The organism is Pontibacter burrus, assembly GCF_010686685.1.
Classification (GTDB): Bacteria; Bacteroidota; Bacteroidia; order Cytophagales; family Hymenobacteraceae; genus Pontibacter; species Pontibacter burrus.
The window spans coordinates 57,672-115,342 of record NZ_JAAGWD010000010.1 but is presented as its reverse complement, the minus strand read 5'-3'; the positions used below and the strand labels follow the sequence as shown (position 1 = coordinate 115,342).

Genomic DNA, 57,671 nt, shown 5'->3' with positions numbered 1-57,671 from the left:
CCTTTTTGTCGTAGAGCAGGTCTATAATTACGCGCTCATCCAACGACTTAGGGTACAAACTATAGGTACCAGGCAAATCAATGATTTGTACTTTCTGGGTTGCACTGAGGTGACAGCTACCGGTTTTTTTATCAACGGTAACACCCGGGAAATTACCAACTTTCTGGTTCAGGCCGGTAAGCTGGTTAAATAAGGAGGTTTTACCTGAGTTAGGATTACCAACAAGTGCTACTCTGGCCATACCACGGGCAGCTGCAACAGGCTGGTTCTCTTTCACTTCAGGTGAGGCTACTACAGTCATGTAAGAGGTGCTACTTGAGCATTATAGTTTCGGCTTCGTCCAGGCGCAGAGAGAGCGTATAATCATTCACGATGATCGTGATCGGATCGCCGAGCGGGGCACGGCTGTTGAGTTTAACTTCGGTACCTGGCAAACATCCCATTTCCAGGAGCTTTAATCCCATATCAGGATCTTTCAGGCAACAAATAACACCCGTCTCTCCGATCTTCAGATCGCGGACACTTTTCTTATCGATATGCTCTTCTACCCTGTTCTGCACTTTAAGACGTTTTTATTTAGACTGTTTATAAACAACTGCAATTTACAAGGTGTTCATCTTTAAAGCAAAAGTTTTGCGCAATTGAAAGCAATAAGCCGCCAAGACAGGAAAATTCGAAGATTTGAAGATGAGGCGATTAGATATTATCAAGATTCTGGAAATGCAGAATAAGTGAAAGCTATAGTTAAGCTTTCTTAATTGATTACTGTAACTATAGTTCAACTATAGCATCACGCACATGATAAACCTTTAACAGCTAATCACTAAAACCCTTATTCCGCAAAGAAAATGCGCTTTACACGGCTACTAACGTTGGTAAGCAGCTCGTACGGGATGGTGCCTATCCGGTCGGCCATATCGGTGAGCGTAAGTTGTGGTCCGAAAACAATGGCCTCGTCGCCGGCTTTTACATTTAGCCCGGTCACATCTACCATACACATATCCATGCAAACATTGCCGATGATGGGACAGCGCTTCCCATTTATAATTACCTGTCCCGCGCCATTACCGAAACGCCGGTCGTACCCATCGGCATAGCCAATGGCTATAGTTGCAATCGTTTTATCCGAGTCGGCAATGCCTTTACGACTATAGCCTACGGTTTCTCCTTTAACTATAGTCTTCACCTGCGATACAGTAGTCTTCAATGTGCTAACAGACCGTAGCGCTTCCTGCTCCGAGCCCGTTGCCTCCACGCCATATAAACCAATCCCCAGTCGCACCATATCCAGCTGATGTTCCGGGAAGCGCACAATGCCAGCAGAGTTCAGCACGTGTTTGATCACGCTATAACCTAACCTTGCCTCTACCTCAGCGGCCATGCTCCTGAAATTACGGATCTGTAATTGCGAGAAATCATCATGCAGTGCTTCGTCGGCACCAGCTAAATGGGTAAACGTACTTATAACCTGCACCCGCGGGAACTGCTGAAGGAGTTCAAACAGTGCATTAAAATCTTCGGGGGTAAAGCCCAGGCGGTGCATGCCTGTATCAAGTTTCAGGTGGATGCGGTGGCGCTGCGTGCTTGCGGGCAAATCTTTGAGGTATAGTTCCAGCAACTCCAGTGAGTAAATTTCAGGTTCCAGGTTATGCTGATGCAGTTTGGCAAAACTATCCGGCGACGGATTCATAACCATTATAGGCAGCGTTATGCCATGTTCGCGCAGCATCACGCCCTCATCTACATAAGCTACAGCCAGGTAATCTACTCTATGGAACTGTAACAGATTAGCTACCTCAAAACTGCCGCTCCCGTAGGCAAAGGCTTTTACCATTACCATCAGTTTGGTTTCCGGGGCCAGCTTAGAGCGGTAATAATTCAGGTTATGCACCAGCGCATCCAGGTTTACTTCCAGCACCGTGCCGTGCACCTTCTGCTGAAACGCATGTACAATCCGCTCAAACTCAAACACACGGGCGCCTTTTACCAGAATCAGCTCATTCCGGAAATCCTCAGATTTAAATTGCTGCAGAAAATCGGAGGTACGCTGGTAAAAAGTTGCTTCATTGCCAAAAGCCGTTTTATAGTTGCTTATAGTTGGCCCGATGCCGATTACCCTATCTACCTGGTGCGCTTTAATGCGCATGGCTACCTGGCTATACAACACTTCTTCCGGCAGCCCAGACTCCAGAAAATCAGAAAGAATAACGGTGCGTTTGCTGCGCTTTGGTTGGTTGGCGAGTAGGTCGAGGGCAATGTGCAAACCGGCCAGATCATTGTTATAGGTATCATCAATAAGGTAACAGCCATTGATCGCTTCCTTCATTTCCAGACGCATAGCTACAGGCTGCAGCCTGTCCAGCCGGTCCTGAATTTCAGCTAAAGGCACGTTTCGGTACAGCAGCACCGCCAGGCAATGCAGCGTATTTTCCAGAGAGGCATCGTCGGTAAACGGTATAGCCAGGCGCTGCTTCTCACCTTTATAAGTATAAACAACTATAGTTTTATGGCCGGCTGTAGTGGTAGCGGTAATAGTAATATCAGCTTCGTGCTCACGGCTCCAGGTAAAGGAGTTTATAGTCTGCTCCTTAACTTCCTGGTGCAGCAACTCGTGGTCGGTGCAGTAAATGAGCACATCCACGCCGGTAAAGAGCTTCAGTTTTTCCTGCACTTTTTGCTTACGCGAGGTAAAGCCTTCGTCGTGGGCACTGCCTATGTTCGTAAATATGCCTATAGTTGGCTGAATGATGGGCTGTAGTTTCTCCATCTCGCCGGGCACCGAAATACCTGCCTCAAAAATTGCCAGCGTATAGTTGCTGTTCAGTTGCCACACCGACAGCGGTACTCCCAGCTGCGAATTGTAGCTGCGCGGGCTTTTAACAACCATCTCATCGGGGCTCAGCAGTTGGGCCAGCCATTCCTTAACTATAGTTTTGCCGTTGCTACCCGTAATACCTATAACCGGGATAGCAAATTGCGCGCGGTGCCAGGCCGCCAGCTGCTGTAATGCCTGCAGGCTGCTCTGCACCAGTAACAGGTTTGCCTCCGGGAAAAGTAAACTATAGTTCTGCCCTGCTTCGTTCTGCTCTTTTTCAACTATAAACTGCCGCACGCCCTGCTCATAAAGCGACGCCAGGTACTTATGCCCGTCGTTATACTTCCCGTTTATCGCAAAAAACACCGTCCCTGCCGGCTGCGAGAGCTTACGGCTATCGGTGAGCAAGTGGTTAACCGGAAGCGGTGCTGCAAACTGCAGCACTTTTCCGTGAGTTATAGTTGCAAGTTGCTGAAATGTGAGCATAGGTAGGGTACTATCGTTAAGAGCCGAAAGTTAGGAGATAATTCAGTTAGAAAGTTAAAAAGTTTGGAAGTTAGAAAGGTGGCTCAGTTTGGGAGTTTAAGAGTTAGAGAGTTTAGGAGTTAAAGAATTAAGAGGTGTAGAGACGCAATACTTTGCGTCTTTTTGGCTACAGAGCAATTAGATCCTGAGAATCCATTAACCCTGTAAATCTTGATTCAGACAATCAACAATTCAATAATTAACTACTAGCAACCCATTACCTTTGCCTACTTTTTATAACTGCACATGAAAACAATTAAAGCAAATCCCTTTTATGCAGCTGGCATTGCGGCGTTCGTGATCTGGGGATTTATACCTTTCCCGCTTAAAGCACTGGCCGAGTACCCAAGCGGACTGATCCTTTATTTCAGGGTTGCTTTGTCGGTAGGGTTGCTGCTGTTTATTTCTGTGTTTTTCCGCGGAGGCAACATTCAGGCAACCTTAAAGGCAGTAAAAAACGCGGCTTCAAAAGAGAAACGGCAGTTTATAGTTTTCACGTTGCTGGGCGGGCTACTGCTTACTACTAACTGGCTTACCTTTATTTATGTCGTAAACCACATCGACATACAGACCGGTTCCTTCTCTTATCTGCTTTGCCCGATACTTACTGCAGTGCTCGGCTTTTTATTGCTGAAAGAAGAGTTGCGTCCCAACCAGTGGCTGGCCATCGGGTTAGGTGTTGTTAGCTGTGTGCTGATTGGTACCGGAGAGTTAACCAGCCTGTTGTTTAGTTTGATGATTGCGCTGAGCTATGCTTTTTACCTGATAACGCAACGCATCCTGCGGGCTTACGATAAAATTGTGCTGCTTACACTGCAGTTGCTCCTCGCCTTCGCCCTGATCGGGCCATTCTATAGTTTCTTCAAAGGCGATTCAACTATAGTGCTGGACGGCAACTTCTTCCTGAATGTGAGCATCCTGAGCGCCTTTTTCACTGTGCTGCCGCTGTTCCTGAACCTGTTTGCCCTCAAAGAGCTTACCTCTGGTACGATCGGTATTTTCATGTACATTAACCCGATCATGAACTTCGTGATCGCTTTTGTATACTTTAACGAAGAGACCACCCTAGTAAAAGCTGCTGCCTATGTGCTGATCTTTATTTCGGTGATCATCTACAACATTAACCTAAAGAAGCGGCGCAAAACGGCCGATGGTATGCCGGTGCCGCCTACCTCGGCGGCTACAACTATAGAATAAACAAAAGGCCCTGCTGCAGTAGCGGGGCCTTTTTGTTTATAGTTAAATCCTGAAATCTATTGCTGCTGTTGTGGCGGGTTCTGCTGTTGCTGGCGGCGCTGTTCTTTCTGCTTGTCCAGCTTTTGCATTTCGCGGGCTGCCGAGTCAACGTTTGGCGGCAGATCTCCGAAATAGTCTGCTTGGTTGCCGGTTTCGGCTGTATCACCAATCGGTGCCGGGCGTGGGTTATTCAGGTTTGCTGCAGATGAGTCTCCAGCCACAATGGCTTCTGCTGTACCTGTATCTCTTTCAGATTCCACATCGGCCTGTTGCCCGCAGCCAAAACCAACTATAGCAGCAAAGGCCACGGCTGCGCCTGTTTTAAATATTGTTAAGTTCATTGTTTTCTTCTTCAGTAAATTGCTAATACTGATTTTTTAACGGCTTTGCTTCCTAATTAGTTATGGGAGTTATGCTAAAACCCGAAGCCGACTACTACGCCAGTGCGCGCCTTCTTCCCTTCCTGGAAAGAAGTTACAAAATCTACCCGCAGAAATTTGAAGATGTGTTCGATGCCCAGCCCCAACTCCAGGTAGTTGCCCGACTGCTGGGTGTTCAGGTAATTTAAGCTAACCACTTCCTGCAGCTTCAGCTTACGGAACAACGGTATTTTATTAAAGATGAAACCGTTGAAATGATGTGCGTAATGCGCTTCCAGGTAGTTGTTGTTGGTGCTGTATCTATAGTAGTCTAATAGTTGGAAGCCTTCGTAAGCGCCTGCAAACAGCGTACGGTTGCCGTTAAAATGGCGGTAATCCATCAGCGTCATTTCCTTTTTGTTCCAGAACACGCCACCAGTCACGCTATAGTTGCTGGCACCCAGCAAGCCCAGCTTCAGGTCATCGCTCACGCGCAGCGCGGCTGTACTATACTGCACGTCGCCGCCCAATGCTTTTATGCCCGTGCGATAAGCCAGGCTTATAGTTGGGTACTTAGAGTCCAAGTTTATTTTCTGATCGGGCCGTGTAATGTAGCGCTGGCCTGGTTTTATGCTCAAACTGAACGATGCCATCAGTACCTGGTGCGGATTAAAAGAAGCATCTTCCAGTTCGGCATTCTCAGGCACATTCGAAGTAAACCGGCTTACGCCCTCCGGGTCGTTGTCGCGGAATGAGTAAGATGTGGTATTGTGCATCGGCATGCGGTGGGCGTATTCCATGCTGGCCGTTAGTTGCAAGCCATTCCGTAGTTCGCCGCGGTGCGCCAGCCGTATAAAGTCGCGCTGGTATAGTTTCATGTAGTTCCGCTCAGCCACCAGCGTATAAAGTGTGTTTATAAAAGGCGCGATCGGGTTAGTGCTGTTGATCTGGTCTACGTAGCGGCCGCCCTCGATCTGCATAATGCTGTTGGTAGTGGTGTTGTACACATAAGCGGCCCGCAGTTTGGCATTCAGCTTTTCGTTCGAGAAGCCATAGCGCACAGCAGGTTCTATTATATACCGGCGGCGGTCGTCGAAGCGACGGCCGTAGGTTACTTTTACATCGGCTACTACGCCTTCAACGGTATTGTACTGCAGAATGCTGGCATTGGTCGGGCTCACGATCGGGTCGAAGCGCAGGTAAGTATCTTCGTAGCTGTTGCGGTAGGTGTAGCCCCCCAGAAACAGGTTGCCAAACGTAGGCTTGTTGCGGATACGGTCCAGCGAGTCCTGGTAAATTTTCGATTCTTTGATGATCTCCAGACTATCCTTTTTCATATAGTCTTTGGATTCATCTTTGGTAAGCGGCACCGGCCTGATCTTATCCCAGTACAATGAGTCACGTTTGTTGGCTTCCTTATCTACTACCAGAATCTCTTTGCTGAAGATCTTATCGTTGTGAATTGGTTTTTCGTTCGGGTCAGCTTTTTCGGGTTCAATAACTTTAAATCGTGGTTTAGGTGTAGCTTTTATAGCCTGGTTGGCGGCAACTATAGCTTCCTGGGGCTCGGGTTCAATTTCCTCTACTACAGGCGGTTTTTTGTAGGCGGCCTGCACTTTATAGTTGGAGTACACGCCCGTCACATAGCCACGGCCTTTAAAGCCCAGCCCTGCGCCTTCAAACGTAAACTCCTGCGACACCGGCATCCAGACGTGTTCCAGTACCGGGGCATACACCTGCCGCACTTGTATGTAATCCACGAACTCGATTCCGGCATTTTTCGTCAGCCTCAGGTTGGTGCTGTGCAGACGCCAGGTGCCATCCACAATGTAAATATAACCTTCAAACACCGGGTCATTGCGGCGGCGCGGGGTAACTTTTATTTTGTTAATGCTGCGGCCGTTCTCTTCAAAAGCACCCATGTACTGGTAGCGGTAAAAGAACAGGGCATTGTTTGCCAGCGGCGACACAAACCCGCGCTGGCTCAGGCCTTCAATTTTCAGCAGGTTTTCGTAAAAGCTTATATTCATTTCCGAAGCCTGGTTAAACGTAAACCCTTTTTTCTGCCCGCTTACCCGCGATGACAAGACCCGCTCGTTTATTTTGTTAGGACGTTTCACGTGCAACTGCGACACAGACTCCGAAAGGTAAACAATGCCCGTATCCACATCCACCACCCGTATGCCCAATACTTTGCTGGGTACCTTATCCATTCGGGCAACGCTTTTCATGTACACCCGGGCGCTCCAGGCCAAAGCTTCGTTCAGGTGGTATTTGCGCAGCCGGATGGCGTTGCGCATGATCGGGTAAGCCGGATCTTCGTCGGCGGCACGTACCACTACTTCTTTCAGGTTCAGCACTTCGGGTAGCAGCTGCACGTTTAGCTCTTTTGCATGCCCGTTTATGGTTACAACCTCAATTTTAGATTTGTAGCCAACGTACTTAAATTCCAGTGTGTAGGTACCGGAGTCGAGCTGTAGTTGGTAGTAGCCGTTTTCGTTGGTGGCGGTGCCGCTGCTGGTTTCTTTTATATAAATGCTGGCAAATGGCAGGCCCTGGCCGTTCTCGTCTGTAAGGCGACCACGCAAGGTGCCTCCAAAACAGAACAGCGGTGCAAACAATAAGAGGATTAATAACCAGGTTAAGCGCATGTAGGTTAGATTAGCTATGGCCTTATATGCAATATATATAGCTAACGTTACATATTATACGCTTAGTTTATAGTTTCTCTTGTTTTATACCTACTTAAATTTTTAAACGCTGCCTGATTCCGCTGTTTTGTCTTGCTTACTTTTGTAGCGGATGTTGAAAATAACGCCCAGCAGCACCAGCGCCATCCCAGCATAAGAGCCGAATGTAAAGCTCTCGTCGAACATAATATAGCCCAGCACCAGCGCATAAAAAATACCAATATAGTTCAGGTGGACCACTTTCGAGAGTTCCTCAGACTGGTACGACATGGTCATGTAATACTGTGCCAGCTGGGTAAAAACTCCTACCAGCAAAAGGATCAGCCAGTCCCAACCGGCAGGTTGCACCCATTCAAACAAACTATAGAATCCTGAAACGGGCAAGGCCACCAGCGGGAAGTAAAAAACTATGACCAGCGGATGCTCGCGGGTATTGAGCTTGCGGATAATGTTATAAGAGATACCGGAAATAAGCGCACCAGCAACACCTATGCCCAGAAAAAGCGGCGAAATACGCACATCTACTCCTTCAATTACCAGAATACCAGCAAAAGACAGCAGAAAAAATGCCCACTGCCAGGGCTTCACATGCTCTTTAACTATAAAAATGCCCAGGATGGTAGTAAAGATCGGCGAGAGGTATTGTATAGTCACAGCCGTAGCCAGCGGAATATTCTGCAGCGTGGTAAAATATAAAATGAGCGCAATAGCACCGGTTATACCCCGTGTTATCAGTAGCCCTTTGTGCGTACCCCAGATATTAACCTGCAGGCGCCGCAACACAGCATAACTCATAACTATAGAAATAACAGACCGAAAAAAGATGATCTCCCCGGCCGGAATATGCGGCACCAGCTTTACGCACACGTTCATCAGCGCGAAAAAAAACGTTGACAGCAACATGTACTGCACTCCCTTCGAAAACATAAGTATGCTATAGTTTGGGTTACAAAGGTAGCTGATTGTTAATTGTTGATTGCTGGATTGTTAAATGGTTGAATTGCTAAATTGTTGCACGAAACTCTATTTAGGACCTTAGTCCAAGGATCTACAGGATTAAAGGATTGGTAGGATGTCTAACTTTCTAACTTATACCTTTCTAACTTTTTAACTCCAAAAACCCCCTTTCTAACTTCTAAACTTTTTAACTTTCTAACTCTATACTATGTTTATAGTTGAGTAAACGGATTATAGTTTGGAGAAGAAAAAACAGAAAACCTACACCCCAAAGGAAGCTTTAGTGAAAGCTGCGGCTTATTGTGCTTACCAGGACCGCACCCAGCAGGAAGTGCGCGACAAACTCTATAGTTACGGGCTGGAGCATGATGACGTGGAAGAACTGATTGTGCGCCTGAGCCAGGAGAAACTGATAGACGAAGAGCGTTACGCCCAGAGCTATGTTCGAGGGAAGTATGGCCTTAAAAAATGGGGCCGCCGCAAGATTATACAGGGATTAAAGGCAAAAGGCATTTCTGATTATTGCATTAAGCAAGGCATGAAGGAGATAGACCCTGAACTATACGAACAGAACCTGCACCAGCTGCTGGAGAAGAAAAACGCTACCGAAAAAGAGAAAAACCCTTTTGCCCGTCGCCAGAAACTCAGCTTTTATTTAATGAGCAAGGGCTATGAAAGTGACCTGGTGCAGGACGCACTGAAAGGGCTGGATCTATAGTTGAAAAAAACAGCGCTATAGTAGCTTAAACAAGCTGCTAAGCATTGCACTTAGGCAAATCTTCTGAACGCGGATGCCCTCGTAAATTTTAATCTTATCTGTATCATTTGTACCGTAACCTTCGCTTCCTACCTCCGGTATAATGCCAGCTATTGCACTTAAATCTCAACAGCGTGCAGCAAAAATTGTACAGAAATTCAAAAGTAGCTGCGCTGTTTACCCCATTTTTTCCTATTTTCGCAATATGGTAGAAAGCACACTTTAATTGGTAGTTATCCTACTTCCAACTTCATTCCCACGTTCTTACTGCCATTTTATTTCCAATATTATCCAATTCCTTATTACAGCTAAAACGTTTTTATGCTACTTCTACAAATTAAAAAAATGAGATTGTTACTACAGTGGACAATCATCATTCCCGTTTTGGCCTGGCTCCTGTTCTTTTCCGGACTGATTCCAGGCAGTGATATCTTTAAGCTTGCAGCAAGTGTACTTCTCATTTTCAGTGTGATGTCTGCTGTTCATCATTCAGAGGTAATTGCACAGAAAGTTGGAGAACCCTATGGTACTATTATACTTGCCGTTTCGATAACAGTAATTGAAGTTTCCATTATCATCTCCCTGATGGTATCGAACGGAGGCGAAGCCGTTTCGCTGGCCCGTGACACGGTATACGCCGCCACCATGCTGATACTAAATGGAATTGTCGGCCTTTGCCTGCTGATAGGCGGCCTTAAGCATCACGAACAAGATTTCTCAAAGCCTTCTGTAACTATAGCGCTGGTTTCGCTTATCTCGATTATAGTTTTTACGCTGGTTTTCCCCACCTTTACAGAAAGTATTAAAGGCAATTATTACTCCACACCGCAGCTTATTTTTGCTTCTGTTGCCTGTTTGGTTATTTATTCCTGCTTCTTATTTGCACAAACCAAAAGGTACAGAGAGTACTTTGTTTCGATAGGTGACGGACAGGATGCAGAAGATGTAGAAGTTAGCAAATGGGTTTTCATCACAAGCCTTATTTTCCTGATTGTTAGCTTAGGTGTGGTAGTATTGCTGGCCAAAACGCTTTCACCAACAATTGAAAGTATTATAGTAAGCAATAATTTGCCTCAGGCATTAGTGGGTGTTATTATTGCAGCTATCATTTTATTACCTGAAGGGATTGCAGCTATAATGGCGGCAAGAAATAACAAACTTCAGACAAGCCTTAACTTATCGTTAGGTTCTGCTTTGGCCAGTATTGGCTTAACTATACCTAGTGTGGCGCTGGTTTGTATCATTTATGACATGAAGATCATCCTGGGGCTGGACATCAAATCTATTATCCTGCTGGGATTATCGGTATTTACAGTAATGCTTTCGCTTACTAACGGTAAAACCAATGTAGTTTACGGGGTAGTATTGCTGGTAAATTTAGCAGCCTTCATCTTCCTGATGATTTATCCTTGATAAATAAAAACTATAGTGCGGGCTCATACTTCTGGCAGAGTCCGCACTATAGTTTACATCAATCCCTTCTTCCCAACCTGTAACTTTGCTTAGCGTTTTGGGGGCAGCTGTGGATTCTCGATTCTACGTTGCGGCACCAGCACAACACGCTTCCCGGTTATTTCCTCCAGCATCGGCTTCAGTACTTTTTCGGCATTTACCTGCGTCTGGCGTAATATGCCGGAGTTAAGGGCTGCTCTTTTCACGTTCTGCTCAGCATATTTATAGCTTTCCTCTACCAGCGCAGCATCCTGGAAATACGTATTCTCCTTGCTGAACACTTTGGATTGGCTGTGGTCTACTTTATAGTAGCAAAGCTCCGGTTCGGGTAAGGCGATCTGAACTATAGAGTCGCCTTCAAACACAATGTCGCCGGGCTCAATTTTTGTAAAGTCCACGCACCCTACTGCCTCTCCGGCCACAATCAGTACCACTTTAGAGTCTGGTATAAACCGCGACACTTCCTTTTGATACTCCACTACATCCTTAAAATTATAGCGCACCAGCTCCATTTTGCCAAGGTCCTGCACCGAGGTGAGAATAGTGTTATAGTTCACCGTAACAGCAGGCGCATCATTTGCATCTGTGCTAAAAAAGTCTTTAAAACTGCGCCAGATAAAAATACCGGCTACAATAATCAGTATCAAGGGAAGTAGTCGGATCAACAGTCGGAGTAAGGGCATCTATAGTTTATAGTTAAAGTTTCTTCAGGTTAAAACCATGCAAACAGACCAATAGTTACAAAAACCGTTCCTGTTCGTGTTACACCGCTATACCAAGTCGCTCAGCTATAATTAGAAGCGAGGAATACATAAGCAGCCTGGTAACTCTGGTTCTTTTACTATAGTTTGTTATTTCCTATCTTAAATACTGTTGAACTATAGTTTGTTGTACCTTTAGCCTGAATATTTGCGAACAGTTTAACCTTGCCACCACCTCCTGCGCATGCATCAGTACTTTGTAAGTCTCAACCAGGAAATTCAGAAGGTGCCCGGATATTTAATATTCTGTGGCTTAGCCATACTATGGCTTATCGTTCAGTTTTACTTTTTGCAGAGCTTAGGCGTGCGAACTGTACCTGACAGTACGTTCCGGTATATCCCTTATGCCACACAGATAGCCGAAACCTGGCAGCTGGGTGAGAGCCACGACAACAGGTATTTCCTCTACATTGCCTTTCTGGCGCTGTTCGTTAAATCAGACGGAGGCCTGACTATAAGTATCATTGTGCAAACTGCTTTATCCGGAGCAGCCTGCATTTTATTCTATAAAGCGGTAAAGCACCTTACAGACCAGAGCAGACTGCCTGCTATCCTGGCAACTATCATTTTTATTCTCTGGAAAGACATCCAATACCTTAACGTTTACATCCTAACAGAGTCACTATTTATCAGTGCTTTAGTTTTGGTATTCTACGCACTGGTTAAAAGCAGAAGCTGGAAAGACTATCTGGTTGTAATTGCCTTATGCGTGATCCCTGCTCTACTGCGCCCGAATGGTTTTATAGTGCTGCTCTCCGTGTTGGTTTGTTTCGGCTTACACTACAGGCAGTTGCTTTTCCGCTACAGAAAATTGGTAATAGGCAGTGCAGTGGCAGGTGTTATTATCCTGATTGCTATTCTGGATAGATACCTTTTAACTACGTTTGAGATAGTAGAAACCTATGCCAGAGGCGAAGTGATTTATGCGTCAAATATATTTGCGGTACCTGCTGACGGTGTAACGCTGCCAACAGAAAAGGACTCGCCGCTGCTGCGCATACTTTACTTCATCTTACAAAACCCGGTATTCTTCTTTAAGCTGTTCTTTGCAAAACTTATCGTTTTCATAGCCTACATCAAGCCGTATTATTCTTTGCTTCACAACCTGAGTATAGTTTTCGTAATACACCCGCTTTACTTTTTTACGGTCTGGTTATTCTTAAAAGACAAGAAAACCGCAGCGAGAGCATTTGCCCCTACAGTGTTCATACTACAGGCATGTATAGTTGCCGCAACTTCCGAGGATTGGGACTCCAGGTTTATTACGTTACTGCTTCCGGTCATTATTGCCAGTGGCGTAGCCGGAGTTTATAGTTTCGTAAAGCATAAACTAAGGTAAACTATATCGCTATACCGAGCCGCTCTCTAAAGCCGGCATTGCCCTGCAGGCCACCTGTATGCACCGCCACAATACGCGTACCTTCCGGGAAATAGCCTTTCGAAATCAGGTAGAAGAGGCCGTAGAATAGTTTGCCAGTGTATACCGGCTCCAGCGGGATGTGGTGCTGCTCCTGAAACTCCCGGATAAATTGCAGCAACTCCGGTTTTACTTTAGCATAGCCGCCAAAATGATAGTCGGTGATGAGTTGCCAGTTGCCATAGTGTTGTCCGCTATAGTTGTAAACCAGTTGCTCAATTTCATCTCTCAGGAAATCACCTCCCTTTAAAGCCGGAAAACCGAGTACCTGCCTCTGTCCTTTAAGCCCAGCTATAATACCAGCTATAGTTCCGCCGGTGCCGCTGGCGCAACAGATCACATCAAAATCTATAGTTATGTCATCTATAATTTCGGTGCAGCCTTTTACTGCTAACTGGTTGGTACCGCCTTCCGGCACGATGTAGGGCTGGCTATAGTTTGCGGATAGCTCGGCCAGAAACTTAGGTTCGTTTTTAAGGCGATATGCTTCTCTGGCGATGTAGTGCAGCTCCATCCCCTGCTCCGTAGCAAAGGCTAACGTTGGGTTTAAAGGCAAATGTTCTTCGCCCCGTATCATGCCAATGGTTTTAAATCCGAACTCCGCTCCGGCTGCGGCAGTGGCAGCAATGTGGTTGGAATAAGCGCCGCCAAATGTAACTATAGTTTGCTTGCCCTGTGCTTTTGCTTCCTGCAGGTTATACTTCAGCTTGCGCCATTTATTCCCTGAAATATGCGGGTGCAACAGATCTTCGCGCTTAACCCAAAGCTCAATGTGGTGCTTTTGTAAAAGTGGATGCTGTAGTTGCTGTAATGGTGCCTGCATAAAGTATAGTTACGCAAAAGCCCCGGCCTGCTATAGTCGGGGCTTTTTATAGTTTGAATTAATCTCAAAACGTCATTCTGAGCGCAGTCGAGGAATCTTATACAGCAGTAAGGCATATAAGATGTCTCGACTGCGCTCGACATGACATTATAGCGTTTTCTACACCGCTAAGGCTTCTTCCCGCTGCTTTTTCTTGAAGCCATAGGCAATGGCGCCTGCAATTACCAGTAGTAACAGGATAGACGAGATCAGCGAAACGGTATTTCCTATGTAGTACGTTTGCGGTTCGAAACGGAACTCGATGGTATGTTTGCCAGCCGGTACCTGCATCGCGCGCAGAATATAATCGGCACGAAGATGATCTACAGGTTGGCCATCTAAATATGCCTGCCAACCCGCTTCATAATAGATCTCAGAGAACACCACAAAACCAGGCGCTTCTGCCTGATACTCATACTTCAGATAATCCGGCTCGTAAGTGGTCAGTTTTATAGTTGCGTTTCCGGCATTAAACTTGTCTTCCTGCACCGGGAACTTTGTAACATCAACTATAGCTGTCGTGCCGGCATCAAAACCACTTAACGCTTCCAGTTCTGCATCCGGGGTATTTACTTTTTCGATCTCCTCTACAAACCAGGCGTTACCCAGCGCACCTGGTACACGCTGTACTGGCTGCTGCGGATCACCGGTAATGGCATAGCGCGTGTTAAGCATGCGCAGCACCTCCAGGTTGTTTTGCGAGATATGGCGGTCAATGACATCCTGAAAACGGCGCAGCTTGGCACCATGATAACCACCCACCGATTTGTGGAAGTAAGATGCACGGGCACTGTTAAACGGATTAGTCGCATCGAACACACGGTAGCTTAATCCTTTACCTGGATCTTTATCTTCCAGGATCAATTTATCGGCTGGCGTTGGCTGGAAATAGTTTGTGATCACCTGCTCTTTAAAATCACCATTATTCAGGTAACGCTTGTCCACAGCCCAAAGGTCGGCTAAAACCAGTACTCCAATCCCTGCTATAGCTATAGTTGCCGATAGTTTATTTTTCAGGTAGAAATACAGCACTGCTACCGCAAGCACTATAAATGCAAACGAGCGGAACGCATCTGCTTTCATCATGCTCTCACGGTCGGCACGAAGCGCATCAACCGGGTATTGTGCCTGCTGTAGTTGCACATCTACTGCCGATGTAAAGCTGGCCATGCCGCCAAACATCCACACCAGCAAACAGATACCAGCCGTAATTCCACCCGAGATCAGCAGTTTCTTATCAAGGTCTTTTATAATTTCGCGGTCGCGGAACAAGCGCCACAGGGCCAGCATAGCCAGCAACGGCATCGTGATCTGCGCAATTACCAGCGCCGACGATACCGCTCTGAACTTGTTATACAGCGGGAAATAATCGAACATGAAGTAGTTGAAGGCCGAGAAATGATGCCCCCAGGCCAGCACCAGCGATAGTACAGTTCCGGCTACCAGCCAACTCGTCCACCGACGATCCACAATAAACAAGCCCAATACAAACAGGAAACAGACGATAGCGCCTACGTAAACCGGGCCGCTCGTCATGGGTTGCGGTCCCCAGTAAGTTGGCATACCCTGGCTCACAATCTGCTCGGCCTGCATTGGCGGAGCGCCCATGCCTACAAAAGCTTTATAGGTTTCAGAGTCAGTATCTAAAGGTGTGCTGCTTCCGCCCCCATAAAAATCAGGAATAAGCAACGTGATGGATTCGCCAATGCCATAGCTCCAGTTAAAGGCATATTCGCGGTCCAGACCAGAGCCGGTTTTATCGCCGCTGTTAGGTACCGTCAGCTCTGATTTGCCACGGATGCTATACTTAGTGTACTCGGCTGTAGTTGCCAGTCGGCCAAAGTTTACACCTACCGCCAGCATAGCAGCCAGCAAAAGCACCGAACCACGCTTCAGCAGCTCAACTATAGTTCCGTTTTTAAAAGCGTAGTACACCTCAACTATACCCCAAACCAGAACCAGCAACAGCATGTAGTAGGTCATCTGCAGGTGATTAAAGTGCAGATTAAGGGTTAAGCCAAGTGCAAATAAGGCAGCTCCTATCCATAGGTTTTTGCGCAGCGCGTACAGCAAACCGGCCAGCACCATTGGGATATAAGCTATAGTTAAGGATTTGGTATTGTGCCCTGCTTCCAGGATGATGATATTATAGGACGTGAAAGCAAACGCGATGGCGCCAACTATAGCCAGCCACGAGCGCATGCCCAGTGTAATTAACAGAATATAAGCGCATAGCAGCGTCACGAATATGTTACCCGCCATGGCCGGCAGGTTCAGCGAAAGCACTGTATGGATAATACCAGATAAGTCTCCGGAATAGCGTGTGTTGATCAGGTAAGAAGGCATCCCCCCAAACATCGAATTCGTCCAGAGGGCTTCTTCACCGGTCTTTTCGCGGTGCTCCATTATTTCCTGGGCACCACCCCTGAACTGCAGAATATCGTGCTGGGCCATGCCCTTGTCTTCGAACACGACTGGGGCAAAATACACTACGGTAAGTAACAGGAAAACAAGTACCGCGATCAGGTGAGGGAGTACATCGCGTTTAAAGTTAATTGAAGCTGTCATATCTGTTTTAGATGCGTCAAAATAGAGATTGAAAGATATGACTTTTATTTTATTTCTGCATTATAGGCAGGCCCAACAGCAGTTTCTGAGGTGTAAACTATAGTTGCGAACTATAGCAACTGCCCTTGTGAGCTATGATTGGCGTCCCCCCACATTTATCTTCAAACTATAAAGTGCAGGTCACTATTAAGTATGGTTAACGCGGCTAGAGTCCGCTTGAAACGCACACTCGGGAACGCGAGCGAGAGCAACTATCTTTAAATATAGACACTATAGTTTACAAGAGAGCGGCAAAAACAATATCATCTGCTGTTCCGGATTTGTAATCCGGAACCTACTAATCCGCGGATTTGCAATCCGCGCGTTTATCAGTTGAGAAGGCCTTAGCTGTTGCGGATTACAAATCCGCAGTTACTTTACTTTCGGTTTGCAAATCCGAAAGAGCAATGCCAAGCGATGAGCTCATCCGTAAAAAACAAAAGCGGCAGAAACTCATAGTTGCTTCTGCCGCTTTTATAGTTTATAGTTCTTAGCTATAGTTTAGCCAACTATATTTATCTCGTTCTGCCACCAGCCCGGCCGCCGCCGAAATTGGCCTGCAAACCTATCGATGGAATAATGGTTACACCTGAGAACTCAAATTGCTTGCCCTCCAAAAAATCATAGGTGCCATAGTCCTGGTAGTACATGGTAAGCGAAGGCAGGATGTACACATATTTAAATCCGATCTTTCCGTTCACGAAAAAGCCGAACGACGGGAAATTCTTCTTTGCAAAAACGCCCTCTACCGGCACTCTTTCACCGGCTGCATTTTTTACGATACGGCTTGGCTCAAACCCGTATTTTATGAACGTGTGGTTGTAAACCGGACCGAACGAAATGTTCCCCATCTCTTCTTCCGGCCCGAATGACTTACTGAACACCAATGGCACAACGATGTCGCGGCGGGTAGCCGAAAACTCCAGCACAGGTATCAGCTTATCTAAGTAAAGTTTATCGAAAAGGCCGCTGCTCTGGCCGGAGTACTGCATACCAATGCTGCCATACCAATCGCCAACGCCGGGGTTCTGAGGAGTGCCGGTCGGGCCCATAAACTGGTACATGGCATCGAAAACGTGCACACCGGTAGCATATTTGTATCCTACATCGACACGCTCTGCCACGCCATAGCGCAGGTAAAAATCAAATGTAGTGCCTACCGGGTCCAGGGCGTAGCTCATCAGCGCTTTCGAAAACACGTCGATCTGCTCGCTGTATTCTACTTCGCCTTCTTTAGCAACAGCATCTACAGCGGCCTTGGTTACATCACCTAACTGACTTATAGGCTCGCTGGCTATATTGCCGCCTACGTTAAAACCAGCCTTAAACTGCCCTTTTGGCGTTACCTTGCCGGAATGGATAACAGAACGAGGGGCCGTACAGCTGCTGACTGCAACCGCAAGTATAGCCACAACATAAAGATAGAAGTGCTTCTGCATATAAGCTCAGATAAAGTAGTTGCTACGAAAAGTATTAAAAGGCAGCTTACAAGTATCGTGCCTGCAGAAGCCTGAAAGGAACTATACGCTTATTTTACTTCTTCGTAATCTACGTACTGGCCACCTTTAAAATCATCGCGCTTGCCCTGGTTTGGCATGTAGTCTATTTTTACATCGCCGGTAGCGCGGCCATTGCCGCTATAGTCAGCGTTTGGCTGCTGGCGTTGCTGGTTCATGTTGGTGTAAAAAAACGTACCATTGCGCATGCTCTTCTTTAAAAACATCCGCAGTAAGAAACGGAACAGCACGGGCGCTACCAACCTGAGAAACAAAATAACAAGAAAGGTAATAATGATGAACTTGAGCATCTAAATCGGAGTTATGTGTCTGCTTAAAGCAGCTTTTAATTAAAAGTTTATACTTATACTACACAAAGCCCTTGCCAATTGTTCAGAGCCTGACAGTTTGCCTGTGCTTCAACAAAATTAAGATAAAAGCCTTTAAACACCGAAGCTTGCAGGGTTATGTTGTGTTTAATCTTGCTATAGTTCCGGTTTAATCTTAAAAACAGTTAATTTGGAGCCACTTTTGGCAGCAAGCCATTTGTTGCTCAAAACTTTATACAACTATACTTTTAGCCAAAGTCATGCTTAAAAATAAAAAGTTTACGTGGCAGAATGTGCACGTGGCGTTAGGATTATACCTGTGCCTTTCGATGGTAATGTTTACCATTGCGCGTGTACTTTTCTACCTGTTCAACAAAAACCTTTTTGAGGCTACAAGCTTTCCCGATTTCCTGTACCTGTTGCTGCCCGGCCTGCGCTTCGACCTGTCTGCAGTGCTGTACACTAACATATTGTTTATTGCGCTGCAACTGCTGCCCTTTCGTTTCCGGTGCAGGGCTGCTTACCAGAAAGTATTAAAGTATATTTTTATAGTTACCAACGCTATTGCCTTAGGTGCCAACCTGATAGATATAGTTTATTACCGCTACACTATGCGCCGCACCACCTGGAGCGTGCTGCAGGAGTTTGCCAACGAAAACGGTTCGGCCCTGGCTGGCAGTTTTATAGTTGATTTCTGGTACATTCCGGTACTATGGCTGCTGTTGATCTGGTTTATGGCGTGGGTTTATAACCGGATTCAGATAAAGGAACTGCCGCGCGTTTCGGGTTGGATGTACTATCCTGGCCATATGGCCATCATGGGTATGGCCGCATTCCTGATGATTGCCGGCATGCGGGGCGGGTTTGCACACAGCACACGCCCTATCACACTCAGCAATGCCGGTGAGTATGTAAAACGGCCCAACGAGATGTACCTGGTGCTTAACACGCCATTCTCCATGTTGCGCACTATAGGCAAAACCGATTTTAGAAAGGTGAATTACTTTGAGGAGCAGCAACTGAACACCATCTACTCTCCTATTCACAGGCCTGCGGGCACAGCTCCGTTTCAGAAAAAGAACGTGGTGATTATAGTACTGGAAAGTTTTGGCAAAGAGGCCATGGGAAGCTTTAACGGCGACAGCCTGCGCCGTGATGGCTACCAAACCTTTACACCTTTCCTGGACCAGCTGATGCAGCAAGGCAAGGTATATTGGCACTCCTTTACAAACGGACAAAAGTCTATTGATGCATTGCCGTCGGTACTTACCAGCATTCCGAGTATACAGGAGCCCTTTGTGCTTACGCCATATGCCAGCAATAACCTACCCAGCCTGCCCCGCATTTTAAATGCTGAAGGCTACCATACCGCCTTCTTCCATGGCGCGCCAAACGGCTCTATGGGTTTTAAAGCTTTTATGAACCTGATAGGTGTGCAGGAATACTACGGCAAAGACGAGTACAACAACGATGCTGATTTTGACGGTATGTGGGGCATCTGGGACGAAGAGTTTCTGCAGTTTACCGCAGCCAAATTGAATACGTTTGAGGAGCCGTTCATGAGCACGGTGTTTACGCTGTCGTCGCACCACCCATACAAGTTACCGAAGCGCTACGAAGACAAATTTAAAGAAGGGCCCCTACCTGTTTTTGAGTGCATCAGCTACACCGACATGGCCCTGCAGAAGTTTTTTGAGAAAGCCAGCACAATGCCGTGGTACAATAATACGCTGTTTGTTATCACTGCCGATCACCCGGCCGGGCCGCGCCATTACCCGCAATACAACACGGCCATAGGTGCTTTCTCAGCACCAATACTGTTCTTTGCCCCCGGCGATGCTACTTTTAAGGGCACCGAACAACGCGTAGTACAGCAACTGGATGTAATGCCTACTATACTTGGCTACCTGAACTATGACAAGCCTTTTTTCTCGTTTGGTAAAAACATGCTGAATAACGCTGCGCCGCAGTTTGCAATTGGTTATAATGCTGGCGTATACCAGTGGGTAGAAGATGACCTGATGCTGCAGTTTGACGGGAACAAAACCGTTGCGCTTTACAACTATCAGCAGGACCAGATGCTGCAAAAAGACCTGAAAGATGTGCTGCCACAAAAACGCCAGCAACTGGAAAATCATGTAAAAGCCTTTATTCAGCAGTACAACAACCGCATGATCGAGGACAAACTACAGGTAGAATAAGTGCTTCACTCATGTCACTTCTGCTATAGTTTACTTCCCGAAATCTATGGACTAAGCTATAGTTTATAGTTGAAGCTATAGTTATAAATCATGCAGCACGTTGTATCCAGTGAATAGATTTTCCCTTACATCAGCCTGCAGTGATGCCTGATTAAGACTAGCCCGGCAACTATAGTTTAGCTTTGTATCGTATCACTGATGCCATCTAACATTATGGCAAAATGCCGGTTTACCCGGAATACAACTAACGTGGATACAACTATGACTGATAAGATAAACGAAGCATCCGAAGAAAAATACCTGCATGGCTACTCTACCGAAGAGCAGCAGCGCCTCTATAAACAGGCCCGTTTCATGGAAAACAAGATCTACTCCGATATTGATTTCTCTACGGTTACAAACCTGCTCGAAGTAGGCTGTGGTGTTGGTGCCCAATCCGAGATCCTGCTTCGCCGCTTCCCGCACCTGTTCCTGACCGGTATCGACTATTCTGAGAAACAGATCTCGCAGGCACAGAAGTTTTTATCTGAAGTTCCATATGCCAAAGACCGTTTTAAACTGAAGCAGGAAAATGCCATGGATATGAGCTTCAGCTCGCAAGCCGAGTTTGACGGGGCTTTTCTGTGCTGGGTTTTGGAACATATTCCGGATCCGGCAAGGGTGTTGTCGGAGGTGCGACGCGTGCTGAAGCCGGGCAGCCCTATCGTTATTACCGAGGTATTGAACTCCAGCTTTTTTGTAGAGCCCTACTCGCCGAGCGTACTGCAATATTGGATGCGCTTCAACGACCTGCAATACGACATGAGCGGCGATCCGTTTGTAGGCGCCAAGCTCGGTAACCTGCTCCAATCAGTAGGGTATCAGCGCATTACTACAGAGCCCAAAACCTTTCACCTGGACAGCCGCAACCCGGCTAAACGTGCCGAAATGATTGCTTACTGGACAGAACTGCTCCTGAGCGGACTGCCACAGCTTCTGGAAGCCGGCTACGTAGACGCAGACCTAGCTGATAAAGTAAAAGAAGAAATGCACATCGTAGCCAAAAACCCGAATGCCGTATTCTTTTACACTTTTATACAGGCAAAAGCATTTACCGCATAGACTAGACACAAATAATATTACAAATTAAAATTTGCAATATTATAATAGTAAATTTTATATATTTGACTGTAGAAATTAAAACTATAGCCAAATGAAAAAAACTTTTAAACTGATGGCAGCAGCAGTGCTGATGTCATCGATGCTGACATCATGCTATACTTACACGACAGTAGTAGGTAATGGAGCACAGGGCAACACACAGGTAAGAAAAATGAACCACTATGTGATCTACGGTCTTGCTCCTGTTGGTGTATCTAATCCAGCTGAAATGGCTGGTGGCGCCAAAGATTACACAGTAAAAACAGAGCATACGTTCATAGACGGCCTGATTGCTGGTATCACCTTTGGTATATATACGCCTACTACTACAACTGTAACAAAATAAGTAATAAGGGGAAGTTCTGCTTCCCCTTATCATTTTCCATAGTTATGAAAGTATTCCTGCTGATCGTTTTCTTAGTATTGTTTGTTGTGGTAACCAATGCGGTATTTTCACTCGACTTTGCCCGCTTGTCAGAATATGGCTGGGGCTACCTGAGTGGCCAGGCGATACTTATGCTATTGAGTTTAGCAGGTGTGTTTTTTACAGGTCGCAGCATCTTTAAAAAAATAGCTGCTTAAGTTATTTCTTAAGTTCTCAGATACGGTCTGAGCTTTTCGTATAGTTCAGGTGTTACCAGCTTGATCTTCTTCAACTCTTCCACGCTCTCAAAACGCCCGTGCTGCTCACGGTACGCAACTATAGCTCTCGCCAGATTTGACGTCATGTACGGGTGGCTGCGTAGTTCTTCTACTGTAACTGTGTTTAGGTTAAGCTGCTGCGGGGTATGTGATTTGGCCACAAATGTATATTTATGCAAACTATCCACAACATTAGGTTGCAGGCCATATACTTCACGTAACTGCTCCAGGTTGTTAAAGCCGCCCAGCCGTTCGCGGTACTTTACAATCCGTGCCGATAGTTTGCTTCCTATGCCACGTATCTGTTTTAGCTGAGTAGTATCGGCAGTGTTGATGTTGAAGGGTGCCAGCACAAAACGCTCGCGGGGCCTGTTATCCCAGTTCGGATTTGGCAAAGGTTGTTTGTTATCAACTGTGTTTCGGGCAAACCTTTCCGGACGATTCTCCGGCAGGTCGATGTATGGGTACAGGCGCTGAAATACAGTATCAGGTAAGCCATAGATTCTCCCCAGCTCTGCTTTATAGGTAAGGTCCCCTACTTTGTTGCGGTAATTTAGAATGCGTTGCGCTAGGTATTTCGGCAAACCAAATGCCTGCCATTGCTCCAGCGTAAGCTGGTTGGGATTAAACCTGTAAAGCGGTACAACTGGCACAGCATTTCGTTCCCGGCTATAGTTATCGGGCACCTTTTCCAGTTGCACAACCAGGCTGTCGAGCAGCTGCTGGTCGGCAGGATCTATAGTTGCTTCCCGCTTATTCCCTGAAAGTTTAGAAAAAAGAAATGGTGCCGCCGTAAGCAGCACCATTAACGTTATCAGCCACAGAAAACCGTTTACCTCACGCTGAGAAAAGCCAAAGTAGTTACGAATCCAGAGCTTCAGTTTATTCATACATTTTGCTAGATGTGTTCCTGCCGGCCGGGCTCGTCATCGTTATCCAGATACGAGTCAGGCTCAGGTTTGGGTGGCGCATTTAGCACCCGCCAGAAAAAGTATACTGTTAATGCTGTTACCGTAAACATTGTGGTAAGCATAATAACAAGTGCAGAAGTATTCATAAGTTCTAAATTTTACCTTCTCTAACTCTCTTTTTATAAGCAATGTATACCAGCCCGGCAATGCTGAGGAATACTACTACCAGCAGTATACGCGATGCATTTACATAGAACAATGTATCCTGCAGTTGCGCGATCACGGCTGGGTCAGTGGCCTCCGCAATCTGGCGGTGTAAACCACTATTCATCAGCTTTTTAATGATAGAGCTATCGTCCAGTTCCCAGTTACCGCTTAGAGCAGCTCCCCAATCATTTGCTTTTGGAGTAATAAGAGCTCCGATAAATACAAACAACAGAAGCAGCGGCGTAACATACTTAATGATGAATTTGTAAATGTTAGGCACTTTAATATCAGAACCTGATATGATCTCACGCCAGCCTTTATCAATACCGAATATCCACGCGAACAGAATAGATTCACATAAGGCAAACACTACCAGCGATACAGTTCCTGCCCAGTAATCGTACTCATCAAATACACCATAATGGAAGAAGAGCACTGTAGGCATACCCAGTAGCAAAACAATCAGTCCGAAAGACCAGGCAGCAGATTTGCGGCTCCAGTTAAATTCGTCCTGCATAAAGCCCATCCAAGGCGTTCCCATTGCCAGAGAAGATGTGATACCGGCAAAAAACAGAAGACCAAACCACATTACACCCGCAATAGCGCCCAGCACTTCGCCCCATTGCGTGAACAGGAACGGCAACGTTTTAAAAGCAAGGCCAAGACCACCTGACTGCACAAGTTCGGTTACACGATCGATGCCCAGGTAACCAATTGAGATCGGGATAAGAATAGAGGCGCCAAGTACAACTTCCACAAATTCGTTCATCCAGCCTGCAGACATGGCACTAAGCGCAATATCGTCTTTAGATCTTACATAAGATGCATAACAATGGATCGTACCCATACCTACCGACAGGGTAAAGAAGATCTGACCGGCAGCAGCCAACCAAACCGTAGGCGACCATAGTTGTGTATAGTCCGGGGTCCACAGGAAGTTAAGACCAACAGAGCTGTCGTTGATAGCGCCTGCTTCACCGGCTGTAATAGTAAAGCCTTTGTAAGCCAGAAACATACCAAAAACAATTAGAAGTGGCATACCAATTTTAGCCACACGCTCTACTCCGCCTGCCAAACCTTTTGATAGAATCCAGGTGTTCAGCAATAAGCAAAGTACATAGAATACAATAGCCTCCAGCGGTATACCAAGTGTAGATTCGCCGATGCTAACATAGGTATTAAAGAAAGCAGCAACACCCTCCTGATCCATGCCATTAAAGGTGCCTAATACGGAGTGCACAACATAAGATAGTGTCCAGGATTCGATGTAGCAGTAATAAGCAGCTACGGCAATGTTTGTCCAGATACCAAATACGCCTATGTATTTCCAAAGGCGGTGTTTGCCCATTGTGTCTACAATGTAGGGCGTGGAGTGATTTCCGAATCTGCCACCGAAGCGGCCCATCGACCATTCAATCCATAACAGCGGAATACCCATTACCAGGAAGCAGACCAGATATGGAATGATAAATGCACCGCCGCCGTTCTGTACTGCCTGTACCGGAAACCTCAGGAAGTTACCGAGACCAACAGCATTACCGGCCATAGCCAGAATGAGACCCACTCGCGAGCCCCAGGATTCTTTGTTAGCACTCATAAAAAAGGGTAAAAGTTAATCAGTTTAGTTAGGTTGTAAAAGGTGTAGGTACTATAGTATTTAAGCTTACAATTTAGGAACTGCAACTGACAGCTCCATGCTATATTTCATATTTTTAATATTAACGCGGTAAGCAACAGTGCTTTTCTTCCGGATTTCTGGCTAATTCCGGGCGGCTTGCTCTGCTACTATTTGTATTCCTTCTGCAAAACTATGAGGCCTGTAACCTAGGTCTTTTTGTGCCTTACTAATGATAAACCCAGTTTTAGGAGGGCGTTTGGCCGGCTGACTAAAGCTGCTTGCATCAGCTTTATCTATAAGAGCCTTATCAAGGTTAAAATAATCAGCTACTTGCAGGGCCATGTCATACGGGGTTAGCATCTCGGAGCCCGAGATGTTGAAAATACCCTCGGCATCGTGCTTGGCAGCCAGCCAGCAGCCTTGTGCCAGGTCCTCGGCCAGCGTTGGTGTCCGGAACTGGTCTTCCACTACCTTTATCACTTTGCCGGCCTGCAGGCTGTCGCGCACCCAAAGTACTATGTTTGTGCGGCCATAGTCGTGAGCCACACCATAAACCAGCACCGTACGGAGTATTGCCCACTTGCATCTTGCTTGCTGCACTATTTTCTCAGCCAGCAGCTTGGTTTCACCATAAAAATTAACAGGATTGGCTTCGGCAGTTTCGGTATAAGGCCCGTCTTCGCCATCAAATATAAAGTCGGTAGATACGTGGATCAGATGTGCACCATATTTTTCGCAGGCATTTACCAGGTATTGTACTGCATCGCGGTTCAGCAACAGCGCCCCTTCCCGATCCGACTCGCACTGATCTACGTTGGTCATGGCAGCGGTATGGATGATGTGCGTTGGCCGGAATAAACTAACCACCGTTTCAACCTGTATTCTGTCCGTTACATCCAGCGAAGCAAAAGGCAACTCCGGCATTATAGTTTCAAGTTTGTTCTCGCCGCGGCTGGTGGCAAGCACTTCTACGTCCGGCTGTGCGAGCAATAGTTCAGCTAGTTTCTGCCCTAAAAGCCCGTTAGAGCCTGTAATCAATATTTTCTTCATGCGTTACTTGCCGAGGGTGTGGGTGCTATAGTTGTATTTATACTTTTTGGCAATCTTCTTTTTCTTCACGTTTTCAACCGTCACCTTCATTTTCACATCTGTCAGTGGTCGGTTACGCGGGTTGGTTGGCTGTTCGGCAATTTTATCGATCACATCCAGACCATCTACTACCTGTCCGAAAACGGTATAAGCCTGGTCTAGCATAGGGGTTCCGTTATGGTTCTCTACAATATAAAACTGCGATCCGCTGGATTCTTTCATCGGGTTAACCTGGTCGCCTTGGCGCGCCGCAGCTACTGCTCCACGCACATGCTTAAATTCAGGTTTTATCTCGGCTGGGAGCGTGTAGCCTGGGCTACCAGAACCATCGTTATTCGGGTCTTCGTCTTTGGTATTCGGGTCGCCGCCTTGTATCATAAAGCCATCAATTACTCTATGAAAAGTGGTGCCATCGTAAAAACCTTCATGAGCCAGTTTCAGGAAATTTTCTTTGTGCTTAGGTGTTTCGTCGAAAAGGATGAGTTTGATATCGCCCTGCGGTGTATTTATAGTTATCAATTGGTCCTTACCCTTGGGTTTCTGGGCAGTTGCGGCGGCCGGCATCAGCAATACCAGAGCCATTACAGCCAGAAAAAAATGCTTCAGTTTCATAGTTTATTTAAGTTTTAGAAGCTTGAAGATTTTCATTTTTTCGCTGTAATCCAAATCAAAACCTGTGATTAAGGAGATTAAACCGATTTTATATGATTTCTGTCGGACCTTGGATTAAGGGGTTTTGTCTGAACCGGGGGTAATGGGAATTTATCTGATTAGGCGGGAGTAAAGACGCAATACCTTGCGTCTCGGCTACGACACTTTAGGTTTGAGTTTGATTGATAGCTGTTTGGATGATGCTGTAATGTTAACTCAACTATAATTTTTAATTAATCGGCTTATTAGCTCGCAAACGGCCGTCTGCGGTAGCAAACTATAGTTTAGTAAATCTGTAGTTTAAAAATTAAAAACTATAGTTAAGGTTGATGCCGCAACTATAGTTCTATAGTTGCGGCTATAGTTATTAAAGCAAATAAAATGTCGCCGCCAGAATCTGGCTAGTGGCATAGTAGGTGCGAGTCTCCAGACTCATTGGGCTATAGTTGCAGAGTCAAAGTCAAACCCTATTCAGACCTATAGTTCATAGCGGGGACACAATGTATTGCGCCTCAAATCCTGTTAATCCTTTGATCCTGCAAATCCTGATTCAGACAAAAAAAAGAGGCGCAACATGTTGCGCCTCTTCAAATTCAGTTTACTCCGTTTAAACTATATGTTTAGCTGCGGTGCTCTTTAATTTCTTTCAGAATTACATCACCACCTTGTGAGAGGATCGTTTCAGCCAGCTTTTTACCTATCGTTTCTGCCTCTGCAATTGGGGCTTCGTATACTTCGTACAGGTGGCGCTGCCCGTCCAGGCTAACGATACCACCTTGTATCTGCAAGGTATTTTCGTCTTTTAGGGTAGCAAGCGTAAATGATGGTATGCTGCAACCGCCTTCCATTGTTCGCAGGAAAGCACGCTCGGCCAGCAGGCAATGATGTGTTTCCGGGTGATCTACAGCTGCTTTGATACGGGCTTTCAGTTCAGGCTCCATGTTCATGGCAGACTCAACAGCCACACTTCCCTGCCCGGCCGCCGGCACAAATTCGTTTTCCGGAAATACATGCACGATCAGGTTATCGTACTCCATGCGGTGCACCCCGGCATAAGCCAGCATCAGGGCATCAAACTCGCCATTTTCCAGCTTTTTAAGTCGTGTTTGCAGGTTACCGCGCGACTCGCCTGTTATCACATTCGGGTAATACTTATTTAACAGCGCCCGACGACGTGTAGAAGATGTTCCGATACGCGCATTGCTGTTTGGCTCCAGCTTAAAACCCGGGTTCAGCGACAGCAATACATCGTTTACTTTTTCGCGCTCCATAAACGCCAGCAGTTCCAGGTCATCAGATACCTTAGACTGCACATCTTTTGCACTATGTACGGCAATATCAATGCTGCCATCGCGCAGGCCATCTTCCAGCTCTTCAGTAAAAACACCTTTTGAGCCCAGCTTGTCCAGCGATTTATCCAGCATACGGTCGCCTTTGGTGGTAATAATTACCAGTTCGGTAGCAAAGCCGGCAGCCTGTAGTTTAGCGGCTACTGCATTTGCCTGCCACAACGCCAGTTTGCTTCCGCGTGTACCAATATTAATGATTTTGTTATGTGTAGTTTGCATGATTCTGTTTAATAGTTTCCGCGCAGGAAATGTGCAATCTGTATAGAACTATCCACAAAAACAATTTTGGGATTGGCGTTCCGCTCGATGTGGTAGTGGGCCTGGCTTAGTTCTTCAGCCATGCGGGTACCGTTATCAGCATTCAGCAGCCTCGAAAAGTCCTGCACAAACTTCATCTCATCGGCTGGCAGGTAGGTTATCAGGCTGGCATCTACCCCATACAACATCACTTTCCGGAAAAGGTTAAGCGCATAAAGTAAAAAGTTCTTTTGGTTCTCGCGGCCCAGCTTCTGGAAATCCTCGCTCATATCGAGCAACTCGCCAAATTTGTAACTATAGCAGTTACGCAGCCAGTCGCGGAAAAAACCGAAGTAATCGGAGCTAACCTCAGAAAGCAGGTTTGCTGCCATATTTAGATTGCCCTCGGCCAGTTGTGCCACCTGGTAAGCGGCTGTAGCTTCGGTGTTATAGTTCTGCTGGAGCCAGGCAATTACTTCTTCATCAGTAAAGCTGCGTACCTGCACAATCTGGGTTCGAGAGGTTATAGTTGCCAGCAGCTTATCGGCCTGTTGCGATACCAGCAGGAACAGGGTTTTAGCAGGCGGCTCTTCCAGCAGCTTCAGCAGCGCGTTGGCAGCAAACGGGTGCATTAGTTCAGGCAACCAGATCAACACAATCTTATAGTCGCCTTCAAACGCTTTTAATGAAACCAGTTTTACCAGCTGACGGCTTTCTTCTTTCGAGATAGCTCCCTGCTTGTTTTCGGCGCCGATGTGCTGCATCCACTCGTTCAGTCCCTGATACGGACTGGCCAGCACAAACTCGCGCCACTGCGTCAGGAAATTCTGGCTCAGCACATCTTTACCCGTTATGTTTTTGGTAGCCGTAACCGGCATCACAAAGTTAAAATCCGGGTGCACCAGCTTGTTCATTTTGGTACAGCTGCTGCATGTTCCACATGAATCATCGGCCTGCTTGTTCTCGCAGTTGATGTAGGTGGCATAGGCCAGCGCGAGCGCCAGGTTGGCACTTCCCTCCTTGCCCAGAAACAGCTGCGCATGCGCCACATGGTTCTGCCGCACCGAATTTACAAGCATCTGCTTGGTGTCCTGCTGTCCGAGTATCTGAGAGAATTGCACTTTGGTTAATTATGAATGATGAATTATGAATTGACATTTTGATTATTTGGCAAAAGACAAACGACTTCTTATTCTTTTATCTTTTGTCAAAAAGTCGTTTGTCTCAAAAGCTACGCTTTTGCGTCCCACACCCTGTACTGCTGGGTTTGGTTGAAGATTTCTGTTAAGATCACTTTTTCGGTATCGTCGAGCACTTTGTGGCGGCGTTCCATTACCTTTTCGGCTACTTCGTAAACTTTGTGCAGCTGAAATGTTTCGAAGCCGGCGGCACCGCCCCAGCTAAACGAAGGTATAAAGTTACGCGGAAAGCCCGAACCGAAAATGTTTGCACCCACACCTACCAATGTTCCGGTATTAAACATGGTGTTAATGCCACACTTGCTATGGTCGCCCATAATAAGGCCACAAAACTGCTGCCCTGTATTCTTAAAACCGCCACGCGCATAGTTCCATAGTTTAACCTGCGCATAGTTGTTCTTCAGGTTCGAGGTGTTGGTATCAGCACCCAGGTTACACCACTCGCCCAGCACCGAATTGCCCAAGAAACCATCGTGCCCTTTGTTGGAGTACCCCAGAATTACCGATGCACTGATCTCACCGCCCACTTTAGAGTGCGGGCCAACTGTTACGTCGCCGCGCATTTTGCCACCCATGTTCACGTGACTGCCCTCGCAAAGCGCAAATGGCCCTTTAATCAGCGCGCCTTCCTGCACCTGTGTATTCTTCCCGATATAGATCGGCCCGTCTTCTGCGTTCAGCACAGCTGCACGGATCTTGGCGCCCTCTTCTATAAAGATGTTCTCTTCGTTATAAACTATAGTATGCTTGTCGTTTACCGGCTGGCTCTGGCGGCCTGCAGTCAGCAGTTGAAAGTCTGCACGTATCTGGGCACCATTCTGGGTAAAGATCTCCCAAACCTCTTTTATAGTTGTGCAGCTCGCTACTTCCTGCTTTCTAGCTGGTATATAGTTTAGCAGCTCATCTATAGTTGCAAACTGTTGCTCTCCTGTGTGCAGGGCCAGCAGCAGGTTGTTTTCATACAACGCTTCTCCGGTTTTCAACTGCTTTACACGGGCAACAAGCGCTTCGTCAGGGCAAAGGGCTCCGTTTACATACACGTGCTGCGCACCGGGCTGCTGGCTGTACTTCTGCTGCAGGTAAGGCTGCGTCAGGTAAGATGTTGCCGCACCTGACTGCTGCTGCCACTTCTCGGCTATAGTTAATATACCAACACGTATTTCAGCTACAGGCCGTGTAAACGTTAGCGGCAACAGGTTCTGCCGTATGGTCGGGTCGTCGAAGAGAATGATGTTCATAGCGCAAAAATAAAAAAGTCTTCCCGGAAATTACGGAAAGACTCTTTAAGAAACGTTTTAACCGGGTGGGTCCGCTTATTTTTTCTTGTAACGTGTGTTGAATTTCTCCACACGACCAGCAGTATCCACGAAAATGTTTTTACCAGTGTAGAAAGGGTGAGACGCAGAAGAAACTTCCAATTTAATTACCGGATAAGTTTTACCGTCTTCCATGGTTACTGTCTCTTCAGAGTTCATTGTAGAACGCGTGATAAATTTAAAATCACTCGTCATATCATGGAAAACCACCTCTCTGTATTCTGGGTGAATGCCTTTTTTCATTATTATAAACGTTAATTAACCTTAATTTCTGAATCGGACTGCAAACTTAACAATACTTTCTGAAATTAAAACGCTACAAACCAAATTATTTTACACTTAAATCAAATTCACACCTCACTAATAATTATCTTTTAACTTTGCTTTAGATGAGTGCTAGCAACCAACTATAACCCATGACACACCCGCACCAACACCTGATACTGGACCAGGCGCAGATCGAACAGAAAGTAAAGCGCATGGCTTACGAAATGTACGAGTATAACTTTAAAGAGCAGGACCTGGTACTGGCTGGCATCTATCAGAACGGTGCCATACTTGCCGACATGCTGGCCAAAGAACTACGACAGATTTCGCCGCTGAACGTGCAATTGCTAACTATAAAATTAAGCAAAGTAAGTCCGCTGGAGAAACCTATAGTGCTGGAGCCAGAAACGATAACTATAGCCGGCAAAGTGGTAATTATAGTAGATGATGTGCTGAATACGGGCAAAACGCTGGCACATACGCTTAATTCTTTCCTGCCTCAGAACCCTAAAAAAGTACAGATCGCTACATTAGTAAACCGCCACCACACTTTGTACCCTGTTGCTGCTACTTATACCGGCTTCTCGCTGGCCACTACTCTGCGCGAACACGTGGAAGTTGTACTACAGGATGAAGTTGCAGCCTATCTGCAATAACAAATCAACCGCTATGCTAAACAAACTTATTTACGCCACCCTTATTATCTGGGCTATAGTTGTGTTCGATGCAAAAGCCCAGCAGGGCTTTGAGGAATGGGATAAGAACTACGAACAGATAGACCTGTTACAGATATTGACCTTTGAGCAGGCATACGCCGATAGCATTGATACAAATAAAGGCACAAGCGAATATTACACCCGCATAGCGAAGTACAGATTTACAGCGACTTATCTTGGGCAGAAGAGAAAAGCCGACCCCAAAGTGATACAGTCTATGAAAAACGTCTTCAAGTTATTTGGCGGAGACCCAATTCAGCTCAGCAGCATGATCGATAATGAATACCTGTTTCAGGTCGGGGATATTACATTCTGGGCTCCTATACAGAAACAATTGGAGAAGGCACTTAAAAAAGAAGTACGACAGGGAAAAACAGCCATACTTTACTGCCTGTTCCTGAACGAGCACTCAAGCTCAGGGCTTTACAATACACTTTTAATCTCTGAATTTCAGAAGCAATAGCACCCACTAACTCAAACCATGAACGCAAAAGACAAATACCTGCTTGAAACCTGGCCAAAACAACAGGCGAAAGGCAAAATGATGTATATGGTGTACCACGCCCTGATCTATGGCCTGCTCGTAGGTGTTATCTCACTGCTTTTCCGTAACGATGATGGGCCCGTGCTGGATTTGATCTTATCGAAAGACTACCTGGTTAAGTTTGCACTGTTTACAACTATAGGTGTGATAATGGCGAACTATAAATGGAGAGCCAACAACAAAAGATACGAAGCGCTTAAACAGCAAAACGATCAAATCAACTAACAATTTAACATTCAAATCATGAAAGAGCTTTGCTTTGCCACCAACAACCGGAATAAAATTGCAGAAGTAAGCCAGATGCTGGAAGGTAAATACAAGCTCCTGAGCCTGGAAGATATTGGCTGCCACGAAGAGCTGGCCGAAGACCAGGATACACTGGAAGGCAACTCGCGCCAGAAAGCCCGCTACGTGTGGGAAAACTATAACGTGAACTGCTTTGCCGACGATACCGGGCTGGAAGTAGATGCTCTTTGCGGCGAACCAGGCGTATATTCTGCCCGCTATGCCGGCCCCCAGCGCTCCGATGCCGACAACATAAACAAGTTACTGGAAAGCCTGCAGTCGCACGAGAGCCGCCGTGCCCGTTTCCGCACCAGCATCACCTTGTACCTCGACGATAAAGAGTATCAGTTTGAAGGTATTGTGAACGGAACTATAGCTACAGAGTACAAAGGCGATAAAGGTTTTGGCTATGATCCGGTGTTTATACCAGAAGGCCACGACCTTACTTTTGCCCAAATGAGTGCAGAAGAGAAAAATGCCATTAGCCACCGTGGCAGAGCCATGCAGGAGCTTATCCGTTTTCTGCAGGCACAACCGAAACTTTAAATTTATTCGCGGGGTTATGGTCTTGTGCACAAGAAAATCTTATTTTTGCAGCCTGAAACCATAGCTTCCAATGCAAAAGCCATACATTGTCGGGATTACAGGAGGTAGCGCTTCAGGAAAAACCACTTTTTTGAGAAAGCTTCTCAATTCGTTCTCTCCGGAAGACATCTGCCTGATTTCGCAGGACAATTATTACAAATCCAGAGAGCATCAGACCGCTGATCCGAACGGAGTGATCAATTTTGACCTCCCCTCCTGCATCGACGACGCAGCCTACGCACACGACGTTTTAAAAGTGAGCCAGGGCAACACCGTTTACCGCACCGAGTACACCTTCAATAACCCGAATGTAATACCAAAGCAGCTGGAGTTCAGACCAGCACCAATTGTGGTAGTGGAAGGTATTTTCGTGTTTTACTTTGAGGAGATAGCCAAACTGCTGGACCTGAAAGTGTATATCGATGCCAAAGAATACATAAAACTGCAGCGCCGAATAGTTCGCGACAAAGTAGAACGCGGCTATGACCTGGATGATGTATTGTACCGCTACACTCACCACGTAGCTCCAACGTACGAAAAGTACATTAAGCCTTATAAAAACGACGCCGATATTATTATCCCAAATAATAATAACTTTGAGAAAGGGTTAGAAGTACTAACCACTTTTCTCAACACCAAGATAAAATAGCCATGAGGCATAAGTTCGCAGTTATCGGTCTGGGTATTTTTGGCAACTCCATTGCCCGTACGTTAGCTGAGCGCGGCGCCGAGGTACTGGCCATCGACCTGAACGAAGACTCTGTGGAGGACATAAAGGAAGATGTTGCCTACGCTGTAGCGCTGGATTCCACCGATATTCGTGCCCTGGAAGCCCAGAACATTCAGGACATGGAAGCGGTAATTGTAGCTATTGGTGAAGATTTTGAGGCTTTGCTTATTACCACGGCTAACCTCCAGGAACTGAATATCAAGCGCGTTATTACACGTGCATCCAACAAGCAGCAGCGCCGCATCCTCGAGAAAATGGGTGTGCAGGAGATCCTGTCGCCTGAAGGGGAAGTAGGCAAAACAGTGGCCGAGCGCCTGCTGCAGCCCAACATCCGCACGTTCCTGCCGCTGCCCGACAACTACGAGATTGTAGAGATAAATACGCCACGCGGCATTGCCAATAAAAGCCTGGCTAAGATATCGCTGCGTGAGAAGTATAACCTGAACATGATCACGATAAAGCGTTTTTTTGAGGAGATGCAGGATGGCAAACCAACACAGGTAGAGCACATAATTGGCGTACCCAAAGCTGATACCATCATCTATCCTTCTGATATTCTGATCCTGATCGGGAAAAAACATGATATAAAACGATTTATTGAAGTTAACCGGTAAGGATTTTATTTTTAAAGGAAAGAAGTTACATTTGTAACTACACATGCCTAAAACCAAGACTATAGCACTCCATATCAGGCATCTTTTGATGTCGGTAACACTGCTTTGGGCACTTATGCTCAACGGCCAGGAAGTGCGTGCTTATAGTTTACCGGCAGATAATACCACAAAACAGGAGGCATCCAGGCTAAGCGATGCACCTGCTCCTGAAAAAAAGACAATCGTAAAGCAGAAGGTTTCGCTGGAGGCTACTACCTCATTTGTAACCTTAAACCTGCAACAGGCTACTTTGCCTGCACCGCTGCCTGCTTTTGCAACTCCAGGCAATGAGCCGCTACCGGCCCATACAAAATTGCCAGCCGGCAATGGCTTTGTAGCCCAGCTATTCCCTGTTACCATACAGCCCAACGCTCCGTAGGCTGCCAGTTACCCTCTACACATACTTTAACCGATGCACTTTGGCCAGCTAAGCCAGGCAAGTGCCTATCGTTGATGCAAATAGTTACAGCTATGCCTGTGTGCTATTTTTATACTTTGTAACATCACCATCTATTCATTTTATTTAACCAATGCGTAACAAATCGTTAATTATCACACTGACAGTTATAGTATCGGTGCTTTGCGCCTACTTCCTGTCGTTCTCGTTTGTTGCCAACAGTGTGCAGAAGGATGCAGAAGCTCATGCTACCGATGCACAAGGCAACATCAACCTTGATAAACAGCAACACTACCTGGATTCGATCTGGAAGGAGCCTGTATTCCTTGGTTATACTTACCAGGAAATAAAAGAAAACGAACTGGGCCTTGGTCTGGACCTTAAAGGTGGTATGCACGTAGTGCTGGAAGTATCGCCTGTCGAGATCATCAAGTCCATGTCTGGCAACAGCAAAGACCCTAGCTTCCTGAAAGCGCTTGCCCGTGCACAGGAAATGCAGAAAACAAGCCAGGAGCGCTTTACAAGGTTGTTTGCACAGGCTTACCGCGAAGTAGAGCCAAACGGACGTCTGAGCCGCATTTTCTCAAACACAGCAAACCGTGGCAAAATAAGCTTCGAGTCTACTAACGAAGAAGTAATCAACGTTATCGACAAAGAAGTAGAAGATGCGATCGACCGTTCTTTCAACATCCTGCGTACCCGTATCGACAAATTTGGTGTAAACCAGCCTAACATCCAGCGCCTGAAAGGTACTGGTCGTATCCAGATCGAGCTACCAGGTATCGACAACCCGGAGCGTGTGCGCAAGCTGTTATCTGGTATGGCTAACCTGGAGTTCTGGGAAGTATGGACACCACAGGAATTCAGCCCATATTTTGTTCAGTTGAACGAAGTACTTAAAGAGCAGCAGAAAGCAGGTAAATTAAACCTGAAAGGAAATGAGCCGAAAGCAGATGCACTGTCTGCCGCTGCTGCAACAGATACAACAACCGACGTATTAGCCCAGGCTGCTGCCGGTAACGATACAACAGCTATTGCTACTGCACCTGCAACCACAGATTCTGCCGCTGCTGCTTTGGCCGCTGCCGACTCTTTAATGGATCAGGCTGGCCCGCTGGCCCGTCTTTTCACACAGCTTCCGAATGGTCTTGGTGCCAACGTACGCGATACAGCTAAGATCAACGACATCTTTGCAAGACCTGAAGTTCGCGCAGTTTTCCCTCCTAACATGAAGTTCCTGTGGGATGTGAAACCAATTGTAGGTGACAACCGCCAGGAGTTTGTTGAGCTTTATGCTCTTAAGAAAGGACGTGATGGCAAGGCACCTCTTGGTGGCGATGCGATAAACGATGCCCGTCAGGACTTCGACCAGCAGGGTCGTCCGGAAATTACAATGACCATGACCCCGACAGGCGCCAAAAAATGGGCTCGCCTGACAGGTAATAACGTAGGCCGCCAGATCGCTATCGTTCTTGACAACTATGTATACTCTGCACCGGTTGTACAGGGCGAAATCACAGGTGGTAACTCATCTATCTCTGGTAACTTCACTATCGAAGAAGCACAGGACTTAGCAAACATCCTGAAAGCCGGTAAAATGCCAGCTCCTACCCGTATTGTTGAGGAAGCTATAGTTGGTCCGTCGCTGGGCCAGGAAGCTATTAACCAAGGCTTGATTTCTACACTGGCAGGTCTGTTGGTAGTAGTAATTTTCATGGTTGCGTACTACTCTCGTGGTGGTTTTATCGCTGACCTTGCCCTGGTATTCAACGTGTTCTTTATCCTGGGTGTGTTAGCTCAGTTTAATGCAGCGCTTACATTGCCTGGTATTGCCGGTATTGTGCTTACCCTGGGTATGGCCGTTGACGCGAACGTACTGATATTTGAGCGTATGCGAGAAGAATCCCGCAAAGGACTGAGTATGCGTGAGATCATCGACAAAGGTTACGAGCAATCATTCTCGGCTATTTTTGACGCCAACATTACTACATTCCTGGCAGGTTTCATCCTTTACTACTTCGGTTCAGGTCCTGTAAAAGGCTTCGCTATCACCATGATGATCGGTATCGTAACATCGTTCTTTACATCGATCTACATCTCAAGACTGTTTATCGAGGCAATCTTCAAGAGAACTGGTAAGCTTTCTTTCTCTTCTGCACTTGCGGATAACCTGTTCCGTAACGTGAAGTTTGATGTAATGAAGTGGAAAATGCCTGCTTATATCTTCTCAACTTCCCTTATTGTGATCGGTTTTATAGCGATGGCTATAAACGGCCCGAACCTGGGCGTTGACTTTAAAGGCGGACGTTCTTATGTAGTAGAATTTGATCAGGCTGTTCCTGCATCCGACGTTCGTGCGTCTTTAGCAGACAACTTCCATGAAGCCGGTACTGAGGTGAAGACTTTTGGTGCCTCTAACCGCGTAAAAGTAATTACCAGCTGGCTGGCCGATAACGAGAGCATTGAAGCAGATGATCAGGTACTTACAGCGCTTAACGCTGGTCTGAAAGAATACAGCCAGTATAACCCGAAGATCCTGAGCTCTTCTAAAGTAGGTGCTACCATGGCCGACGATATCCAGAATACAGCTATCCTGTCTATGATTCTGGCGCTGATTGGTATCTTTATTTATGTGGTTCTGCGCTTTGGTAAGTGGCAGTTCTCGCTGGGTGGTGTGGTTGCCTTGCTACACGATGCCCTGATGATTATCGCTGTATTTGCTATTCTGGATGCGGTTGGTATCTCGTATGAAATGGACCAGGTGTTTATTGCAGCGGTACTTACCATTATCGGTTTCTCTATTAACGATACCGTGGTAATTTTTGACCGTGTGCGTGAATACCTGCGCGATAACCCTCGCCAGGGTGTAAGAGAAGTTATCAACCCAGCGTTGATAAGCACATTCAGCCGTACTATTATTACATCATTAACCCTGTTCCTGGTGGTAGTGATCCTGTTCATCTTCGGTGGTGAGGTGCTTCGTAGCTTCTCGCTCGCCATGATCATAGGTGTGGCGTTTGGGGTTTACTCTTCACTGTTCATTGCTGCTCCGATTGTAGTGGATACTACAAAGGATGAGAAAAAAGCAACGCCACAGCCAGTGGCCCAGAAAGCACGCTAAGTATAATTAGCTTATAAATAGAAAGCCCGGTGCTCACGCACCGGGCTTTTTTATTGCCCTGTTGTCCGAATTGCGGTTAACGGGGATTTGATGAATTAGCGTGAAGGTTATAATCAGCCAAGACCTGGAAGCTATAGTTCAAACTGACTTACAGAGCGGAACAAATTCCCTCCCTGGAGGGATTAAAAGTGCACATTGAGTACTTCAGACTCGCTGAACTATAGTTGCAAACCATAGTGAATCCGGATCAGAACTATAGTTTCATAACCGAGGCGCAAGGTATTACGCCTCTACGTCCGGCTAATCAATTTAATTTCCATCACTCTGCGGTTCAGGCAAACAAAAAAGCCAGCTACTTTCGCAGCTGGCCTTCTATAGTTTATACTTCAGGTGTTATATGGTCACACCGTCAGCTACTACTTCTTTTACTTCTGGTACCATACGCTTCAGCAGGTTTTCGATACCGGCTTTTAGCGTTACTGTTGCCGATGGGCAACCACTGCATGAGCCCTGCAGGTGTACAGTTACCACTCCATCGTTATACGACTTGAAAGAGATATTACCACCATCCTGCTCCACAGCCGGACGCACATAGTTATCAAGCAGATCGATCACTTTCTTGGCAATTACTGCATCTTCTTCAGACGCCTCGCCTGTAGTTGCAGCATCTGCCTTTGGAGCAGCCGAGAATCCTTCATTAAAAATAGGACCGCCTGCTTCTACATATGATTTCAGGAACGTGCGCAGTTCTGGAATAAGCTTAACCCACTCCAGGTTCGAATTTTTGGTGACTGTTACAAAGTTGCTGGCAATAAACACACGGCCAACATAATCAAAGTTGAACAGCTCCTGTGCCAGCGGCGATTCCATTGCGCTCTCCAGATCCGGATAATCTACGCTCTGGCCATCAGGCAGCAACTGCACGTTCATCACAAACTTCATCGACTCTGGGTTCGGGTTCGCCTCAGCGTAAACCGACACCATCTTTTCTCTATTTTCTATCATGGAATTCTTCGTTTTAAGTAAAACCTCGGACTATGCCTTAAAGTTTCCAAAATTAGGCAATTTTCATATATCATAATAATGATCGGTCACGCAATCGTTCTGCATATTCTGAACAAAAACTAATAAAAATCTACTATAAAATGGTGTATAAGGCCAGAAAAACTATCTTTGTTTAGAACTAACCAACACAATATACCTATACTTATGTTGACTAATTTTATTCTGCTGGCTCAGAACCTGCATTCTCCGCCAGGGTTTCTTATTATCCCATTCCTTCTTTTGATCGGCATGATCGCGGCCGGCCCTATTTTTTTCGGTCACTTCTGGGAGAACAACTATAAGAAAGTAGCCGTTATTCTTGGCCTTACAGTATTGGCTTACTACCTGTTTGTATTACAGGATGTTCACATGCCGATACACACTTTAGCAGAATATTTTACGTTTGCCGCCCTGCTTAGCTCACTTTATATTGCGGCAGGAGGTATTTACCTTAATGTTAATGCCCGGGCTACCCCTATCATGAACGTAGCATTGGTAGCTATAGGTGCCGTGCTGGCAAACGTTATTGGTACTACAGGTGCTTCGCTTCTGCTTATCCGCCCGTTTATCAGGCTCAATAACCACCGCATCAAAGCATACCAGATCATCTTCTTCATATTTATAGTTAGTAACGCGGGCGGTCTTTTAACTCCGCTTGGCGATCCGCCACTGTTTATTGGCTTTATCAAAGGCGTTCCGTTCTTCTGGACAATGCAGCACCTGTTTATTCCGTGGATGATTTCCATTGCACTGCTTTGCTTACTGTTCTATTTTGTAGATCGCCGCAATAAAGAAACCGAATTTACACCCGACCCAGCCGTAGTAGCCAAAAACGATGCTAAAACTGAATTCCACTTCGCAGGCAAGCGCAACCTGATCTGGCTGGCAATTATAGTTGGCGCCGTAGGTCTGGATCCGAACGTGATCGATGGTCTGCCGCACATTTACTACGATGGGGCCAAGATATCTTTCCTGCGTGAGATCATTCAGCTTTCTGCAGCGTTCCTGGCCTACCGCTTTTCGAACAAGACAGCACTGGCAGGTAACCACTTCAACTTCCACCCTATCCTGGAAGTAGTATTCCTGTTCTTTGGTATCTTCTTTACCATGATGCCAGCCCTGCAACTATCTGCTGAGATCGCGTCTTCTCCGGCTTATGCGCAATATATTACACCAAATACGCTGTATTGGGCAACCGGTTCGCTTTCAGGCTTCCTGGATAATGCGCCTACTTATGCCAACTTCCTGTCGCTGGCAATGGCTAAGTTCGACCTTTCGCAGGCTAGTGTAACGGATGTAAAAATGTTTGCTGAAGGAACATCAGCTGCCGGAAGAGAAACACTAATCCAGTTAGAGGCTATCTCGCTGGCTTCTGTATTATTTGGTGCATTTACCTACATTGGCAACGGGCCTAACTTTATGGTGAAAGCCATAGCTGAGAGCGCTGGTATTAAAATGCCATCTTTCTTCGGATATGTATTCCGTTACTCTATCCCGTTCCTGCTGCCAATCCTGCTTATTGTATGGTACCTGGTAGTGCACTTACGCTTATTCTAAACTATAGCTTAACTATAAAAAACGCCGCTTCTGATCTAACAGCAGCGGCGTTTTTGTTTCAGGCATATTATAATTAACTTCAGCTATATACACCACTATGCAAAAGCTGAAACTTTACCTGCACTACCACCGGAGGCTGCTGGCTTTTAATCTGCCCTTTTCGCTGTTGGTAAGTGTGGTCAGCATGGCTATTTCAGCAAAAGGTATGATTGGCCTGATCAATGGTTTCAGCTTAAGCCTGCTGACGGGTAGCTTTGTGCTATCGGTTTATTTTTACGGGCAACGCTATGGCCAACAGTATTACTTCTATCATAACATGGGCATCAGCAAACAGGAGCTTATAGTTAGTGCTTTCCTGCTTAATGCAATGCTGGCGGTGCTGTTATTCTGTTTTAAACTATGCCTGTATGCCTGAGCACAAACTGGAAGCCGACAGCATAATCTATAACATAGCAAACCGGCAGCTGCTGACAGATATTTACCTGAGCTGCGAAACCGGTGAAATTGTAGGCTTGCTCGGCCGGAATGGCAGTGGGAAAAGCACGCTGCTCAGAATCATTTTCGGCACCCAGCCTACGGCCAACAAACACATCAGGGTGAACGGGACCGCATATCAGGCGCCCTATAAACACCGTAACCTGGTGGCCTACTTACCGCAACATAGTTTCCTGCCAGATAACCTGCGCCTGCACAAAATTATTGAACTATACTTTCAGGAACCGGATAAGCGGAAAGCTATACAAGAGCATGAACGTACAAAGCCACACCTGAATAAATTTCCGGATGAGCTATCGAAGGGTGAACTGCGCTATTTTGAGTTGCTGTTGCTACTGCAAAAGGATGTGAAGTTCCTACTGCTCGATGAACCCTTTTCAGGTATAGAGCCCATCTACACAGACCGGATACTGGAACTGCTGGAAGAACACCTGAGTACAAAAGGCTTCATTATTACCGACCACAACTATAGTACGGTAGTTCGCATCAGCGACAGGGTTGTACTGCTTACAGATGGCGCCTGCCGATCAATAAACAACCCTGAAGAATTAGTGGAATACGGCTATGTTCCGGCTAGCGCATTTAGTTAAACTATAGTTTGTTGGCTTTCCGGCGAAGTACGAAATCCGCCAGTACCAATGCAGCCATGGCATCAACTATAGGCACAGCGCGCGGCAGAACGCATGGGTCGTGGCGGCCCTTGCCCTGCAGCGTTATTTCTTCACCGGCATCGTTTATAGTTGTTTGGGGCTGCAGAATGGTGGCAACCGGCTTAAACGCTACATTAAAGTAAATATCCTGCCCGTTGCTGATACCGCCCTGTATGCCGCCAGAGTGGTTTGTTCTGGTCTTGATGCTGCCATCCTCATCGGTATAAAACTCGTCGTTGTGCTGTGAGCCACGCAGCTTTACGCCTTCAAAACCACTGCCGTATTCAAAACCTTTTACTGCATTTATGCTTAACATAGCCTTGCCCAGCTCGGCATGCAGCTTATCAAACACAGGTTCTCCCAAACCGGCAGGCACACCTTGTATCACGCAGCTCACCACACCGCCAATTGTATCCAGGCTGTTACGGGCATCTTCTATAACACCAATCATACGGGCTGCTATTTTACCATCAGGGCAGCGCACTTTGTTGGCATCTATCTTTTTAAAGTCGAGCTTAGAATAGTGCTTGCGCAGCTTTATAGTACCCACTTGCGACACGTAGCTGTTTACTGATATCCCCTGTTCCTTCAGCAGCTTAGTGGCAATGGCGCCTGCTGCTACACGGGCTACTGTTTCGCGGGCCGAACTGCGGCCACCGCCACGGTAATCGCGGGTACCGTATTTGGCGGTATAAGTATAATCGGCGTGCGATGGGCGGAAAGCATGCTGAATGTGGCTATAGTCATGGCTATGCTGATCTTTGTTGTTTACAACCAGCGTAATAGGCGTGCCGGTTGTAACACCTTCAAACACACCCGAAAGTATTGTTACCTTATCTTCTTCGCTTCGCGGTGTTGTAATATCCGACTGCCCTGGCCTGCGACGGTCTAAGGCTGCCTGTATTTCGTCGGTAGTTATCTCTAATCCTGCAGGGCAACCATCCAGCACCACACCAACGGCAGGTCCGTGCGATTCGCCAAAAGTTGTTATCCTGAACAGGCTACCATATGTATTGCTCATAGTTTTCTTCGTTTAATAAACACAAAGCCCGATACCGCCAGCAGCACAACCAATATAATGTTAGTGTATCTCCTGATCTCGTCGAATTGGTGCAGGCTAACCAGGCTGTTATCTTCATTCTCGATGATCTTGTAAAATGGCCCCAGATCACGTGAAAGCACGAGGGCATCGGTATCTCGGGTTCCGGTTATAGTTACGGCAAGCGATGGGCGCAGGGTATCGTACCGGGCTGTTACAGGGTCAAAGTAAATCAGTTGCAGGGCATCCTGCAGTTTATATTGGCCGGGACTACGCGGCAGCACGGTATAGGTAAAGCTTTTTGAGCCGGATGCTCTGCCCGCACGCCGGGTTACATCCTGCCGCATATCAGGCGGGTAAAACTCCAGCCCAGGAGATGCATTGGGCACGGGTGGCATAATAGCTGCCATGTTGCCTTCACCCACCACCTGAAACAGGTAAGAGAAGCTTCTGTTCACTTCTACCGATCTGCGCGAGAGCTGCTCGTTCAGACTATAGGTACCAACCGGCACTACATCGCGGAGAGGGTGAGGTGGTAGCTGCTTTACCTTTACCTCACGTGGGCGAGCAAAGTACGTTTTATACCCTTCCTGGCGCTCCGCATTTAACAGGTTGGGCTGTTTAGCCACTTTATACTTCAGCATCCGCAACGATAATTGCGGGAAAAATATAGGCTCCTGGTTAATAGGGTATAAAACGGCTTCGTATAGTTTAAACCGCAGGTATGGCTTGTCGTTTACCAGTACATTTTCAGGCGTTATCTCCGAAAAATCAAACGACTCTTCCCACACATTAGGCTGTTTTATCTGGCGAAGTATGCCGGTTATCTGGTTAGCAAAGTCATAGAACTCCAGTAACTGCTGGTCTTCGGCGGCAAGGTAAAAGTATAATGCTACTGTAAATCCTTCGCCCACATAAACCTCATTTTTGCTGGTATAAAGTGTCAGGAAAGCATAGTCATCTTTTTCGATAAACTCTGGTTGTCCGTCCAGCACGGCTTCCGGTTCTTCACCTGGTGTTACCAGGTCGGGCAGGTTAGTGCCGGGTGTTGCCGCAGCCATTGGGCGCACAACTATAGTTGTACCTTCCGACTGCACCATCTGCCCGTTCACCTTCATACTGAAAGGCTTCAACACAAATTCACCTTCCTGCAGCGGCGCATAGTTCTGGTAAACCGTTAGTATTTTGGTGGTTGTTCCGCCCGTAATTATAGTTTCGGTAGAGGAATATTTGCTGCTTTTCTTAAACCCTTCAATCTCGGGGAAAGGGCTATATTCTTTTAGCTGCTGGTCCTGCAACCGGATGCCAATGGTATAGTACTGGTTGATCGGGAGCGGGCTTTTACCTAACTCAATGCTGATCTGTTGCGCCAGCAGCATGCCGGGCAATAACAACAGAAACACGATAGTCAGGATAATGAAACGCATAGTTTGCTGGCTATGAAAGAATAGCCTGTTAGCAAATTTAGTAATTTCCGGCAGCTCTTTCGGTCAAACAAACCTTCATTTCAGGTGTTTTACTTTAAATGGCACTTCTTTAACCCAATTTACAATATAAAACAGCACTTTTACGCGTTACATGCGTAACTGAAAACAGAACTTGATTCTATTACTTTACTGACATGTTGGAATATGTAAAAACCATTTTGCTGAAGGTTAGCTTCGACAAAATGCTGTTTGAGAAGGAGCTCAGAAAATCCTTTAAATTTCTTGTAGCAGATGAGCTGTTGCAACTAAAACAATGGTGTTACGACCAGTTCTCCAGCAGATACCTGCTTATTATTAACCGCGTTTTTGCGAGGCTTCAGCCATAGGATCGGGCCAGTGCTCCTGGCCTTTTTCTACAAAGTTAATGTTGCGCAACAGCCCATTATAGCCCGTGCGCTTTACCGCCGATTTCTTGAAGAGCTGTGCAAATACTTCATGCGTCAGCTCCTGCCAGTCGGTCGTTTTCATGTGCTTTAAATCGGGATGCGGGGCAAAGTCTGGCTCGTTGTGCGGTTTGCTGAAACGGTTCCAGGGGCACACATCCTGGCAAATGTCGCAGCCAAATACCCAGTTGCCGAATTTGCCGTTCATTTCCTGCGGCAGCTGATCTTTCAATTCAATGGTGAAGTAGGATATACATTTGCTGCCATCTACCACGTAAGGCGCAACTATAGCATCTGTAGGACAGGCGTCCAGGCACTTGGTGCAGCTTCCGCAGTAATCCTTTATCGGGCCATCATACTCCAGTTCCAGGTCTATGATCAGTTCGGCTATAAAGTAAAAGCTGCCTACCTGGGGCGTTATCAGGTTTGAGTTTTTGCCTACCCAGCCCAGGCCGCATTTTTTGGCCCAGGCCTTGTCCAGCACCGGCGCAGAATCTACAAAGCAACGGCCGCCCACCTCGCCAATCGTTTCGTTTATGTAGGTCAGGAGCGTTTTCAGCTTGTCCTTTATCACGAAATGGTAATCGGTACCGTAGGCGTATTTTGATATTTTAAGTGTGTCCTCGTCGGGTTGCTGTGTTTCTTTGGCAGGGTAATAATTGAGCAGCAACGACACCACAGACTTCGCCCCATCAACTAAAAGCCGAGGGTCCAGGCGCTTGTCGAAATGGTTCTCCATGTAGTGCATCTGCCCGTGCATGTTCTGCTTTAGCCAGTTCTCCAGGCGAGGTGCTTCCTCCTCCAGGAAATCAGCCTTCGAGATACCGCAATACATGAAGCCCAGTTCCTGTGCCTTCTGCTTGATCAGATATGTTTGTTGCGCTTTGTTCAAGTTATAGTTTAGCCTGCCTATAGTTTGGCAGCTATAGTTTGATCAACAAAATTAAACTAAAATAAATCCGGCCAGTGCTTAAAAGGGATTAATCTGATTTAACAGGATTCTTCAGATACCCCAATCCCATTCCAGAACTTGTAAATTATTTAGTTAAAGTATGCTAAAGCTGACTCTGGATTCACCTTATCTTCTTAACTTTCAGACATAAAACCTAAATCTATAACTATGAAAAAACTATTTACACTGCTTGCCTTCCTGTGCTTTGGGATGGGAGCTTTTGCGCAGGGTACCACGGAAAAGAATGGTAAAGTCTTCCATCTGCACCCCGGCGAAAAAGAATGGAATTACGCTCAAGCCTACCGTAGCGGCAACATGCTTTATATATCGGGCACCGTAGGCAACGGCGACATGGACAAAGCCATGGAACGCGTTTACAAAACGCTGGAGCTGACGCTAAAGAAATACAACCTTGATTTTACACATGTAGTGAAAGAGAACCTATACACCAAAGACATTGAAGCCATAAAGAAACACCGCGACATCCGGAAGAAATACTATGGCACCCACAACCCTGCTGCCACCTGGGTAGAAGTTGCCAGGTTGCTGGACAGTGAATCGGTACTGGAGGTAGAACTGATCGCGGAGATAAAGAAAACAGAATAGCCGCCTCGCAAAATTATAGAGCCTTACAGAAGCATGTGAACTATAGGCTATAGTTCAGGCAAACAAAAAGAGCAGACCAAATGGCCTGCTCTTTTTGTTTTATTGTTTAAGCTATAGTTGCTTACTCTGCCTGATCGAAAAGCGTATTTGTCTGCACCTGTTGTGGCGGAACTTTGCCTAAGTGCCTGTAGGCTGCTTCAGTAGCTTCACGGCCGCGGGCGGTACGCTTAATATACCCTTCCTGAATCAGGAAGGGCTCGTATACTTCCTCAATCGTTTCTGCTTCTTCGCCACAGGCAGTAGCTATAGTTGATATACCAACCGGACCACCTTTGTATTTGTCGATGATGCAGGAAAGAATGCGTTTATCCATGTCATCCAGACCGTTGTGGTCTACATCCAGGGCATGCAGCGCAAACTTGGCAATTTCCACATCTATAGTTCCGTCGCCTTTTACCTGGGCAAAGTCGCGGGTACGGCGCAGCAGGTTGTTGGCAATACGCGGTGTACCACGGCTGCGGCGGGCAATCTCGAAAGCAGCATCTTCGTGGATAGGCGCACCCAGTAATGCTGATGAGCGTTTTACAATCGAGGTAAGCAACTCGGCATCGTAATATTCCAGACGGCTGTTGATACTGAAACGGGCACGAAGCGGCGCTGTAAGCAAACCGGAACGTGTGGTAGCACCAATAAGGGTAAAGGGATTCAAACTAATTTGCACAGAGCGCGCATTCGGACCAGAATCGAGCATGATGTCGATCTTATAGTCTTCCATGGCCGAATACAGGTACTCTTCCACAATCGGGTTGAGGCGGTGTATCTCGTCGATGAACAGCACATCGTTCGGGTCGAGGTTGGTCAGCAGTCCGGCCAGATCGCTTGGCTTGTCCAGCACCGGGCCCGAAGTCATTTTTATACCTGCATCCAGCTCCGAAGCAATAATATGCGAAAGCGTGGTTTTACCCAGTCCCGGAGGTCCGTGAAGCAATACGTGGTCCAGCGCCTCGCCACGACGGCGGGCAGCCTGCACAAATATCTTCAGGTTCTCCACTACTTTAGCCTGACCAGTAAAATCGGCAAAACTAAGCGGACGGAGGGCCTTATCTATGTCGCGTTCAGCTGGCGTCATGTGCTCTTTTTCGCCAGTGAGATAATCTTCTCTCATTCTTCTATCTTCTACTTTAAAACAAGCTTTTGCAGTACTTAAAGGTAACACCCCGGGAACTGCTTTAGCTCCATTTATGCCTACTAATTTACGTATTTTTGCTAAATATTTTATAGTTTATCACCACAAATCTAATACAATTAGCAAATTATCAGTTTCTTACATAAACTAAGCTAGCAAGCGTACCTTTCAGTGCTCTAAAATAAGAAATACATGCGCCCAAGTCAGCAGAAAATTACCAGCCATGCCTTCTTCAGCCCCGGTGAGGATTGTCTGAACGCTATTATCCTAGCCATCGACGATGCGGAAAAGACCATGAAAATATGTGTATTCACGATCAGCGACGACCGCATTTCGGAAGCTATAGTTCGGGCACACCAGCGTGGCGTAAGCATAAAGATCATAACGGATAATAAAAAGCTGCACGATGTCGGCTCGGATATAAGAGAACTGGCAGCTAAGGGTCTGGATGTACGGATTGACAAGACGCGCAGCCACATGCACCACAAGTTTGCCATTTTCGATGAAACAAGTGTGCTAACCGGCAGCTACAACTGGACCAGAAGCGCCGCCATGTTCAACCACGAAAATATCCTGATCACCGATAACCTGAGCATTGTACAGGACTATAGCCGTGAGTTCGACAGGCTTTGGGAAAGTATGATGAAATACAGCCCGGGAGGAAAACTCAGAGATGAGTACCGGCAATATGGTGAGTCAGATGAGTAATTTACAGGATTGTCTGGACCGGAGTTAATGGGGATTTGACGGATTAATGGGAAGGATGGTATCAGCCGAAGTCAGGAAAATGAAGCTATAGTTAAATCCAGTTCCTAGAGCAGAACAATTCCCCTCCGAGGAGGGGAATTGTTCCCGACCATGAAAAGGCCAGATGCCCAAACTATAGTTGTATAGCCTAGACGCAAAGTATTGCTACGAATCCAGCTAATCAATCTAATCTCCATTAAGCTCCGGTTCAGGCAAACAAAAAGGCAGCTACTTCCGCAGCTGCCTTCCTATAGTTTAGCCCTATCCCCTGTTTTAGGGAGTCTTGGGTGGGATCTTATTTAAACGCTTGTATACCCGTAATGTCAGCACCTGTTATCAGTAGGTGAATGTCGTGGGTACCTTCGTAAGTGATCACAGATTCCAGGTTCATCATGTGGCGCATGATCGGGTATTCGCCGGTAATACCCATGCCACCATGTATCTGGCGTGCTTCGCGGGCAATGTGCAGGGCCATATCCACACTGTTGCGTTTTGCCATGGATATCTGCTGGGTTGTAGCTTTTCCTTCGTTCATCAGGGTTCCTAAACGCCATACCATGAGCTGTGCTTTGGTTATCTCGGTCAGCATTTCGGCCAGTTTTTTCTGCGTTAACTGGAAACCTCCGATCGGTTTATCGAACTGGATACGCTCTTTGCTATACTTCAGGGCCGACTCATAACAATCGATAGCAGCACCAAGTGCACCCCACGAAATACCGTAACGGGCAGAATCAAGGCAGCCCAGCGGGCCGCGCAGACCATCCACATTTGGCAGCAGGTTCTCTTTCGGTACTTTCACGTTGTCAAACACCAGTTCGCCGGTACAGCTGGCGCGCAGGCTCCATTTGTTGTGGATTTCCGGTGTGGTAAAGCCTTCCATGCCGCGCTCCACTATAAGTCCTTTTATGCGGCCTTCTTCGTTCTTGGCCCAAACTACGGCTATCTGGCATTCCGGAGAGTTGGAGATCCACATTTTAGAACCGTTGAGTAGGTAATGGTCGCCCATGTCTTTGATATTGGTAACCATACCCCCCGGGTTAGAGCCGAAGTCAGGTTCGGTTAAGCCGAAGCAACCCAGCCACTCGCCGCTTGCCAGCTTTGGCAGGTACTTTTTGCGCTGCTCTTCAGAACCATACTTATAGATCGGGTACATTACCAGCGAGCCCTGCACCGACGCCGTAGAGCGCATACCAGAATCGCCGCGCTCGATCTCCTGCATAATAATGCCATAGCTGATATAGTCCAGACCACCGCCGCCATACTCGGTTGGTATCGTTGGGCCGAAAGCACCTACATCACCAAACTTCTTCACAATCTCGGAAGGAAAATGTGCATCCTGCGCCCATTTTTCAATATAAGGCGAAATCTCGCGTTTCACGAAATCGCGCATGGTCTGGCGGATGAGCAGGTGCTCTTCGGTAAGCAGGTCGTCGATGTTATAGTAGTCAGGCGCACCTGATGATTCGTAAGCCATAGTTTTGTTTTAAGGGTTTGTAAGAAAGGGTAATACGCAAAGATAAAATTTTAAACGAATTGTCTGAATCAGGTTTTACAGGATTATAGGATGAACAGGATGAATAGTTGCCTGAAACGGGGTTAACAGAGATTAAAAGGATTTATCGGAATGTAATGTAGAGGCGCAATACCTTGCGTCTCCGTTATGAAACTATAGGTTTGAATCAGGATTAGCTTTGTTTTGCAACTATAGTTCAAGTCTGGAAACTCGCCTGAACTATAGTTCATTAGTCCTTCAGAATCCTGTTCATTCTATAATCCTGTAAATCCTGATCCAGACAAATAAAAAAGCCCCGCCATTACTGGCAGGGCTTCTTCGTGCAAACTATAAACTATAGTTTAAAACTTCATCCCGACAGAGAACAGGAAGTTTCTTGTTGCCTGTGGATAGTAGTATTTATAGTCGTAGCGGGTTGGGTCGCCGGTGTATTGCTCGGTCCAGGTATAGCCGTTGGCCACATACTCTTTATTAAGCAGGTTATTTACCAGCAGGGCAAACTCCAGCTCCTTCATGAAGGATGGTTTTATGGTATAGCGCAGGCGCAGGTCCAGCACCTGGTAAGCGTCTATTTTACGGTCGTTGCTGCTGGTGTTGTCCAGATACTGCTTGCCAACCGTTCTGTAAAGCAGGGTTGTTTTAAAGCCTCTTAACGGCTGCACTTCCAACTTATGAGACGTAACAACTGAAGGCGAGAACGCTATATCCGTAGACTTGTGGTGTACCTCTGTTATTGCTTCCACGTTATAGTCGGCATCGTAGGTGTACAGGTACTCGGTAAAGTTGCGGATCCTGTTTTTACTCAGCGCCACAGTGCTGCTCACTTCCACTTTATCGTTCAGATTAAGAGCTCCTGCCAACTCTATACCAGTACGGTAACTGTCTTTAATGTTGGTCCTGAGTGCTGCTCCTACATCGTTCAGCTGACCGGTTGGCACCAGTTGGTTGTCATAATCCATGTAGTAGTAAGTGGCATCTAAGCTATAGTTTGCGTTTTGACCTAACAGCTTGGTTATGCCCTGGGCTTTGTAGCCGACTTCCAGGTTATAAAGTGTTTCGTGCTTCGGTTTTGCCACCTCGGCTACCGTGTTTACAGGTGTATCAGTAAAGTCGGAGCGTGTTGGTTCGCGGTTACCTACTGCATAAGACGCATACACCGTCTGCTTATCAGATATTCGGTAAGTAATACCAGCTTTCGGGTTCAGGAAATGATAGTCTGCCTGCTGGGTTACATCACGGTTATCATCATCTACGCCATCAAGCTCATAGTTTATAGTTCGGTACTGAAGATCGCCAAACAGACCGAGCTTTTCTGTAACCTGGTAATTTGCTTTACCAAAAATATTGAAGTCGGTTTTGAGCGCTTTGTTATAGTAATAGCGATGGCGGATCTCGCCTGTAGAGGCATACCTGGCCCAGATCACTTCGCCAAAGTGGTCCCCGTCGTACTTGTTCCAGGCGCCGCCAAGCGTAGTGTTCAGCTTACTGTCTTCGGAGCTATAGTTCAGGGCATAGGTTACACCATAAAAATAGTTATCAAGCCACTTCTGCTGAATCAGGTCAGAGCGTGTTATCGTTTCGTCGCCTATAATTACCGGTGCCAAGCCATAGTTGCTGAGCTTACGGTTCTCTTTGTATTGCTCGTAATAGCCACGCCCACGGGTCAGGTGCAGTGCCCCGCCCAGGTTCAGGCGCGGCAGCAGGTCTTGTGCAAAGTGCAGTTGGTAGTGGTCTTGCTGGTAATTATCTGTTTCGTTGTCGTAAAAACGCTCATTCCCGTTCTCGTCAGTATAACTTCCGATGCCATTGTACGTGCGGTTTGTTTCGAGCAGTTCTTCGGGCACGCCATCCCAGGCCTGGTAGGTTTTCTCCTTGCCTGAGAAGGTCACAAATTTCAGCATGGTTTTATCGCCGTAGTAGCCACCTGAAAAGTATAGTGATTTCAGATCAGAGAATGCACGATCTATGTAGCCATCTGACTTAATTTGAGATAAACGTCCATCGAATGCAAACTTGCCGTTTATAAGCCCGGTTCCGAAGCGCAGGTTGTTCTTCCAGGTATCAAAAGAGCCGTAGCTGTGGCTGGTTTCGGCGTAAGGCTCTGGCCGTACGTGCTGTGTTTGTATGTTTATACTGGCACCAAAGGCACCGGCTCCGTTAGTAGAGGTACCCACGCCACGCTGTATCTGAATGTCTTCTACCGACGAGGCAAAGTCAGGCATGTTCACGAAAAAGGTACCGTGGCTCTCCGAATCGTTTACCGGAATGCCGTTTATAGTTACGTTGATGCGGGTAATGTCAGAACCCCGGATGCGAATGCCTGTATAGCCCACGCCAGCGCCGGCATCGGAGTTTACCACAACAGCAGGTGTATTTTCCAGCAGGTAAGGCAGGTCCTGTCCAAAGTTACGCTCTTCTATTTCGGCTTTGCTTACGTTGGTGTAGGTGGTTCCGGTCTTTTCGTCGGCACGGATGGCCTGTACAATTATTTCGTTGGCCTGCATGGCCTGCGCACGAAGGCTGAGTTGCAGATGCTCGTTCTGTTGCAGGTTTACTGTTGCTGTTTTCTGCTCAAAACCTAAGAAACTTACTTTAAGCGTATAGTTGCCTGCAGCCAGGTTCGGGAATTCAAAAACGCCATCGGCGCTGGTAGTTGTACCTGTGTTGGTATGCTGAAGGAGAATGGTTGCGCCAGGCAGGGCTTTGCCTGTAGCAGCATCGGTAACACGCCCGCTCAGCTTAAACTGCGCAAGCAGTTGCAATGGCAATAAGCACACTGCCAGTGCAAACAAGAAATTTTTCATTAGTTGTTAAAAAGATAAAGTTACACATACAGATCTGCCAGGGGTTAGCATCCTGCTTTTTTTGTGTTTCCCTTTTGTTTCCCTACGACGGCATTACCCGTACAGGTTCAATGGGTATGATCTCAGCCCGTTATTATAAGGCACCCCTACTACCGGCAAATGTAGGCCTTTATTCCGGATATAAAAAGCCGTTCCGGGGTTAAATAAAGGCAACTATATATCTATAATATAATATTTTAAGGAATTCAGATAATTTTTTTAGTATATAGTCAAACCCTGCAACACAAAGTACGTTTTAAAAGGAACAGGCACATTTTCCTGCAGTTGCTCCTAAGTATAGCCAGATCAAGAAGATATGCCGGCTGAACTGACAACAATTTAAGTAGAGAACGTGATGATGATCAGCTTACTATATACATTAGCATTGCTCACTATACTGGCATATTATGCCTTTTCGCCACGCACCAAGTTCAATCACCCGCCATCAACCGATAACGACGATGACGGAGGCGAGCCGCTTGGCGATGGTCTGCCAGATTTGGACCTGCCACCCGGAATCTCGCTTCCTATAAACGACTTTGAACCGGATTATGATTTCAGAAGGATCAGAATGCCAAAGCTGCCTGAGCCTTCTTTGCAATAACGACATGCTTTAAAACTATAAAAGCCCCTGCCAGCACAAACTGGCAGGGGCTTTAACTTTATAGCTACCGGCAAACTATAGAATCGAAATTGTAAACGTACGCTCAAAAGCCTGTTTCGGACCAAGTTCCTGTATGCCTTCTTTCTCCTGTAGTTCTCCTGTTTCTCCTACTCTTCCAGCAATACCGCACCATGGCTCTACACATACATACTTGCTTGGCCCAGGCTTAGCCCAAATACCCAGATATGGAAAGCCCTTGAACTCTATCTCCAGGGCTCTCGGGTTGGTTTTGCTGCTCAATGTTACTTTTTCAGAGTTAAGATCTTTGAAAACAAGTGCGTCTTTATCAAAGTAATTATGGTTTAGGTGCAGCACGCGTTCCTGCTCCAGCACACGTTCTGTATCGCCGGTCTGCAGGCCATTCTCGTTCAGCAGGTAACGGCTCAGGGTTTCCTCCTGCTCAAACTCCAGGTAATAGTCGGTATAGTTCTCGTTCGGGTAAAATGGCACGTTAAAGCCGGGGTGCCCGCCCACCGAAAAGTACATGGCATGTGTATCGTCGTTGCGCACCAGGTAGGTTACCGATAGTTTGTTCCACTCCAGTTTATAAGCAATCAGCAGGGTAAATTTAAACGGATACTGCTGCAGCGTTTCTTCGTCATGCGTGAGCTCAAATACCAGTTTATCGTGGTGCTTTTCTATCAGTTTGAATTCTTTTTTGCGGGCAAAGCCGTGGCGCTGCATCTGATAAGTCTTGCCGTTATAGGTGTACTCAAAATCAGGCACTTCGCCTATTATCGGAAACAGGTTAGGCGCGTGGCTGGGCCATACACTGGGGTCGGCTAACCAAATAAACTCCAGTTGTTCATCCAGTTTTATAAAGTGTTGCAGTTCGGCGCCTAAGCTCTCGACACCAACCTTATAGTTCTCGTTCTCTAAGAAATGTAGCATGCGGCAATATTTATAGTTTGGTTTGCAGCAGGGCATCTATGTGTTTTTTGGCATTGTTAAAACGCTCGTGCTGCTGCCCGCTTATTTCAGCAAAAGGCACTCCCATAGTTTGCAGTTCGCGTTTGTACCAGTCGTAAAAAAACTGGCGCAGGTGCGGGTGTTCGCGCTGCGGGTCGGGCTCCCAGGGCAAATCAACGCCCATCAGCAGGTAAAGGTTATAGTTCTGCTGCTCTAATTGCTGAACTATAAATTCCGGGCAACGGCCAAAGGCATGTTCGCTCCAGATTTTGAGTACCAGCAGATCTGTATCCGAAATAAGTATAGTTCCTGCGCCGGCTTCAAGTTCCTGCTCCAGTTGCAGCTGCCCCCGGGCAATGGCCTCAATATCGTCTATAGTATAGTCCCGGCCAAGGTTACCGATGTAAGCACGGGCATACTCGGGCACCCACACCGTGTTGTAGTGCGTTGCCAGCTGCTCTGATAAAGTGGATTTACCTGTAGACTCCGGCCCTGTGATTGCGATTTTAAGCATAGAAGCAAAAGTAAAGTAAAAACGCTACATCTACAGGCATAAAAAACTGCCCTGCAACCAACGGCTACAGGGCAGTTCTAATTAACTATAGTTTAACTTACTTTTTGTGCAGCAGTTTCACTGACTTCTTGATGCCGGCCTTGCCCACAATGTTGGCAAAGTACAGACCATCAGCCAGGTGGCTGCCTTCTACCTCAACAGTCACTAACTGGCCAGCCCTTGCTGTACCAGCCTGCAGTTCACGTACCAGCTGGCCTTTAGAATCGTAGAGTTGTACTACATAATCCTGGGCATCAGCCATTCTGAACTCAATTGTGGTTCTGTCGGTAAATGGCATTGGATAAGCTGAAGCTTCTATACCAGCCATCTTTTCTGCTTTCAGTGCGCTCACGCTGCCAGCTTGCAGCGCAGTAGAAGCGTTATTGCCATCTACACAGAAGTGGATGTCGTCAATAGCGCCTGAGCCAACAAAGTCTTCGCCTGTGCCATCCAGGTACACTTTCATCAGCATCACACCGCTGGTACCACCCAGATCAACCTGCTGCTGGCTGTTGTTACCCAGTGGCTGCAGTTGCACGCTGTAGAGCTCATTGCCATTGCCGTCGTATAGTTTCACCCATGACCAGTCTTCGTACTCGTCAATGTCGAGTGCCATCAGTGAGTACATCGTTACAGGTCCAAAAGCTGAGAAATCCAGCTCCATCACGCCGCCCCATTGGTTATCGTTCGGCTCGCCGGTTCTGTCCTGGTTAATGATCAGCGCATTGCCCCAATCCAGCGTATGCAAGTCGGTATCATCTCCGGTTGGCATACCAGTATCGAAGATAGCAGCATGATTACCAAGAGCAATTGAGCCATCTGCAGTACGGCGGCGACCCAGCAAGCCAATATCACCAGCATTGGTTGTAGTAGACTCAATCAAGCCACTTTCTTCCTGATTAAAGTCCGCTACGAAGCAGGTTTCTGGCTCTGGCTCTTCAACACAGAACATGATATCATCAATAGCACCTGAGCCCACGAAGTCTTCGCCGGTTCCATCCAGGTACACCTTCATCATCATCACCCCTTTTGTGCCACCCAAGTCAACCATTTGTCGGCTGTTGTTGCCAAGCGGCTGCAGCTGCACACGGTATAGTTCATTACCATCACCATCATACAGCACTACCCATGACCAGTCTTCGTACTCATCAATGTCAAGTGCCTTGAGCGAGTACATTGTTACTGGGCCGAAAGCCGAGAAGTCGAGCTCTAGTACACCGCCCCACTGGTTATCATTCGGCACGTTGGTTCTGTCCTGGTTGATGATGAGCACATTGCCCCAGTCATCAGTGTACAGGTCGTCATCATCACCGGTCGGCATGCCGCTGTCGAAAATCGCGGCATGGTTGCCCAGCGCGACAGGACCTGTAGAAGTACGGGCACGACCCAGAATCGTAATATCGCCAGCATTTGTAGTGGTAGACTCGATCAGACCGGTACTCTCCTGGTTAAAGTCAGCTATGAAGCAATTACTTGGCTCTGGCTCTTCAACACAGAACATGATATCATCGATGGCACCTGATCCAACAAAATCTTCACCAGTTCCGTCCAAGTACACACGCATCATCATTACTCCTTCTGTGCCGCCCAGATCAACCATCTGGCGACTGTTGTTACCTAAAGGCTGCAGCTGCACGCTGTATAGTTCGTTGCCATTGCCGTCGTATAGTTTCACCCATGACCAGTCTTCGTACTCGTCAATGTCAAGTGCTTTAAGCGAGTACATAGTCACTGGACCGACAGAAGCGAAATTTAATTCCAGCACGCCACCCCACTGGTTATCATTCGGCACGTTGGTTCTGTCCTGGTTGATGATGAGCACATTGCCCCAGTCATCAGTGTACAGGTCATCGTCATCACCGGTCGGCATGCCGGTATCGAAAATAGCGGCATGGTTGCCCAGCGCAATCGGCCCGGTAGAAGTACGACGCTGTCCTACTATATCTACTACCCCCGCATTTGTTGTAGTAGCTGTAATCAGACCAGTACTCTCCTGGTTAAAATCGATTATGTGGCAATTGTCTGCAGTTGTTGTTTTGCCTTTTGCCTGTAAGGCCAGTGGTAAGGCCAGCACAGCCACTACAACTGCAATCTTCTGTAAGTATGTAAGTAAATTATCCTTCAAACATGTGTAGTTGTTATAGTTTTCCATAGGATGTTAGCTTTCATAGTTGTATAATTTCTTCATATAGTTCCTCAAAATAAACAAGTGGTATATACCAGGATAGCATAATATTACTGAACCTTAAACTGGTATTAAGGAGGTTTAAAGTGCAGCGGAATAAGATATCCCCCACCTTTTTGCCGGGTGTTTCCTTTTTCCATAATTAAAAAATTAAATAAGTAAGAGATGGTGCTGCTCAGATGCGCAAACCAGATCAGGGACCTTGTTGTAAAGGATAAAACTGAGAGAGAGGAAATGTGATAAGCGGACCCCGAATGTAGAACTTTACCATATTACTATAGGTTTACAAGTAAGTAATAACACGTACCAATTTGCGCCAAAGCCTATCAGGGTTATTAAGCTTAAAGAAGGCAGTTCTAAAAAGAATTTAATTAGAACTTTTATGTTTGAGACACGCTATAGTATACGTTTATTATTTTCCTTACCAACCTCACTTTCTGCTTCTTACGCCTCAAGTCAAAGCACACATATACATTGCTTTAGTTAAGGCAATGAAAAATTTAGTACAATTAAATTAAGCCCCAACTATATTCGTTTACAGCCTGTTTAAGTGTTAACTGAATACCGGTCATAACTTACTCTTCCGGGTTTTCCTTTCTGATAAAAGCGGTCTTTTTTTCTGATCATCTATAAAAAAACTGCCCTGTAGCCGTTGGCTACAGGGCAGTTCTAATTAGTTATAGTTTAACTTACCTTCTATGGAGCAGCTTCACCGATTTTTTGATACCGGCCTTGCC

The 57,671-nt window shown here is 46.6% G+C and carries 53 protein-coding genes and 1 riboswitch (2 of these 54 cut by a window edge); of the genes, 22 read left to right on the top strand and 31 right to left on the bottom strand.

Annotated elements, in window-relative coordinates; translation table 11 throughout:
* The 3 genes from feoB to GXP69_RS17810 all read right to left on the bottom strand — a co-directional run.
* Positions 1-241 carry the 5' end (the start) of a ferrous iron transport protein B gene (gene feoB, locus GXP69_RS17820; RefSeq protein WP_394367369.1) on the bottom strand. The gene continues 1,853 nt to the left of window position 1, outside the view, so 241 of the gene's 2,094 nt are visible here — the first part of the coding sequence; the start codon lies at positions 239-241; its stop codon lies beyond the left edge, outside the window.
* 70 nt (positions 242-311) lie between these two features.
* Positions 312-560, bottom strand: coding sequence for a FeoA family protein (locus GXP69_RS17815; RefSeq protein ID WP_317164609.1), 249 nt, complete (start codon positions 558-560; stop codon positions 312-314).
* A gap of 272 nt (positions 561-832) precedes the next feature.
* Positions 833-3,301 carry a bifunctional UDP-N-acetylmuramoyl-tripeptide:D-alanyl-D-alanine ligase/alanine racemase gene (locus tag GXP69_RS17810; protein WP_163916792.1) on the bottom strand — a complete coding sequence of 823 codons (2,469 nt, stop codon included), beginning with the start codon at positions 3,299-3,301 and terminating at the stop codon, positions 833-835.
* A 285-nt stretch (positions 3,302-3,586) separates the two neighbouring features.
* Between GXP69_RS17810 and GXP69_RS17805 the strand changes: the two genes are divergently transcribed.
* On the top strand, positions 3,587-4,537 hold the full coding sequence (locus GXP69_RS17805) for an EamA family transporter (protein ID WP_163916790.1): 951 nt from the start codon (positions 3,587-3,589) through the stop codon (positions 4,535-4,537).
* Between the two features lie 56 nt (positions 4,538-4,593).
* Here the strand turns inward: GXP69_RS17805 and GXP69_RS17800 are convergent, their stop codons facing one another.
* From GXP69_RS17800 to GXP69_RS17790, 3 genes are all read right to left on the bottom strand, one after another.
* Positions 4,594-4,917, bottom strand: coding sequence for a hypothetical protein (locus tag GXP69_RS17800; RefSeq protein ID WP_163916788.1), 324 nt, complete (start codon positions 4,915-4,917; stop codon positions 4,594-4,596).
* Between the two features lie 74 nt (positions 4,918-4,991).
* Positions 4,992-7,586, bottom strand: coding sequence for a DUF5686 and carboxypeptidase regulatory-like domain-containing protein (locus tag GXP69_RS17795; protein WP_163916786.1), 2,595 nt, complete (start codon positions 7,584-7,586; stop codon positions 4,992-4,994).
* A gap of 102 nt (positions 7,587-7,688) precedes the next feature.
* A complete protein-coding gene (locus tag GXP69_RS17790) occupies positions 7,689-8,552 on the bottom strand; it encodes a DMT family transporter (protein WP_235925821.1) in 864 nt (287 codons plus the stop codon).
* A 268-nt stretch (positions 8,553-8,820) separates the two neighbouring features.
* On the opposite strand from GXP69_RS17790, the gene GXP69_RS17785 reads away from it, so the two are divergent.
* Complete coding sequence (locus GXP69_RS17785; RefSeq protein ID WP_163916784.1) at positions 8,821-9,300, top strand: regulatory protein RecX; 480 nt, start codon at positions 8,821-8,823, stop codon at positions 9,298-9,300.
* A 384-nt stretch (positions 9,301-9,684) separates the two neighbouring features.
* Positions 9,685-10,752: a calcium:proton antiporter gene (locus GXP69_RS17780; protein ID WP_163916782.1), complete on the top strand. Its 1,068-nt coding sequence runs from the start codon at positions 9,685-9,687 to the stop codon at positions 10,750-10,752.
* A gap of 89 nt (positions 10,753-10,841) precedes the next feature.
* Here GXP69_RS17780 and GXP69_RS17775 read toward each other — a convergent pair whose 3' ends face one another.
* Positions 10,842-11,474, bottom strand: coding sequence for a DUF4230 domain-containing protein (locus GXP69_RS17775; RefSeq protein WP_163916781.1), 633 nt, complete (start codon positions 11,472-11,474; stop codon positions 10,842-10,844).
* A 262-nt stretch (positions 11,475-11,736) separates the two neighbouring features.
* Here GXP69_RS17775 and GXP69_RS17770 point away from each other — a divergent pair, with 262 nt between their 5' ends.
* Entirely contained in the window at positions 11,737-12,891 is a 1,155-nt protein-coding gene (locus GXP69_RS17770; protein ID WP_163916780.1) for a hypothetical protein, read from the top strand.
* A gap of 1 nt (position 12,892) precedes the next feature.
* Here GXP69_RS17770 and GXP69_RS17765 read toward each other — a convergent pair whose 3' ends face one another.
* From GXP69_RS17765 to GXP69_RS17750, 4 genes are all read right to left on the bottom strand, one after another.
* Positions 12,893-13,792 carry a 1-aminocyclopropane-1-carboxylate deaminase/D-cysteine desulfhydrase gene (locus GXP69_RS17765; RefSeq protein WP_163916779.1) on the bottom strand — a complete coding sequence of 300 codons (900 nt, stop codon included), beginning with the start codon at positions 13,790-13,792 and terminating at the stop codon, positions 12,893-12,895.
* A 159-nt stretch (positions 13,793-13,951) separates the two neighbouring features.
* On the bottom strand, positions 13,952-16,399 hold the full coding sequence (locus GXP69_RS17760; protein ID WP_163916778.1) for a YfhO family protein: 2,448 nt from the start codon (positions 16,397-16,399) through the stop codon (positions 13,952-13,954).
* 554 nt (positions 16,400-16,953) lie between these two features.
* Positions 16,954-17,877, bottom strand: a complete 924-nt coding sequence (locus GXP69_RS17755; protein WP_163916777.1) for a hypothetical protein — start codon at positions 17,875-17,877, stop codon at positions 16,954-16,956.
* A gap of 89 nt (positions 17,878-17,966) precedes the next feature.
* A complete protein-coding gene (locus tag GXP69_RS17750; protein WP_163916776.1) occupies positions 17,967-18,245 on the bottom strand; it encodes a DUF4834 family protein in 279 nt (92 codons plus the stop codon).
* 278 nt (positions 18,246-18,523) lie between these two features.
* Between GXP69_RS17750 and GXP69_RS17745 the strand changes: the two genes are divergently transcribed.
* From GXP69_RS17745 to GXP69_RS17730, 4 genes are all read left to right on the top strand, one after another.
* Positions 18,524-20,464, top strand: coding sequence for an LTA synthase family protein (locus GXP69_RS17745; protein ID WP_163916775.1), 1,941 nt, complete (start codon positions 18,524-18,526; stop codon positions 20,462-20,464).
* Positions 20,465-20,725: 261 nt separating this feature from the next.
* Positions 20,726-21,565, top strand: a complete 840-nt coding sequence (locus tag GXP69_RS17740) for a class I SAM-dependent methyltransferase (RefSeq protein WP_163916805.1) — start codon at positions 20,726-20,728, stop codon at positions 21,563-21,565.
* 91 nt (positions 21,566-21,656) lie between these two features.
* Positions 21,657-21,950 carry a Bor family protein gene (locus GXP69_RS17735; protein ID WP_163916774.1) on the top strand — a complete coding sequence of 98 codons (294 nt, stop codon included), beginning with the start codon at positions 21,657-21,659 and terminating at the stop codon, positions 21,948-21,950.
* A 44-nt stretch (positions 21,951-21,994) separates the two neighbouring features.
* Positions 21,995-22,186, top strand: coding sequence for a hypothetical protein (locus GXP69_RS17730; RefSeq protein WP_163916772.1), 192 nt, complete (start codon positions 21,995-21,997; stop codon positions 22,184-22,186).
* 8 nt (positions 22,187-22,194) lie between these two features.
* On the opposite strand, the gene GXP69_RS17725 is transcribed toward GXP69_RS17730, so the two are convergent.
* From GXP69_RS17725 to GXP69_RS17690, 9 genes are all read right to left on the bottom strand, one after another.
* The gene (locus GXP69_RS17725; RefSeq protein ID WP_163916770.1) at positions 22,195-23,136 is read right to left on the bottom strand and encodes a ComEA family DNA-binding protein; all 942 of its coding nucleotides are present in this window, start codon (positions 23,134-23,136) and stop codon (positions 22,195-22,197) included.
* Positions 23,137-23,144: 8 nt separating this feature from the next.
* Positions 23,145-23,303 carry a hypothetical protein gene (locus GXP69_RS19025; RefSeq protein ID WP_204282088.1) on the bottom strand — a complete coding sequence of 53 codons (159 nt, stop codon included), beginning with the start codon at positions 23,301-23,303 and terminating at the stop codon, positions 23,145-23,147.
* Positions 23,304-23,308: 5 nt separating this feature from the next.
* Entirely contained in the window at positions 23,309-24,961 is a 1,653-nt protein-coding gene (locus GXP69_RS17720) for a sodium-dependent transporter (RefSeq protein WP_163916768.1), read from the bottom strand.
* A gap of 162 nt (positions 24,962-25,123) precedes the next feature.
* Complete coding sequence (locus GXP69_RS17715; protein WP_163916766.1) at positions 25,124-26,032, bottom strand: SDR family oxidoreductase; 909 nt, start codon at positions 26,030-26,032, stop codon at positions 25,124-25,126.
* A gap of 3 nt (positions 26,033-26,035) precedes the next feature.
* On the bottom strand, positions 26,036-26,683 hold the full coding sequence (locus tag GXP69_RS17710; protein WP_163916764.1) for a peptidylprolyl isomerase: 648 nt from the start codon (positions 26,681-26,683) through the stop codon (positions 26,036-26,038).
* Between the two features lie 659 nt (positions 26,684-27,342).
* Positions 27,343-28,290, bottom strand: a complete 948-nt coding sequence (gene hemC / locus GXP69_RS17705; RefSeq protein ID WP_163916762.1) for a hydroxymethylbilane synthase — start codon at positions 28,288-28,290, stop codon at positions 27,343-27,345.
* Positions 28,291-28,298: 8 nt separating this feature from the next.
* Positions 28,299-29,429 carry a DNA polymerase III subunit gene (locus tag GXP69_RS17700; RefSeq protein WP_163916760.1) on the bottom strand — a complete coding sequence of 377 codons (1,131 nt, stop codon included), beginning with the start codon at positions 29,427-29,429 and terminating at the stop codon, positions 28,299-28,301.
* 110 nt (positions 29,430-29,539) lie between these two features.
* Positions 29,540-30,745, bottom strand: coding sequence for a GlmU family protein (locus GXP69_RS17695; protein WP_163916758.1), 1,206 nt, complete (start codon positions 30,743-30,745; stop codon positions 29,540-29,542).
* Positions 30,746-30,820: 75 nt separating this feature from the next.
* Positions 30,821-31,066, bottom strand: coding sequence for a type B 50S ribosomal protein L31 (locus GXP69_RS17690; protein WP_163916756.1), 246 nt, complete (start codon positions 31,064-31,066; stop codon positions 30,821-30,823).
* Positions 31,067-31,239: 173 nt separating this feature from the next.
* Here GXP69_RS17690 and GXP69_RS17685 point away from each other — a divergent pair, with 173 nt between their 5' ends.
* From GXP69_RS17685 to secDF, 8 genes are all read left to right on the top strand, one after another.
* Positions 31,240-31,746, top strand: coding sequence for a phosphoribosyltransferase family protein (locus tag GXP69_RS17685; RefSeq protein WP_163916754.1), 507 nt, complete (start codon positions 31,240-31,242; stop codon positions 31,744-31,746).
* A 13-nt stretch (positions 31,747-31,759) separates the two neighbouring features.
* Positions 31,760-32,269 (top strand): hypothetical protein, encoded by a 510-nt coding sequence (locus GXP69_RS17680; protein WP_163916752.1) that lies wholly within the window; start codon positions 31,760-31,762, stop codon positions 32,267-32,269.
* A gap of 18 nt (positions 32,270-32,287) precedes the next feature.
* Positions 32,288-32,575 (top strand): hypothetical protein, encoded by a 288-nt coding sequence (locus tag GXP69_RS17675; protein WP_163916750.1) that lies wholly within the window; start codon positions 32,288-32,290, stop codon positions 32,573-32,575.
* Between the two features lie 18 nt (positions 32,576-32,593).
* A complete protein-coding gene (locus GXP69_RS17670; protein ID WP_163916748.1) occupies positions 32,594-33,181 on the top strand; it encodes a non-canonical purine NTP diphosphatase in 588 nt (195 codons plus the stop codon).
* A 70-nt stretch (positions 33,182-33,251) separates the two neighbouring features.
* Positions 33,252-33,869 (top strand): uridine kinase family protein, encoded by a 618-nt coding sequence (locus GXP69_RS17665; protein ID WP_163916746.1) that lies wholly within the window; start codon positions 33,252-33,254, stop codon positions 33,867-33,869.
* Positions 33,870-33,871: 2 nt separating this feature from the next.
* Positions 33,872-34,564, top strand: a complete 693-nt coding sequence (locus GXP69_RS17660; RefSeq protein WP_163916744.1) for a potassium channel family protein — start codon at positions 33,872-33,874, stop codon at positions 34,562-34,564.
* A 43-nt stretch (positions 34,565-34,607) separates the two neighbouring features.
* Positions 34,608-34,982: an RNA methyltransferase gene (locus GXP69_RS17655; protein WP_235925820.1), complete on the top strand. Its 375-nt coding sequence runs from the start codon at positions 34,608-34,610 to the stop codon at positions 34,980-34,982.
* A gap of 151 nt (positions 34,983-35,133) precedes the next feature.
* A complete protein-coding gene (secDF, locus tag GXP69_RS17650) occupies positions 35,134-38,121 on the top strand; it encodes a protein translocase subunit SecDF (RefSeq protein ID WP_163916742.1) in 2,988 nt (995 codons plus the stop codon).
* Positions 38,122-38,514: 393 nt separating this feature from the next.
* On the opposite strand, the gene GXP69_RS17645 is transcribed toward secDF, so the two are convergent.
* The gene (locus GXP69_RS17645; RefSeq protein WP_163916740.1) at positions 38,515-39,126 is read right to left on the bottom strand and encodes a NifU family protein; all 612 of its coding nucleotides are present in this window, start codon (positions 39,124-39,126) and stop codon (positions 38,515-38,517) included.
* Positions 39,127-39,330: 204 nt separating this feature from the next.
* On the opposite strand from GXP69_RS17645, the gene GXP69_RS17640 reads away from it, so the two are divergent.
* From GXP69_RS17640 to GXP69_RS17630, 3 genes are all read left to right on the top strand, one after another.
* Positions 39,331-40,722, top strand: coding sequence for a sodium:proton antiporter (locus GXP69_RS17640; RefSeq protein WP_163916738.1), 1,392 nt, complete (start codon positions 39,331-39,333; stop codon positions 40,720-40,722).
* 97 nt (positions 40,723-40,819) lie between these two features.
* The gene (locus GXP69_RS17635) at positions 40,820-41,137 is read left to right on the top strand and encodes a hypothetical protein (RefSeq protein ID WP_163916736.1); all 318 of its coding nucleotides are present in this window, start codon (positions 40,820-40,822) and stop codon (positions 41,135-41,137) included.
* On the top strand, positions 41,130-41,807 hold the full coding sequence (locus tag GXP69_RS17630) for an ATP-binding cassette domain-containing protein (protein WP_163916734.1): 678 nt from the start codon (positions 41,130-41,132) through the stop codon (positions 41,805-41,807). Before GXP69_RS17635 ends, GXP69_RS17630 begins: the two co-directional genes overlap by 8 nt.
* Position 41,808: 1 nt before the next feature.
* On the opposite strand, the gene aroC is transcribed toward GXP69_RS17630, so the two are convergent.
* The 3 genes from aroC to queG all read right to left on the bottom strand — a co-directional run bounded on the left by aroC (position 41,809) and on the right by queG (position 45,668).
* Positions 41,809-42,888: a chorismate synthase gene (gene aroC / locus GXP69_RS17625; protein WP_163916732.1), complete on the bottom strand. Its 1,080-nt coding sequence runs from the start codon at positions 42,886-42,888 to the stop codon at positions 41,809-41,811.
* On the bottom strand, positions 42,885-44,333 hold the full coding sequence (locus GXP69_RS17620; protein WP_163916731.1) for a BatD family protein: 1,449 nt from the start codon (positions 44,331-44,333) through the stop codon (positions 42,885-42,887). The genes aroC and GXP69_RS17620 overlap by 4 nt, the downstream gene beginning before the upstream one ends.
* Before the next feature lie 354 nt (positions 44,334-44,687).
* Positions 44,688-45,668: a tRNA epoxyqueuosine(34) reductase QueG gene (gene queG, locus GXP69_RS17615; protein ID WP_163916729.1), complete on the bottom strand. Its 981-nt coding sequence runs from the start codon at positions 45,666-45,668 to the stop codon at positions 44,688-44,690.
* A gap of 228 nt (positions 45,669-45,896) precedes the next feature.
* Between queG and GXP69_RS17610 the strand changes: the two genes are divergently transcribed.
* Entirely contained in the window at positions 45,897-46,334 is a 438-nt protein-coding gene (locus tag GXP69_RS17610) for a RidA family protein (RefSeq protein ID WP_163916727.1), read from the top strand.
* Between the two features lie 121 nt (positions 46,335-46,455).
* On the opposite strand, the gene ruvB is transcribed toward GXP69_RS17610, so the two are convergent.
* Positions 46,456-47,499 carry a Holliday junction branch migration DNA helicase RuvB gene (gene ruvB / locus GXP69_RS17605; RefSeq protein WP_163916725.1) on the bottom strand — a complete coding sequence of 348 codons (1,044 nt, stop codon included), beginning with the start codon at positions 47,497-47,499 and terminating at the stop codon, positions 46,456-46,458.
* A gap of 213 nt (positions 47,500-47,712) precedes the next feature.
* Here ruvB and GXP69_RS17600 point away from each other — a divergent pair, with 213 nt between their 5' ends.
* Positions 47,713-48,228 (top strand): phospholipase D-like domain-containing protein, encoded by a 516-nt coding sequence (locus GXP69_RS17600; RefSeq protein ID WP_163916723.1) that lies wholly within the window; start codon positions 47,713-47,715, stop codon positions 48,226-48,228.
* Between the two features lie 334 nt (positions 48,229-48,562).
* Here the strand turns inward: GXP69_RS17600 and GXP69_RS17595 are convergent, their stop codons facing one another.
* Positions 48,563-49,741, bottom strand: coding sequence for an acyl-CoA dehydrogenase family protein (locus GXP69_RS17595; protein WP_163916721.1), 1,179 nt, complete (start codon positions 49,739-49,741; stop codon positions 48,563-48,565).
* A 380-nt stretch (positions 49,742-50,121) separates the two neighbouring features.
* Positions 50,122-52,584, bottom strand: a complete 2,463-nt coding sequence (locus tag GXP69_RS17590; RefSeq protein ID WP_163916719.1) for a TonB-dependent receptor — start codon at positions 52,582-52,584, stop codon at positions 50,122-50,124.
* A 61-nt stretch (positions 52,585-52,645) separates the two neighbouring features.
* Positions 52,646-52,742, bottom strand: a riboswitch (TPP riboswitch).
* 236 nt (positions 52,743-52,978) lie between these two features.
* Between GXP69_RS17590 and GXP69_RS17585 the strand changes: the two genes are divergently transcribed.
* Positions 52,979-53,227 (top strand): hypothetical protein, encoded by a 249-nt coding sequence (locus tag GXP69_RS17585; protein ID WP_163916717.1) that lies wholly within the window; start codon positions 52,979-52,981, stop codon positions 53,225-53,227.
* A gap of 75 nt (positions 53,228-53,302) precedes the next feature.
* Here the strand turns inward: GXP69_RS17585 and GXP69_RS17580 are convergent, their stop codons facing one another.
* The 4 genes from GXP69_RS17580 to GXP69_RS17565 all read right to left on the bottom strand — a co-directional run.
* A complete protein-coding gene (locus tag GXP69_RS17580; RefSeq protein ID WP_163916716.1) occupies positions 53,303-54,178 on the bottom strand; it encodes an aldose 1-epimerase family protein in 876 nt (291 codons plus the stop codon).
* A gap of 10 nt (positions 54,179-54,188) precedes the next feature.
* Entirely contained in the window at positions 54,189-54,710 is a 522-nt protein-coding gene (locus GXP69_RS17575; RefSeq protein WP_163916715.1) for an AAA family ATPase, read from the bottom strand.
* A 97-nt stretch (positions 54,711-54,807) separates the two neighbouring features.
* Positions 54,808-56,874 (bottom strand): T9SS type A sorting domain-containing protein, encoded by a 2,067-nt coding sequence (locus tag GXP69_RS17570; RefSeq protein ID WP_163916714.1) that lies wholly within the window; start codon positions 56,872-56,874, stop codon positions 54,808-54,810.
* A 749-nt stretch (positions 56,875-57,623) separates the two neighbouring features.
* Positions 57,624-57,671, bottom strand: partial view of a T9SS type A sorting domain-containing protein gene (locus GXP69_RS17565; protein ID WP_163916713.1) — the 3' end only. 4,980 nt of this gene lie beyond the right edge of the window; only the last 48 of its 5,028 coding nucleotides appear in the window; its start codon lies off the right edge, out of view — the gene reads right to left on this strand; the stop codon is at positions 57,624-57,626.

What these genes read in the sequence shown, in the direction of transcription:
- GXP69_RS17810 (WP_163916792.1), bottom strand. Translation starts at nt 3,301, where the DNA reads ATGCTCACATTTCAGCAACTTGCAACTATAACTCACGGAAAAGTGCTG.
- GXP69_RS17805 (WP_163916790.1), top strand. Translation starts at nt 3,587, where the DNA reads ATGAAAACAATTAAAGCAAATCCCTTTTATGCAGCTGGCATTGCGGCG.
- GXP69_RS17800 (WP_163916788.1), bottom strand. Translation starts at nt 4,917, where the DNA reads ATGAACTTAACAATATTTAAAACAGGCGCAGCCGTGGCCTTTGCTGCT.
- GXP69_RS17795 (WP_163916786.1), bottom strand. Translation starts at nt 7,586, where the DNA reads ATGCGCTTAACCTGGTTATTAATCCTCTTATTGTTTGCACCGCTGTTC.
- GXP69_RS17790 (WP_235925821.1), bottom strand. Translation starts at nt 8,552, where the DNA reads ATGTTTTCGAAGGGAGTGCAGTACATGTTGCTGTCAACGTTTTTTTTC.
- GXP69_RS17780 (WP_163916782.1), top strand. Translation starts at nt 9,685, where the DNA reads ATGAGATTGTTACTACAGTGGACAATCATCATTCCCGTTTTGGCCTGG.
- GXP69_RS17775 (WP_163916781.1), bottom strand. Translation starts at nt 11,474, where the DNA reads ATGCCCTTACTCCGACTGTTGATCCGACTACTTCCCTTGATACTGATT.
- GXP69_RS17770 (WP_163916780.1), top strand. Translation starts at nt 11,737, where the DNA reads ATGCATCAGTACTTTGTAAGTCTCAACCAGGAAATTCAGAAGGTGCCC.
- GXP69_RS17765 (WP_163916779.1), bottom strand. Translation starts at nt 13,792, where the DNA reads ATGCAGGCACCATTACAGCAACTACAGCATCCACTTTTACAAAAGCAC.
- GXP69_RS17760 (WP_163916778.1), bottom strand. Translation starts at nt 16,399, where the DNA reads ATGACAGCTTCAATTAACTTTAAACGCGATGTACTCCCTCACCTGATC.
- GXP69_RS17755 (WP_163916777.1), bottom strand. Translation starts at nt 17,877, where the DNA reads ATGCAGAAGCACTTCTATCTTTATGTTGTGGCTATACTTGCGGTTGCA.
- GXP69_RS17750 (WP_163916776.1), bottom strand. Translation starts at nt 18,245, where the DNA reads ATGCTCAAGTTCATCATTATTACCTTTCTTGTTATTTTGTTTCTCAGG.
- GXP69_RS17745 (WP_163916775.1), top strand. Translation starts at nt 18,524, where the DNA reads ATGCTTAAAAATAAAAAGTTTACGTGGCAGAATGTGCACGTGGCGTTA.
- GXP69_RS17740 (WP_163916805.1), top strand. Translation starts at nt 20,726, where the DNA reads ATGACTGATAAGATAAACGAAGCATCCGAAGAAAAATACCTGCATGGC.
- GXP69_RS17735 (WP_163916774.1), top strand. Translation starts at nt 21,657, where the DNA reads ATGAAAAAAACTTTTAAACTGATGGCAGCAGCAGTGCTGATGTCATCG.
- GXP69_RS17730 (WP_163916772.1), top strand. Translation starts at nt 21,995, where the DNA reads ATGAAAGTATTCCTGCTGATCGTTTTCTTAGTATTGTTTGTTGTGGTA.
- GXP69_RS17725 (WP_163916770.1), bottom strand. Translation starts at nt 23,136, where the DNA reads ATGAATAAACTGAAGCTCTGGATTCGTAACTACTTTGGCTTTTCTCAG.
- GXP69_RS19025 (WP_204282088.1), bottom strand. Translation starts at nt 23,303, where the DNA reads ATGAATACTTCTGCACTTGTTATTATGCTTACCACAATGTTTACGGTA.
- GXP69_RS17720 (WP_163916768.1), bottom strand. Translation starts at nt 24,961, where the DNA reads ATGAGTGCTAACAAAGAATCCTGGGGCTCGCGAGTGGGTCTCATTCTG.
- GXP69_RS17715 (WP_163916766.1), bottom strand. Translation starts at nt 26,032, where the DNA reads ATGAAGAAAATATTGATTACAGGCTCTAACGGGCTTTTAGGGCAGAAA.
- GXP69_RS17710 (WP_163916764.1), bottom strand. Translation starts at nt 26,683, where the DNA reads ATGAAACTGAAGCATTTTTTTCTGGCTGTAATGGCTCTGGTATTGCTG.
- hemC (WP_163916762.1), bottom strand. Translation starts at nt 28,290, where the DNA reads ATGCAAACTACACATAACAAAATCATTAATATTGGTACACGCGGAAGC.
- GXP69_RS17695 (WP_163916758.1), bottom strand. Translation starts at nt 30,745, where the DNA reads ATGAACATCATTCTCTTCGACGACCCGACCATACGGCAGAACCTGTTG.
- GXP69_RS17690 (WP_163916756.1), bottom strand. Translation starts at nt 31,066, where the DNA reads ATGAAAAAAGGCATTCACCCAGAATACAGAGAGGTGGTTTTCCATGAT.
- GXP69_RS17685 (WP_163916754.1), top strand. Translation starts at nt 31,240, where the DNA reads ATGACACACCCGCACCAACACCTGATACTGGACCAGGCGCAGATCGAA.
- GXP69_RS17680 (WP_163916752.1), top strand. Translation starts at nt 31,760, where the DNA reads ATGCTAAACAAACTTATTTACGCCACCCTTATTATCTGGGCTATAGTT.
- GXP69_RS17675 (WP_163916750.1), top strand. Translation starts at nt 32,288, where the DNA reads ATGAACGCAAAAGACAAATACCTGCTTGAAACCTGGCCAAAACAACAG.
- GXP69_RS17670 (WP_163916748.1), top strand. Translation starts at nt 32,594, where the DNA reads ATGAAAGAGCTTTGCTTTGCCACCAACAACCGGAATAAAATTGCAGAA.
- GXP69_RS17665 (WP_163916746.1), top strand. Translation starts at nt 33,252, where the DNA reads ATGCAAAAGCCATACATTGTCGGGATTACAGGAGGTAGCGCTTCAGGA.
- GXP69_RS17660 (WP_163916744.1), top strand. Translation starts at nt 33,872, where the DNA reads ATGAGGCATAAGTTCGCAGTTATCGGTCTGGGTATTTTTGGCAACTCC.
- GXP69_RS17655 (WP_235925820.1), top strand. Translation starts at nt 34,608, where the DNA reads ATGCCTAAAACCAAGACTATAGCACTCCATATCAGGCATCTTTTGATG.
- secDF (WP_163916742.1), top strand. Translation starts at nt 35,134, where the DNA reads ATGCGTAACAAATCGTTAATTATCACACTGACAGTTATAGTATCGGTG.
- GXP69_RS17645 (WP_163916740.1), bottom strand. Translation starts at nt 39,126, where the DNA reads ATGATAGAAAATAGAGAAAAGATGGTGTCGGTTTACGCTGAGGCGAAC.
- GXP69_RS17640 (WP_163916738.1), top strand. Translation starts at nt 39,331, where the DNA reads ATGTTGACTAATTTTATTCTGCTGGCTCAGAACCTGCATTCTCCGCCA.
- GXP69_RS17635 (WP_163916736.1), top strand. Translation starts at nt 40,820, where the DNA reads ATGCAAAAGCTGAAACTTTACCTGCACTACCACCGGAGGCTGCTGGCT.
- GXP69_RS17630 (WP_163916734.1), top strand. Translation starts at nt 41,130, where the DNA reads ATGCCTGAGCACAAACTGGAAGCCGACAGCATAATCTATAACATAGCA.
- aroC (WP_163916732.1), bottom strand. Translation starts at nt 42,888, where the DNA reads ATGAGCAATACATATGGTAGCCTGTTCAGGATAACAACTTTTGGCGAA.
- GXP69_RS17620 (WP_163916731.1), bottom strand. Translation starts at nt 44,333, where the DNA reads ATGCGTTTCATTATCCTGACTATCGTGTTTCTGTTGTTATTGCCCGGC.
- GXP69_RS17610 (WP_163916727.1), top strand. Translation starts at nt 45,897, where the DNA reads ATGAAAAAACTATTTACACTGCTTGCCTTCCTGTGCTTTGGGATGGGA.
- ruvB (WP_163916725.1), bottom strand. Translation starts at nt 47,499, where the DNA reads ATGAGAGAAGATTATCTCACTGGCGAAAAAGAGCACATGACGCCAGCT.
- GXP69_RS17600 (WP_163916723.1), top strand. Translation starts at nt 47,713, where the DNA reads ATGCGCCCAAGTCAGCAGAAAATTACCAGCCATGCCTTCTTCAGCCCC.
- GXP69_RS17595 (WP_163916721.1), bottom strand. Translation starts at nt 49,741, where the DNA reads ATGGCTTACGAATCATCAGGTGCGCCTGACTACTATAACATCGACGAC.
- GXP69_RS17590 (WP_163916719.1), bottom strand. Translation starts at nt 52,584, where the DNA reads ATGAAAAATTTCTTGTTTGCACTGGCAGTGTGCTTATTGCCATTGCAA.
- GXP69_RS17585 (WP_163916717.1), top strand. Translation starts at nt 52,979, where the DNA reads ATGATGATCAGCTTACTATATACATTAGCATTGCTCACTATACTGGCA.
- GXP69_RS17580 (WP_163916716.1), bottom strand. Translation starts at nt 54,178, where the DNA reads ATGCTACATTTCTTAGAGAACGAGAACTATAAGGTTGGTGTCGAGAGC.
- GXP69_RS17575 (WP_163916715.1), bottom strand. Translation starts at nt 54,710, where the DNA reads ATGCTTAAAATCGCAATCACAGGGCCGGAGTCTACAGGTAAATCCACT.